The following is a 54267-nucleotide window of genomic DNA, read 5'->3' on the forward strand; positions in this document are numbered from 1 at the left end:
GAGATCTCGTGGGCGTCGCCGGGCGCGAACACGCCCGCGTCGATGCAGGCCCGGACGGCCGCCACCGAGGCGTCGAAGGCGTGGTCGGCGGCCGCCAGCGCCTCCGGTCCGGGCCGGTAGCCGGGAACGGCCTGCTCGAACATCACCCGGTAGTAGGCGGGTTCGGCGAGGGCGTGCGCCCGGTACGCGGCGCCGAGGTCGTTCAGTGCGGTCAACGGGTCGGCCGCCTGGGGCACTTGCTGCTGGGCGCGGCGCAGTCGGGCGAACCCCTCACGGTAGAGCGCGTCGGCCAGGCCCTCCTTCCCACCGAACATGGTGTACAGGACTTTGGTCGAGGCGCCGATGCCGGTGGCGATCCGACGCATCGTCAGTGCGGCGGGTCCCTCGGAGACCAGGAGGTCGATGGCGTGGTCGAGGATCGCGGTCCGCACGGCGCTCTGGCCGAGACGTTGCGCGTCCTGGTAGGGCGTGTTCACGGGTAACACCGTATCCCATGGGTAACGCCGTTACCCACACTTTCCGACAATCCGCCGCGGCGTCATCATCCCTTTCCCGCACGGAAGTTCGGGGTGGCGAACTACTCGTGACTTACCAGTAGGAAACTTTCCTTTCAACTAATCTCGTGGAGCCATCCTGCTCGAAGGGAATCCCTCATGACGACCGAGACCGCGCCCAGTACCGCACAGGAGGCCGACTGGCGGGAGGACTGCGAACGGGATTCGACGGAGCATCCGCCGGCGGCGGCCCGCCTGGTGGTGCTGGTGGTGGTCCTGGTCACGCTGCTCGGCGCCGCGCTCGGGTTCGCCCTGCACACCTGCCACCGCGACGGCTCGCACCGGGTGGTCCCGGCCGACGCCACCTTCACCCTGGACGAGCCCGGCCTGTACTACCGGGACGCTGCCTCCGGCCGGATCGCCCACCGCCCGCACGCCGACGGCGGGCCCGCGACGGTCGGCGGCCCGTCCTGCGAACGCTTCTACGCGGCGGGCGACCGGGCGCTGTGCCTGCGCGCCAGGCCCGGCCGACCCGCCTCCACCGAGGCAGTGGTCTACGACCGGCACTTCCACCGGCTCCAGAGCTTCGCCCTGCCCGGCCTGCCGAGCCGGGCCCGGGTCTCCCCGTCCGGGCAGGTGCTGTCCTGGACGACCCTCGCGGCCGGCAGCTCCTACGCCACGGCCGGCCTCTCCACCCGCACCTCGATCGTCGACCTGCGCACCGGGTACACGGTCCGGGCGATCGAGACCATCCCGCTGACCGTCGACGGCGCCCGCCCGCACTCCGCCGACGTCGCCTACTGGAGCGTCAGCTTCGCCGCCGACGACAACCGGTTCTACGCCACCGTCTCCACCGGCGGCCGCACCCACCTGGTCGAGGGCGACCTCCGGTCCTGGTCGGCGCACACCCTGCGGGAGGACGTCGACTGCCCGTCGCTCTCCCCCGACGGCACCCGGGTCGCCTTCATGAAACGCGTCTCCGTCGGCCCGGCCGACCCCTGGCGCCTCTACGTCCTCGACCTCGCCGACCTGCGCGAACACCCCGTCGCCGAGACCCGTGCCATGGACGACCAGGCCGCCTGGCTGGACGCCGGGACGCTCGGGTACGCCCTGCCCGCAGGACACGGCCACGCCGCCGACCTGTGGTCCGTCCCCGCCGACGGCACCGGCCGGCCCCACCTGCTGGCCGCCGGCGCCTCCTCCCCCGTCGCCCTCGACGCCCGCTGACCGGGCCCGCTCCGACGGCGCGACAGGTCGCGGCGGCACGACTCGTCCGGTGCCTCGGCGTCCTCGGACGCCTCGCCCCGGGGACGCCTCACCGCACCTCCAGGTTCGCCATCATCCCCATGTCCTCGTGCTCCGCGTTGTGGCAGTGGAACAGGTACCGGCCCCGGTAGCCGTCGAAGCGGGTGATGATCTCGGCCGCCTCGCCCGGCCGCAGCGAGACGGTGTCCTTCAGCCCCGCGTCGTGCGGCAGCGGCGCGCGGCCGCCCCGGCTCAGGATCCGGAAGCCCACCAGGTGCAGGTGGACGGGGTGGTGGACGTCCGCGATCAGCCGCCACACCTCCAGGTCGCCGAGCCGGACGCCGACGTCCGCCCGCGCCGGGTCGAACGGGCGCCCGCCGATCAGCCAGCCGTGGCCCTCGCCCATCCGTCCGGCCCGGAACGCGAACTCCCGTGTCCGGACGGCCTCTTCGCGCCGCCAAAGCGGCAGGTCGGTGGCCAGGGTGCGCGGCACCCGGGTGTCCTCCCGCTGCGCCCGCACCATCCGGAACGCCATCACCTCCCGGGTCCGCCCGCCGCCCAGCCGGTTCAGCAGCCGGACCGTCCCGCCGACCGGCACCGACCCGAAGTCGACCAGCAGGTCGTACCGTTCGGCCGGCGCGAGCGGCAGGCGGCGATGGGTCACGGGCGCGGCCAGCAGGCCCTGGTCGGCGCCGATCTGCACCAACTCCAGCGCCCGCCCGTCCTGGTCGACCGCCTCCAGTTCGTAGTGGCGGGCGTTGGACCCGTTGAGCACCCGCAGCCGGTGCCGCACCGCCGCCACCTCGTGCACCGGCCACGGCGCGCCGTTGACCAGGATCACGTCGCCCAGCACCCCGGCCGTGTAGGGCTCCTGGACGCCGGGCCGGTCCGGCAGTGACGGATAGGTCAGGCTCCCGTCGGAGGCGAACGCCCGGTCGGTGATCACGAGCGGCAACTCCCGATCACCGTCCGGGAGTTCGAGCGCCTGCTCACTGTCGTCCCGGATGATGTGCAGCCCGGCCAGGCCGCGCCAGATCGCGGGGGCGGTGTAGTCCATCCGGTGGTCGTGGTACCAGAGCATGGTGGCGCGCTGCTCGTTCGGGAAGGTGTACTCGCGCACGACGCGGCTCTGCACGGCGCGCGGGTCCGCCATCCCACCGCCGCCATGGCCGCGGTGGCCGCCGCCGTGCTCGGACCAACTCGCGGGCAGCACCAGGTCGGTGGGGTAGCCGTCCGACTCGGCGGGGGTGCGCCCACCGTGCAGGTGGACCACGGTGGGGACGGGCAGTTCGTTGCGGTGCGTCACCACGGTGGGCCGCCCGCGCCGGGCCTCGACGGTCGGGCCGGGGAAGCTGCCGCCGTACGTCCACACCGGGGTGCGCACGCCGGGCAGGATCTCGGCGACCGTCTCCCGCTGGGTGATCTCGTACCGGTCGACGCCCCCGACGGTGGAGACCGGCGCCAGCACCTGCGGTCGCGGCAGCGGTGCCTGGAACGCCGGCGGCAGCTCGATCGCGCTGCGCAGCAGCCTGCCCGTGCCGGCGGGCCGATGGGCGAGCGCTCCGGCCGAGGCCAGACTGCCGGCCGTCAGCAGTCCGAACGCGCCGCCGAGCGCGAGCACCTGCCGCCTGCTGACGAGAAGTCGGCGCTCACTCACCGTCCGCCTCCGATCCACGGCCGGGCAGCGGGGTGCGCAGCAGGCCGATGGTGAGGACGGTGAGCGCGACGATGGTGGCCACGCCGAGCGGGAGGTGCAGCCAGAGCGTGCCGTCGAGTCCGGCGAAGTACTGGACGGTCTCGGCGATCACCACCACCGCGGTGCCGGTCAGCGGCCAGCTGATCCGGCTGCGGAACCAGAGCACCATCGCGGCGATCAGCTGCAGGTAGCCGAGGCCGGTGACGGCGTTGGCCCCGGCCAGGTGCCACCCGAGGCCGTCGTAGGAGCCGCTGAGGTAGACGCCGGCGAACACCGGCTGCCCGTAGACGGCCACCGTGTGCACGGCCGCCAGCACGCGCAGCACCTGCCCGGCGGGGCCGCTTCGGCCGGTACGTTCGGGGACGGCTGACACAGCCATGGCGGGAACTCCCTCAATTCTGGTAGTGCGGGCGGAACTTGCCTCCCTCTCGACGTTATGACCCGGCGGCTATCACGTCTAAGATCAATATTGCTATGGGGTTATGCCGCTCCGGGCATGGCCGGACGAGCAGCGCGGGGGCGGCCATGGATCTGCACGCACTGACCCAGTTCCTGGTGGTGGCACGGCTGGAGCACCTGAGCCGGGCCGCCGAGGAACTCCGGGTCGCGCAACCCTCGTTGAGTCGCACCATCGCCCGCCTGGAGGACGAGCTCGGCACCCCGCTCTTCGATCGCGGCGGGCGGCTGCGCCTGAACGAGGCGGGCCGGCTCTTCCGCGGCTACGCGGAACGCTGCCTCGGCGAGCTGGAGGCCGGCCGCCGGGCCGTCGCGGAGGCGGCGGGCAACGGCTTCGGCTCGGTCCGGCTGGCGTCCGAGACCTTCCTGACCTTCACCGCGCCGCTCGCCGCTTACAAGCGCGCCCACCCGGCCGCCGAGATCGAACTGCGGCAGCTCCCGGCCGATCTGATGGCACGTCAGCTCCGCGCGCACGAGGTCGATCTCTGCGTCGCCTCCCAACCGATCCGCACCGAGGGCCTGCACAGCGCCCAACTCCTCGACGAGCCGGTGCAGTTGGCCGTCGCCCGGGACCACCCGCTGGCCGACCGCGACTGCGTCGACCTCGCCGACCTCGCCCCGCTCCCCTTCATCACCGCCCGCCCCGGCCACTGGAACCGCCGCCTCCTCGACCACCTCTTCACCACCCTCGGCCACCCGCCCCGGATCATCTGCGAGAGCGACGAACTCGCCGCCATCGCCGACCTGATCGGCTCCGGCCTCGGCGTCGGCCTGATCCCCGCCGTCGGCCGCCGGACCGCCGCCCGCCTCCCCCTCGCCGTCCTCCCCGTCAATGCCGCCGCCTGCCGCCGCACCCTCACCCTCCACTGGTCCGAGTCCGCCCGCCTGTCACCCGCCGCGACCCTGATGCACGCCACCCTGGTCGGCTGGCCCTGGCAGCAGGCCCGCTGACCGGCCGCCCCCACCCTGAAGCCCGGTTCCGATACGTGTGTTGCGTAATGGCCGCCGCCCCGCTAGCCTCCTGCTCGTTACGAAACACGCGTAGCGGAACTCGGAGGTGGGGACATGGCCAGGCCGCGGGACACCGCCGTCGACGCCAAGGTGCTGGAGGCGGCCCGGGTGCTGCTGCGCGAGCGCGGCTACACGGGGTTCGCGCTGGACGAAGCTGCTACCCGGGCCGAGGTCGCCCGGACCACCGTGTACCGGCGTTGGCCCAGCAAGGACCATCTGGTGGTCGCCGCCTTCGCCACCATGTTCGAGACCGCGCCGATCCGGGAGACCGGCGACGTCCGGGCCGATCTGACGGGAACGCTCACCGCGATCGCGGCCGGCCTGCGACTGCCCGCCACCCGGGCCCTGGTGGCCGAGTTGATCGCCGCCGGCACCCGCCACCCCGAACTCGGCGACGCACTGCGCCCCTTGTGGACGCAGCGCCGCACCGCGGCCGCCGAGCTGATCGACCGGGCCGTCGCCCGCGGCGAGTTGGCGGCCGACGCCGACCCGGCGCTGATCATCGACCAGCTGGTCGGCCCGCTCTACTACCGGGTGCTGATCAGCGGCGACCCGATCGACGACCGCTTCGCGCGCGCCCTGGTGGACACCACCTTGGCACGCCACCGCTGAACCACCCGACAAGCAATCGCCAGGGGGAGACCGTCATGAGCCCGTTCACCTGCGAGGTCAGTGCCGAAGCCGAGTTCCCGGGCAGCCCGGAGGGCGTCTGGCAGCTGATCACCGACCACGCCCGCTACCCGCAGTGGCACCCGGTGGTGGTCCGGGTCGAGGGCGAACTCGCCGTCGGCGCCCGCCAGACCGAGGTGGTGCGCACGGCGTCCGGTCGGGAGCTGACGTTCCACCCGGTGCTCACCGTGGTCGACCCCGGGCGTGAACTCTCCCGGGCCGGCCGCCTCCTGGTGCCCGGGCTGCTCGACAACGTGCACTCGTACCTGATCACCGACCTCGGCGACGGCCGGGTCCGGGTGGTCCAGCGCGAGCGCTTCACCGGCCTGCTGGCGCTGTTCTTCCACGGCCGCACCGCCCGCGACACCGAGGCCCGGTTCGCCGCGGCGCTCGGCAACCTCACCGGCCTGGCCGCGCTCGCGGGGTAGCGTGGCACGGTGAACGGCACGGAGATCGACGACGACGGCATGGTGCGGGTGCGCGGGGCGCGGGTGCACAACCTGCGGGACGTGGCGGTGGCGGTGCCGCGCGGGGCGGTGGTGGCGTTCACCGGAGTGTCGGGGTCGGGGAAGTCCTCGCTGGCCTTCGGGACGCTGTTCGCCGAGGCGCAGCACCGGTACCTGGAGTCGGTCTCGCCGTACGCCCGCCGGCTGTTGCGGCAGGTGGAGGCGCCACTGGTGGACTCGGTGACGGGGATGCCGCCGGCGGTCGCGCTGGAGCAGCGCCGTTCGGTGCCGTCCTCCCGCTCCTCGGTGGGCACCATCTCCACCATGTCGAACCTGCTGCGGATGCTGCTGTCGCGGTGCGGCGACTACCCGGCGGGCGCGGCGCGCCTGGATTCGGACGCCTTCTCGCCGAACACCCCGGCCGGCGCCTGCCCGGAGTGCCACGGGCAGGGCGTGCTGCACCGGGTGACGGAGCGCTCGCTCGTCCCCGATCCGTCGTTGAGCATCCGGGAGGGCGCGGTCGCGTCCTGGCCGGGTGCGTGGCAGGGCAAGAACCTGCGGGACATCCTGGGCGCGCTCGGGCACGACCTGGACCGGCCGTGGCGGGAGCTGCCCGCGCAGGAGCGCGAGTGGATCCTGTTCACCGAGGAGCAGCCGGTGGTGACGGTCCATCCGGAGCGCGAGCCGGGCCGGGTCCAGCGGCCGTACCGGGGCAAGTACAGCAGTGCGCGCCGGCTGGTGCTGAAAGCGTTCTCCGAGTCCCGCAGCGAGGCGACCCGGGCCAAGGCGGCGGCGTTCCTGGAGCAGTCGCCGTGCCCGGTGTGCCACGGCCACCGGCTGCGTCCGGAGGCGCTGGAGGTGACGTTCGCGGGCCTGCCGATCACCGAGCTGGCCGCTCTCCCGGCCGACCGCCTCGCCGCCCTGCTGCACCCGTTCACCGCCCAGGAGGGCCCGACCGGCCTGCTCACCGCCGACCTGGCGGACCGCCTGGCCGCCCTGCGGCGTCTCGGCCTCGGCTACCTCTCGCTGGACCGCGCCGCCCCCACCCTGTCCACCGGCGAACTCCAGCGCCTGCGCCTGGCCACCCAGTTGCGCTCGGGCCTGTTCGGCGTGGTGTACGTGCTGGACGAGCCGTCGGCGGGCCTGCACCCGGCGGACACCGAGGCGCTGCGCGAGGTCCTCGCCGAGCTGCGCGCCGCGGGCAACTCGGTGTTCGTGGTGGAGCACGACATGGCGGTCGTCCGCGGCGCGGACTGGCTGGTGGACGTCGGCCCGGGCGCGGGCGCCGGTGGCGGCCGGGTGCTGTACAGCGGGCCGGTGGACGGCCTGCGCGACGTCGCCGGGTCCGCCACCCGCCGCTTCCTCTTCGCTCCCCCGGCCGCTCCCCCGTCCCGGGGCCGCACCCCGTCGGGTGTGCTGCGGCTTCGCGGCGTCACCCGGCACAACCTGCACGACGTCGACGTGGACGTGCCGCTGGGCGTGCTGACGGCGGTGACGGGCGTCTCGGGCGCGGGCAAGTCGACCCTGCTGGGCGCGGCGGCCGACGCGGCGGCGGCCGATCCGTCGGTGGGCCGGGTGGTGACGGTCGACCAGACGCCGCTGGGCCGCACTCCGCGTTCCAACCTGGCGACGTACACGGGCCTGCTGGACGTGGTGCGCAAGCTGTTCGCGGCCACCGACGAGGCCCGCCGGCGCGGCTACGACGCGGGGCGGTTCTCATTCAACGTGGCGTCGGGACGCTGCCCGACCTGCGAGGGCGCAGGCGCGATCGAGGTGGAGCTGCTGTTCCTGCCCACCGCGTGGAACCCGTGCCCGGACTGCCACGGCAGCCGCTACAACCCGCAGACCCTGGAGATCGCCTACCGGGGCGCCACCATCGCCGACGTCCTCGCGCTGACCGTCGACGCGGCGGCCCCGTTCCTCGCCGACGTGCCGGCCGCGGCCCGCGTCCTGACGGTCCTCCAGCAGGTCGGCCTCGGCTACCTGCGGCTCGGCCAGCCCGCGCCCGAACTCTCCGGCGGCGAGGCCCAACGCGTCAAGCTGGCAGCGGAGTTGCACCACGCCCGCCGCGACCGCACGCTCTACCTGCTCGACGAGCCCACCACCGGTCTGCACCCCGCCGACAGCGAAGTCCTCACCGCGCAGCTGCACCGCCTGGTCGACGCCGGCGCCACCGTGCTGCTCGCCGAGCACCACCTCCCGCTGCTCGCCACCGCCGACCACCTCGTCGACCTCGGCCCGTTCGGTGGCGCCGACGGCGGCCGCGTCCTCGCCACGGGCACCCCGGCGGTGGTCGCCGCCACCTCGACCGGCCCGACCGCGCCGTACCTCGCCGCGCACCTCCGCTCGGATTGACCCAACCGCACCACCGCCGCCCGGCGGACGCTCTACGCTCGGCCTCGGGAGAATCCGAGCTGTGGGGGACGAGCGATGGACCGTCATGACATCGAACTGGCCGACGCGATCGAGGCGATCCGCCTGGAGCTGCTGGACGCCTCCGAGCGCGGCCGCGGCCAGGCCGTCCAGTTCGAAGTCGGCCCGGTGACGCTCGACTTCACCGTCGAGCTGAAGCGCGACGCCCGCGCCAAGGGGCGCGTCAAGGCCTGGGTGCTGTCCGCCGACGCGGAGGCCGGGCTCGCGCACACCCGGACCCACAAGGTCTCGGTCACCCTGACGCCGAAGGACGCGAGCACCGGCCGCAGCATCGACATCTCCAACCCCGACCTGGGCCGCCGGGACGGATTCTGACCTTGGCGCTCCACACCCACCACGTGGCAGCGATCCGCGGCGCCACCCAGGGCAGTGGCATCCTGCTCGGTCCGCGGCTGGTCCTGACGGCGGCCCATGTCGGCGGGTCGTCGCCGGAGGCCGCCGTCCTGGACGGCACCGGCTGGGCACGCTGCATCACCGTGTGGAGCTCCACCGACCTCGACGCCGCGCTGCTGCTCGCCAACCGCGACCTGGTACCCGCCAACCGCTTCGCGCCGCTGCGCTGGGGCGCCGTCAGGATGCTCGACCCCGTCCCCGGCTGCCACCTGACGGGCTTTCCGCTCGTCGGACGCGACGAGGAGGGCCGCCTCGACACCGTCCAGGTGCCGGCCACCCTCGCGCCCGCCACCGGACGGCGGGCCGACCGCCAGGCCCTGCTCGTCCAGCAGTACCCGCCTCGCACCCGGCGCGGCACCGATTCGCCGTGGTCGGGCCTGTCCGGCGCCGGCGTGGTGTTCCGGGACCGCCTGCTCGGCATAGCCGTCCAGGACCTGCAGCCGGACACCTGGCAGCACTCCCAGTTCGCCCTGGTACCGACCGGCGCGCTGCTCGGCGACCCCGGCTTCCGCACCGCGCTCGAATACCATCTCGACGAACTCCCGGAGCTGGAAGGCATCTCCGCCACCGACCTCGCCGACCGCGACTTCGAACGCGACTACGCGAGAGCCGTCGAGGCGGACTACGGCCGGATCCGCATCTTCGGCCTCCGTCAGGCCGCCGGCCACGGCCGCCGCGGCTGGGACCTCACCACCTCCTACCTGAGCCTGGAGATCCGCTCCACCGACACCACCACCGGCCCCGACCTCGGCCCGCAGCGCGCCGAACGGGTCCTCCCGGGCCGCCGCCGCGTCCTGATCCGCGGCGAGGCCGGCTCCGGCAAGACCACCCTCGTGCAGTGGCTGGCCGTCGGCGCGATGAACGGCACCCTGCGCGAAGGCCTGGAGGAGTTCAACCACCGCGTCCCGCTCGTCCTCCAGCTCCGCAAGCTGTACCGCAAGGGCGTCATGACGCCCCGCCCCGAGGAGTTCCTCGCCCTCGACGACCGCATGTGCGCCGACCGCCAACCCGCCGGCTGGGCACACCGGGTGCTGGCCGCCGGACGCGCCCTGCTGCTCGTCGACGGACTGGACGAAGTACCGGGCGAGCAACGCGACGAGGCCCTCGGCTGGCTGGACCGGCTGCTCGACCACTACCCCGACACCTGGACGCTGGCCACCGTCCGCCCGTCCGCGGTGCCGCACGGCTGGCTCGGCCACCTGGGCTTCGACGAGTTGCAGCTCTGCCCGATGAACCGTCGGGACCGCGGCCACTTCATCGAACGCTGGCACCGGGCCGCGCTGCAGGAACTCCTGGCCGTCCAGCACACCGACGAGGAGGCGCAGCGCTGGCGCCGCGAGATGGACCAGGACCAGGCCGATCTCCTCCGCACCCTGGACAGCGTGCCGGAGATCGCCCAGCTCACCGACAGCCCGCTGCTGTGCGCGATGATCTGCGCCCTGAACCGCGAGTCGGACGGTGCGCTGCCGCGGCACCGCATGGCGCTGTACCGCGACGCGATGTCCATGATGCTGGTCAAACGCGACGAGGGCCGGCGGGTGCAGGGCGCGGAGCAGCTGCAGGCGTCCGAGGAGGAGCAGTTGGCGATGCTCCGCCGGATCGCCCACTGGCTGGTGCGCAACAACCAGTCGGAAGGCCGACGGCGCGACGCGGTCGCCCAGATCGGCAAGGCCCTGCGCGACCTGCCGGGCCTGGCCAGACGGACCGGCGCCGAACGGGCGTACCTGCACGTCCTCAACCGGACCGGCCTGATCACCGAGACCGGCCCGGACACCTTCCAGTTCGTCCACCGCACCTTCCAGGACTACCTGGCCGCCATGGAGTTCCGCGAGGAGAACGACTTCGGCCTGCTGGCCGGCCACGCCGCCGACGAGCAGTGGGGCGACGTGATCCGCATGACGGTCGGCCACTGCGGCCGCCGCGAACGCGCCGAACTCCTCACCGCGATCCTGGACGCCGCCGACACCGCCCCGCCCGACCACCGCCCCGCCGTCCACCTCCTCGCCGCCACCTGCCTCCCGAGCGCCCCCGAACTCGACGGCAAGGTCCGCCGCACCATCCTGGACCGCCTCCACCAGCACCTTCCGGCGCTCCTCACCGCCGAACCCGCTCCCGCCGAGCTGGCCGTGGTCGGCGAGGAACTCACCACCGTCGTCCGGCGGTTCGCCGAGGAGGACCCTGACGTCCTGCTCGCCGCAGGCCCGCTCGTGCCGGAAGTCCTGGCTCTCATCGGCGGGGACGAAGCGCTCGCCGTGCTCGGCACGCTGGCCGAACTCCCCGGCGCCGGCGACAAGTCCCGGTTGAAGGAGTCGGCCAGGCCCGGAACCCGCACCCTGCTCGAAGGCGTCGTCGACCAGTGGCAGCACTTCGGGATCCACGAATTCAGCCGACAGGTGGTGGCCCGGGCGGACCTCTCCGGCATCCAGGTGCAGATCACGTCGTCCGACCAGATCCCCGAACTGCTCGGCCACCCGACCCTGCGCCGCGTCCTGCTGGGCCACCGGCTGCCCGTCGAACCGGAGTTGTGGAATCGGCTCGCGTCACAGGTGAAGGAACTGAGCCTGTCCATGCGGGGACTCTCCGACCTCTCCTTCCTCCGGCACTGGGGCCCGCTGGACCGCCTGTCGATCTACCGGTGCCCCGACCTGGTCGACCTGACCCCCCTCTCCGGCATGTCCGTCCGCAGCCTGTACCTGCACGAACTCCCCGCCGAGACCCGGCCCGCCGAACTCCACTCGGTCCTCGGCGCCGTGGTCGGCCTGGACGCCCTCACCATCACCGCACCCGACCTGGCCTCGATCCCGAACCCTCAACCGGTCGAACTGGTCTGGTACTTGAACCTCTCCCAGGTCCCCACCGACTACCCGCTCGACCTGCTCGACACCTTCTTCCCCGCACTGGAGTTCCTGACCCTGGAAGTCACCGAGGACCACCCCGTCTCGCTCGACCTGACGCCCCTCGCCGACCTCCCCGACCTCAGAATCCTGATCCTCTGCCGTACCGAACGCCCGCAGTTGACCGGCCGGCACCTCTTCCCCGCCGAGCGCCTCACTGTCCAGCAGCGCGACAGCCCCTGACCCGGGCAGCAGGAACCGGCCCGACGGCGGGACTCCAGCACGCCGCACCCGGTCGACCTTTCCGGGTGTCCCGGCTGCCGAGGTGAAAGAGCGCCGCCTCGATCCGGTCGGGCCGAACGGAGCGTTCCTGCGCCAGGTCGTGAACCGCGCCCAGGTATTGCGCATACTGGCTCGACGTCCAGCCCCACAGGGGCCAACTGCCGTCTACGATCCTGAGCCTCCTGAGGGCCATCGAGACGACCCGGTCCAGAATGAGCGGACGGTGCGGCCCTGCCACGGCCCCGTCACCGGCGAAGTACAGCACCTTGGAGAAGAACGCCGGCCCCAGATACGGGATCCTGTGGTCGTTGTTGAACGCCCGGTACGCCGCTGCCGCCCCTTCCTCGCGAAGCGCCGTCAGCGCCGACCCGAGTCGCGCATCGAGCTCCGCGACGGAATTGCGGGCGAATATCCGACCACGCCGCTTCACCTCACGGGCCTTGGTGCCCGAACCCCACACGAGTGCGGCGACCAGCAGCTGCCGGTTGGCCTCGACCGTCCCGGCACGGCGGGCGAGCGAGAACACGGCGCGCCGGTCGACACGTGGCCAGTGCCCCGCCTGCGGGCAGTCGTCCAGGCCGGTCGGCCACCAGGTGGCGTCCGGCAGCAGGGGCATCCAGCGGCTCCGGTCGAAGGGCACCGCCTGGCCGAGCATCGCCGCGAGATCCGGGACGGGGAAGCCGTCCGATGCCATGTTCAATTCGTCCCCCACTGGTGCCTGCTCTCCTCGCGGCCGCGTCACGAGCGAACCGTAGCGCCGCCTGTGGGCACCGCGCGGCAGAACCGGACCGTCCCGCCTCGGCCCCGCAGCCGCAGATCACGAGCGGGGGCGCACACCGGAGTCCGCCCGACCACCGACGCGGACAGCATGGTGGCGGGCGGACGACACACCACGGGGTGCGCCGGAGGCGCAGGTGGACGACGCGTCAGCGGACGACGCGCTCGACCGGCTCGCCGTGGACGAGCCGCCCGGGCGGCGGCAACGCGGGGTAGACCTTGTCCACCGGCCGGAGCGTCGGATACGAGTCGTCGTCCTGGCCGCTGGGCACACCACCCGTGGCCGGAGTGCCCCCGGGCGCGGCGCCATCGGCGGGCAGCGGGACACCGCCGGGCGTGACGACCTCCCCCGCCAGCGGGACACCGCCGGGCGTCGCGACGTCCTCCGCCAGCGGGGCGCCGCCCGGGGTGGCGACATCGCCGAGCGAGAACGAGGTGCCGGGCACCATGATGCCGGTGTCGGCGCCCGGGTTCGCCCCGGTCGGTGCGCCCGACGTGGTGCCGGCGGGCTTCGCGTTCGAGGTGCTTCCGGCCGGCTTCGCCGCCGACGTCCCGCCCGGGGCGGCGGCCGTGGTGCCGGTGGGGGCGGACTCGGAGGGCCTGGCCGGGGTGCCGAGGGCGGCGGCGGAGGGGGCGGCGAGCAGAGTGATGGCGGCGGCCGCGAGCAACGCGGTGCCTCGGAAGTGCGGTGCCATGGAGGGTTCCTCTAGATCCCGGCCGGGTGACGCGCCCTGCGGCAGCGGTCCGGCCGCGGTCGAAGCGAGTGATGGGTCGCCCGAATTCCTAACCGTTCGGCAGACCGATGGTGCGGCTCCGGCCGGCTTTCCATTCCGACGGACCATCGTTCCGGTCCGCGTTCCGTCGTTCGGTCCACCATCGTTTGCGATCGACCGGCGCTGCATCGAACATGACGGCGCATCAGCATCCTCGCCACCGCGCCAGTCCGGCTCCAACTGAGCTTCCAGAGCGTCGAGTTCATGGAGACTCCGGCGCTCCGGGCCCAGCCGGTCAGCACCGCACCCGCCGCCGTCCCACCATGCCCCGACAACCGAACATCCGCACGATTTCCAGGCGCCGTGACTGCCGCACTCGGCCAGGACCACCCGGCAGTGCCATCACCCGGTGCCCTTACCCGTGACTCCGCGATCCGCCAACTCCGCCACCCACTCGCCCACTTGCTCATCGTCGTGCAGGTACGGCTCGCCCGGTCCGGAGCGCAGATCGATGCCGTGCAGCAGGCCCAGCGCCCACCAGGACACCTCGTCCCACCTCAGCGTGTCGTCCAGCACCCATCTCGCCGCCCACCGGTCCGCCGTGTCCCGGTCCACCCGCCCCTCGGCGACGGCCTCCAACCACCCGGCGATCTCGGCCGGCCCCGGCTGCGCCTCGTTCACGACCGGTCCTCCGCAGCCGCCGCGTCCGCCGCCTCCTGGGCCGCCATCACCTGGTCCCCGTGCTCGAACGCCCAGGCTCCGAAGGCGTCGATCGGCGCCAGCAGGGTGCGGCCGAGCGCGGTCAGCGCGTACTCCACGCCGGTCGCGGCCTGCGGGCGACGTTCGACCAGGCCGTGGTACTGCAGGCGGCGCAGCGTCTCGGTCAGGACCTTCGAGCTGATGCCGCCGATCCGCTCCCGCAGTTCGACGGGGCGGCGCGGGCCGTCGCGCAGCGCCCAGATCAGTACGGCGTTCCAGGTGTTGGAGAGCAGGTCGAAGGCGAGCCGGGCTCGGCAGTCGGCGAGGAAGGCGTCGGTCGTCACGTACCGAATGGTGCCCGACCGGCTCCCTACTGTCGAAGGAGATCGATCGGACCCCGCACGGAGTGGAGCCCCTTGATGACCGAACCGCTCACCATCGGCGTTCTCGGCACCGGCCGCATGGCCGACGCCCTCGCCACCCGCTGGGCCCGCGCCGGGCACCGCGTCACTGTCGGCGGCCGGGACGCGGCCAGGGCCCGCCGCCTCGCCGACCGGATCGGCCACGGCGCCCGCCCGGCCGGTCTGCGTTCGGCGGCGGAGGCCGGCGAGGTGGTGCTGGTGGCACTGCCGTACGGCGCGGGCGCCGAGGTGGTCAGCACGCTGCGCGATGCGCTGGACTGCCGCACGCTGATCGACTGCACCAACCCGGTCAGCCCGGGCTTCCGGCTGCTCACCGAACAAGGGCCGTCCGCTGCCCAGCAGTTGGCGGACGCGGCACCCGGCGCCCGAGTGGTGAAGGCGTTCAACCTCTGCCACGAGGACGTCTGGCGCCTGCAGCCCCCGGTCTTCGACGGCCGCCCCCTCGCCGTCCCGCTCTGCGGCGACAATCCGGACGCCCTCGCGCACGCCGCCACCCTGGTCCGCGACCTCGGCTGCACTCCCGTCCACGCCGGCCCCCTCGCCCGCGCGCACCTCCTGGAGGCCACCGCGGCCCTCTTCATCGGCCTGTGGGTCGGCCAGAACGCCGACGTCCAGGCCATCGCCCCGCCCCTCTCCCGCGCCACCGGCTGACGCTCGCTCCACCGACCCGGGCCCGCACGGCCGTTGCCCGGCGGTCGGCGCACCGGCCACCGCCGCACCGCGCCTCGTCACGTTCCGCACAGCCCTGTCCGACCGCCGGCTGCGGCGTGATCGAATTCACCGTTCTCGGGCGCGTCTTCGTGTTCGCCGCAACCCCGAGCCTCGCCGGCCGGTCGGCGAGTTCCTGGGCGACGGGCGATCACGCCGCCGGATACCGCGACGAGCCGCCGTTCTGACGCAGCCTCGGCAGGCCCCGCGGGTCTGGTGTGTCCGCCCCTGCTGCTAGACATGCCCCGTGCATACGGAACATCCCGACGCGGCCGAACTCGCCGCTCTCCGCAAAGCCTTCGCCTCTGCCTCCGCCGACGGCGCCGCTCTCGGCTGGGCGGGGGTGCACGCCTTCGAGGCGCAGCACGGTGTCGTCCTGCCGGAGCCCTATCGGACGTTCGTCGCCGAGATCGCCGACGGCTCGGCCGAAGGCCCGCCGACCTACGGGCTGGTGCCGCTGGCCGAGTTGCCGAAGGACTGGGGTGGCGGCCGGCCCGAGCGGGTGCTCGGCTGGCCGTTCCCGCTGACCGGGACGTGGTTGTGGGAGGACGACGAGGACACCCCGGAGGAGGAGCTCGACGAGGCGATCGAGCCGGTGTTCAACGACGGTTCGATCGTGCTCGGCACCGACGGTTGCGGCATGTACTGGCACCTGGTCGTCACCGGCGAACACCGCGGCCACATCTGGCTCGTGACCGGCGAGGGCGCCTCCCCGTTCGGCGACGCCTTCGGCGGGACCACGGCCGCTCCGGGCTTCGCCGGCTGGGTCGCCCACTGGACGGCCGGCAAGGACTGGTTCGACGCCGAAGGCTGACCGGCGCGGGCGCGACCACCGAGGAGCGGCCCGGCGCAGGCCGATCGGGTCAGGTCAGGTCAGGTGAGTTCCTCGGCGAGCAGGTCCATGAGCAGTCCGTCCTGCCAGGTGCCCGTCCGGTGGTCGCGCCAGTAGGACCGCATGATTCCGACGGGTTGGAAGCCGACCTTGCGGTAGCTGCGGATCGCCGCGGTGTTGGCCGCGGCGGGGTCGATGGTCAGGCGGTGGTGGCCGCGGTCGTGCACCAGCCAGCGGGCGAGGGTCCGTACGGCGTCGGTGCCGAGTCCCTTTCCGTGGTGGCGTGCGGTCAGGAAGACGTCGAGGCCGGCGTGCCGGAACTCGGGGTCGGTCTCCTCCTGGTACTGGATCGCTCCGATGACTTCGCCCTGGAGGACGACGGCGAGCATGCGCTGGAAGTCGTCCGGGGGCGACCACCATGCGGCGACCTCCGGCTCCCGGACGATCCGGTCGAGGACTTCCTCGTCGCCGACGGCGACCGGCCGCAGTACGACCTCGGCTCCACGCAGTTCCATGCCCTCAGTATCCCCCGAAGCCCGGCGCGCTCGATCGCCGACCGCGCTGTCACTCCGGCCGCCGCACCCACGGTGCGAGGCGTTCGCCAGGGCCCAACTCCCCACGCCAGTACCGGTATACCAGGCCTTCGACGACCCGCAGCCGGCCCGCCGCAATCAGGCCCTCGGCCGGTTCGGGGCCGCCCGCGTCGGCGGTGAAGGCGATCAGGACGGGTGGGGCGGTGCCGAGTCGGTCGCGGACGCCGGTCGTCCCGGCGGGCGTCGGAGCGCGGAACACCGGGTCCTGGAAGAAGGCGGGGCAGGCCACCAACTCCGGTTCTTCGAAGTGAAGTTCGAGGAGGTGGTGGTACGTCAGGTCGTGGCCGGCGCCCAGGATCAGGCGGGACGGGTCCCAGGAGACCACGTCCCAGTCCCACCAGGAGCCTTCGGACAGTTCGAGCACCGTCGGTGCTCAGCCGTCGAGGAGGGCGGTCAGGTACCGGTCGGCGTCCGCCGCCAGTTCGGCGCGGCCCGGCGGGTTCGCGTGCCCGCCGCCCGCCGTCCCGTTGAACAGGACGCCGTCGCACCAGCGCACCAGTCGCCGGGCGTCCGCGGCCGGGTCGGTCGAGCCGCAGGCGCGCAGCAGGTGGACGGCCACGTCCACGAAGCCGGCCCCCAACCGGTCGTAGACGGCCCGGAGTTCGGGGCGCCGGGCGGCCTCCAGGGCCAGTTCGATCCGGGCCACCGTCAGCGCCCGGCCCGCCGTCAACGCGTGCTCCAGCCCGTCCGCGACCACCGCCACCAGCAGGCGTCGCGCCGCCGCGCCGTCCCCGACCGGCCGGGTCAGCACGTCCCCGACCATCCCGGCCGCCTCGACCTCGGCGATCCGGGTCAGGGCGACCTCCAGCAGCGCCGACCGCGTCCGCGCCAGGTTGGACGTCGATCCCACGGGGAGCCCGGCCGCCTCGTCGACCGCCCGGTGCGTCAGCCCGCGCAGGCCGCGCTCCGCGATCACGGCGACAGCGGCATCGGCAATCCGGGTCGGTCGTGCCAGAGTCATGGCGAGATCATCCCGCGCTCCGGCCGCTTCCCCCAAACCGCGCCGCGCCATCGGCCCGTCGAGCAGCCACGGTCCGTCAGGTCGCCGCTACCTTCTGCCACATGAACGAGTCCCGGCCGCCACGCGCCGAGTCCCTGCCGTCGGCCCGCCGACCGTCGCCGCTGTCCGGCCCGAGCGCCCCCGGCGGCCCGGTGTGGTACGCGGCGTACGGGTCGAACATGCACGCCGGCCGCCTCGCCCGCTACCTCTCCGGCGGCCGTCCGGTCGGCGCCGCCCGCAGCTACTCGGGCTGCCGCGACCGCACGCCACCGGAGCGGACGCTGCCGATCCTGCTGTCGGGAACCCTGTACTTCGCCCTCGAATCCTCCACCTGGACCGGCGGCACGGCCTTCTACGACCCCGCTCCGGGCGGCGACCTGCCGGCCCGGGCCTACCTCCTCACCGCCGGGCAGTTCGCCGACATCGCCGCCCAGGAGATGTACCGCGAGCCCTCCGCCGACCTCGACCTGACTCGGGTCCTGACCACCGGCCGCGACCGAGTGGGCCCCGGGCGCTACGAGACCCTGCTCCGTCTCGGCGGCCTCGACGGCATCCCCGTGCTCACCTTCACCGCCCCCGGGACGCTCGCCGACGCCGATCTCAACCCGCCCTCCGCCGCCTACCTCGCCACCATGGCCGCCGGCCTCGCCGAGGCCCACGGCTGGAGCGCCGCCCGAGCCGCGAACTACCTGGCCACCCGTCCGGGCGCCGCCGCCCGCTGGACCCCCGAGTCCGCCCTCCGGGCCATCCGCTCGGCCGTCGCACCCTCCGCCTGACGGCCCCCACCCGACGGCCCGCAGCCGACGGCGCGCAGTCGACGGCGCGTGAAGGAACCCGACCCACCGGAACTACATCCGTAGTACGCTCGGCCCCAGCAAGCCGAACTACACCTGTAGTCGAATCGGTCGATCGGAGCTCCGCCATGCCCTCCACCCCTGACAGCCGCCCGGCGATCGTGATCGGCGGTGGCATCGGCGGCCTCGCCGCCGCCCTCGCCCTGCATCGGCGGGGCGTCCAGGTCACCGTGCACGAGCGGGCCGCGAGCCTCGAACCGGTCGGCGCGGGGCTGGCGTTGGCGCCGAACGCGTTGCGGGCGTTGGACGTTCTGGGCGTCGGCGGACGCCTGCGCGGCCTCGCGGTGCGGCACCCGGCCGTGGGCCTGCGACGCCCGTCCGGACGGTGGCTGGCCCGGACGGACACCGAGGCGGTGCAGCGGCACTTCGGCGATCCGGTGCTGGCGGTCGCACGGGCCGAACTGATCGCCGCGCTGGTCGACGCCCTCCCACCCGGGACCGTCCGCACCGACTCGCCGGCCGCCCTGCACGACCCCGGCGACGCCCACGCCCCGGCCCGGGTCGACACCCCGGACGGCCGGTGCGAGGCGTCCCTCGTGGTCGCGGCGGACGGCATCCGCTCGGCCACTCGGGCCCGGCTCTTCCCGCACCACCCCGGGCCCCGCTACTCGGGGTTCACCACCTGGCGGACCGTCGTCGACCACCCCGAGCACCCGCCCGCCGCCGTCGGCGAGATCTGGGGACGCGGCGCGCTCGCCGGCATCGTGCCGCTCGCCGCCGGACGGGTGTACGTGTACGGGGCCGCCCTCGCGCCGGCCGGGCAGCGCGCCGCCGACGGCGACGAGCACGCCGAAATGCTTCGCCGGTACCGCAGTTGGTGCGCCCCGCTGCCGGAACTGCTGCGGGGCGCCGACGCCGCCCGGGTGCTGCGGAACGACGTCTGGGCGCTCACCGACCCGCTGCCGACGTTCCACCGCGGCCGGGTCGCGCTGCTCGGCGACGCCGCGCACGCCATGTCGCCGTTCCAGGGGCAGGGCGCCTGCCAGGCCGTCGAGGACGCGGTGGTCCTGGCCGCCGCACTTCCCGCCCCGCACGAGTCGTCGGACCCGTCCGCCGCCCTCGACGCCTACTCCGCCGCCCGCCTGCCCCGCACCTCCCGGATCGTGGCGGGCTCGCACACCGTGGGCCGCCTGGTCGCCGTCCGCTCCCGCCCGGTCGCCCTACTGCGCGACGGCGTCCTCGCCCTCGCCGGACGCCTACCCACCCGTGTCCTGCTCGACCGTTCGGCCCCCATCTACACCTGGCAGCCGCCCACCGCCGGTGATCCGGTGGCCAGTTGACGCCCTGTCGGCGTACCCCGTGCGGTCTCGCCGGGCGGGGCTCAGCACGTTCTCGAACGGGAACACCGAGCCGAGGACAGCCGACACCGTCCGCCGCCGAACCCTGCCGACCGGCGCGATGGCGGGCGTCGCCGAGGCACGACTGCCCGGCCCGCAACAGCTCCGCTGTCCCCTTCGGCAACATGTCGGCCTGCACGGCACCACCCCGGCCGACGCTCACACGCCCCTCGACGCCCATGCCAACCCGGGCGGCCACCCAACACCCGCTTGCTCCACGCCAGTTGCCCAACTCACCCAGACCAATGGCAGGCATCGCCGAGGCACAACTGCCCGGCCCACAACAGCTCCGCTGCCCCCTTCGGCAACATGTCGGCCTGCACGGCACCACCCCGGCCGACGCTCACACGCCCCTCGACGCCGATGCCAACCCGGGCAACCATCCAACACCCGTTTGCTCCACGCCAATTGCCCAACTCACCCAGACCAATGGCAGGCATCGCCGAGGCACAACTGCCCGGCCCACAACAGCTCCGCTGCCCCCTTCGGCAACATGTCGGCCTGCACGGCACCACCCCGGCCGACGCTCACGCGCCCTTCGAGGCCGATGCCAACCCGGGCGACCACCCGACACCCGCTTGCTCCACGCCAGTTGCCGAACTCACCCAGACCACCTGAACGTTGTTCAACTCACCTGCGTAGAGCCGGAGTTCGTCCCGGCCCCGAACACCTCGATCGCCGCCCGCACCAGCCCGGCCAGTGGGCGGGAGCGGGCGGCCGGGTCCCAGGCCAGCACGGAGGTGACGGGCCGGGCGTCGGGCACGGGGACGGCGGTGACGCCGGGGCGCAGCTGGGTGCGGGAGGAGTCGGGCAGGACGGCGTACATCCGGCCGAGGGCGACCAGCTCGCTGAGCTGGGCGTGGTCGCGGATCTCGGGGCCGGGGCCGTCGGGGTAACTGCCGTCGCGGCGCGGGAAGCGCGGTGCGGGCAGGTCCGGCAGGGCGGTGAGCTCGGCGAGTCGCAGCGCGGTGCGGGCGGCCAGCGGATGGCCGGCGGGCAGGAGGGCGACCTGGCCCTCGGTGTGCAGCTCCTCGGTGTCGAGGCCGGCGGTGGAGTCGAACGGCAGGTGCAGTAGCGCCGCGTCCACCGCGCCCTCACGCAGCAGGCGTTCCTGCTCGCCGAACCGGCACAGCCGCAGGTCCACCGGCACCGGATCCGGCCCGGCGGCGTACGCGTCGAGCAGGGCCGCCAGCAGTCCGGTGGAGGCGCCGGCCTTCGCCGCGAGGACCAGGCCGGGCGGCTGCCCGGCCCGCCGGGTGCGGGCCTCGGCGGCGGCCACGGCCGCCAGCACGGTGCGGCCCTCGCGCAGCAGCACGTGTCCGGCGCCGGTCAGCGTCACGCCGCGGCTGTCGCGTTCCAGCAGGACGGTGCCGAGCCGCCGTTCCAGCTGGGCGATCGCCCGCGACAGCGGCGGCTGCGCCATGCCGAGCCGCCGGGCCGCCCGTCCGAAGTTCAACTCCTCGGCCACGGCGACGAAGTAGTGCAGTTCCCTGGTCTCCACCCGCCCCAGCCTACGGCGATACCCGCACGGTATCGCCGGGCCACCGGATCGGTCTTGGCCACCCGGCCGGGCCGGCCCGCAGCATGGTGGCCATGAACGAGAACACGAACGGACCCACCGTGGCGCTGGTGACCGGCGCGAACAAGGGCATCGGGTACGAGATCGCGGCGGGACTCGGCAAGTTGGGCTGGCAGGTCGGCGTGGGCGCCAGGGACGGGCAGCGCCGCGAGGAGGCGGTGCGGACGCTGCGCGCCCGCGGCGTGGACGCGTTCGCCGTCCCGCTCGACGTCACCGACGACGACTCCGCGACGGCCGCCGCGGAGCTGCTCGCGGAGCGCTTCGGGCGGCTCGACGTGCTGGTCAACAACGCGGCGGTGACGGGCGGCATGCCGCAGGCGCCGACCGGCGTCGACCCGGCGCAGGTGCGGCTGGTGGTGGAGACGAACGTGCTGGGGGTGATCCGGGTGACCAACGCGGTCCTGCCGCTGCTGCGCCGCTCCGCCGCGCCGCGGATCGTCAACATGTCCAGCGGGGTGGGCTCGTTGGCGCTGCAGTCCGACCCGGACGCGTTCACCGGGCCGACCTCGGCCGCCTACGCGCCGTCGAAGACCTTCCTGAACGCCGTGACGGTTCAGTACGCAAAGGAGTTGACCGGCACCGGCGTCCTGGTCAACCTGGCCTGCCCGGGCTACTGCGACACCGACCTCAACGGCCACCGCGGCACCCGGACTTCCGCCCAGGGCGCGGTGATCGCGGTGCGCCTGGCCACGCTGCCGGCCGGCGGGCCGACCGGGCAGTTCTTCAACGAGGACGGCCCGCTGCCCTGGTGACGGGCCGTCGGCAGAGACTCAGAGCTCCCCGGCCCACGGCGGGTTGGCGCCGGCCACCGCCACCGTCCGGGCCGCGACCCGCGCGGCGAACGCGCAGGCCCGCTCCAGGCCTTCGACCGTCAGCGCGTCCAACCGGCCGCCCAGGAAGCCCTGTTCGGCGAGCGAGTGGAGCAGTCCGGCGGTGAACGAGTCGCCCGCGCCGACGGTGTCCACCACCGGGGTCGGCGGCGCGGGCACCCGGACCCGCCGGCCGTCCAGGGAGGCGAGGGCGCCGTGTTCGGCCAGGGTGATCACCACCAGTCGGGCGCCGGCCCGGTGGAAGTGGTCGCAGCCCTGCTCGGGCGTGGTGTCGGGGAGCAGCAGCGCCAGGTCGTCGGCGCTCAGTCGCAGCAGGTCGGCGAGTTCGCACCAGCGCGGCAGCCGCCGCCGGTAGGCCTCCGGTTCGACCAGCAGCGGGCGGACATTCGGGTCGATCGAGACGGTGGCCCCGGCCCGCACGTCGGCCAGCAGGTCCTCGATCCGCGGTCCGCCGGGCTCGCGGACCAGGGCCAGCGAGCCGGTGTGCACGCACACCGACCCGTCGGCGCGCGCCGCCGCCAGCTCCCGTTCGGTCCACTGCCAGTCGGCGGTGCCTTCGGCGTGGAAGGAGTAGTCGGCGTGGCCGTCGCCGTCGAGCGCGGCCAGCGCCAGGGTGCTCGGTTCGGCGGCTCGCACGGCGCCCGACAGCTCCACGCCGGAGCCGGCCAGGTGGGCGCGGAACAGTTCGCCGAACGGGTCGCCGGAGATCCGTCCGAGGAACCGCGTCGGCGTGCCCAGGCGGGCCAGCGCCACGGCGGTGTTCGCCGGGCCCCCGCCGGGCAGCACCCGCAGCGCCAGCTCCCCCGGCCGCGCCGCACCGGGCTCCACGAACGCGTCGGCGACGCACTCCCCGACCACGGTGATCGACCGACCCGCCATCGAAACCAGCCTCCCATCAGGGCGAACGCACAGGACCGGTCTGGACTCCATCACCGTGACCGGCCCCGCGTCAATGCGGACCGGCCCCGGGGGTGTCGCGGCCGGGCGATGTACGTTTCAGCGCGCGGGCGGACTCTCCGCACCTCAAGTGGGAGCGCTCCCAACGCTATTGACACCGCCGGACCGCGTCTGGCGTCATGTCCGGTATCCCCAAGGGCCCTTGTCGGAGCGCTCCCCCACCCCTGTCGGACGCCCCCATCCGCGTCCAGAGAGGAACGAGACCATGCGACTCCCGTTGCCCCGGCACCTGCCGCGCCGGCCGGCGGCCTCGGCCGCCGCGCTGGCCGCGCTGCTCGCGGCCACCTTCGCCGCCGCCACTCCCGCGCCCGCCGCCCCTCCGGCGCCCGCCTCCCCGACCTCCTCGGCCGAACCTGCGGCGTCCGCCACCGTCACGGCGGGCGCCGGTTTCTGGCACACCAGCGGCCGGAGGATCCTGGACGAGGCCGGGAACCCGGTCCGGATCGCCGGCATCAACTGGTTCGGCTTCGAGACCTCCAACTACGTGGCCCACGGCCTGTGGAGCCGCGACTACCGGTCGATGATCGACCAGATGAAGTCGCTGGGGTACAACACCATCCGGCTGCCGTACAGCGACGACATCTTCAAGGGCACCACCCCGACCAGCCTGAACACCTCGGGCGGGATGAACGCCGACCTGGTCGGCCTGAACTCGCTCGGCGTGATGGACAAACTGGTCGACTACGCGGGCACCGTGGGCATGAAGGTGATCCTGGACCGGCACCGCCCGGACTCCGGCGGCCAGTCGGCGCTCTGGTACACCTCCTCGGTGCCGGAGTCGACCTGGCTGGCGAACCTGAGGTCGATCGCCGCCCGGTACGCGGGGAACTCCGCGGTGGTCGGCATCGATCTGCACAACGAGCCGCACGACCCGGCCTGTTGGGGCTGCGGCGACCAGGCCACCGACTGGCGGCTGGCGGCGCAGCGCGGCGGCGAGGCGGTGCTGTCGGCCAATTCGAAGCTGCTGATCTTCGTGGAGGGCGTGCAGTCCTTCAACGGCTCCTCGTACTGGTGGGGCGGCAACCTGCAGGGCGCGGGCCAGTATCCGGTCCAACTGAGCGTCGCCGGAAGGGTGGTGTACTCGGCGCACGACTACGCAACCAGTGTGGCGCAGCAGTCCTGGTTCTCCGACCCGAGCTTCCCGGCGAACATGCCGGGCATCTGGGACAAGAACTGGGGCTACCTGTTCAATCAGAACCTCGCGCCGGTGTGGGTCGGCGAGTTCGGCACCACGCTGCAGTCCGCCACCGACCAGACCTGGTTGCGGGCGCTGGTGCAGTACCTGCGACCGACGGCGACGGCGGGCGCGGACTCGTTCCAGTGGACGTTCTGGTCGTGGAACCCGAACTCGGGTGACACGGGCGGCATTCTGAACGACGACTGGACGACCGTGAACACGGTGAAGGACGGCTACCTGGCGTCGGTGAAGTCCCCGGGCTTCGGCGGCGGTCCGGGCGGCGGCGGTCCGGGCGACACCCAACCGCCTTCCGTGCCGGGCGGGTTGGCGGTGACGGGTGTCACGGCGAGCAGTGTGTCGCTGTCCTGGGCGGCGTCCACCGACGACACCGGGGTGACGGGGTACGAGGTGTACCGGGGCGGGTCGAAGGTCGCGTCGGTGGCCGGGACCTCGTACACCGACGGCGGGTTGGGCGCGGCGACGGCGTACAGCTACACGGTCCGGGCGAAGGACGCGGCGGGCAATGTGTCGGCGGCGTCGGCGTCGGTCACCGCGACCACCTCGGCGGGCGGCGGGGGCAGTGCCGGGTGTACGGCGGCGATCAGCCTGAACGACTGGGGCAGCGGCCTGACCGCGACGGTGACGGTCACCAACACCGGCACGGCCGCGACCAAGGGCTGGCAGGTGGTCTGGACGTGGCCCACCGGCCTGCAGATCAGCGGGAGTTGGAGCGCGGACGTGACCCGCGGCGGGCAGACCGTGACGGCGCGCAGCCTGGCGTACAACGGGGTGCTGGCCCCGGCGGCGTCCACCACGTTCGGCGTCCAGGCGACCCGCACGGACGCCTCGGCGGCGGCGGCCGCGACGCCGGTGTGCACCGCGACCTCCTGAGCCGACTCGACTCCGCCGCGGCAGCCGCCCGGTCACCGGTCCGACGGCGACCGGGCGGGGCGGCGGTCACCGGGCGGGGCGACTGCGACCGGGCGGTCCGACGGTGACCGGGCGGGGCGACGGTCAGCTCCGCACGGCTTCCAGGAAGCCGTTGGTGACGGTGCCGGAGGCGGGCGGCAGGGTGCGGCCGTGGGTGGCGGCGAGTTCGTCGAGCGAGGTGAAGCGGGTGGTCCAGCCGTGGGCGTCGAGCCAGTCGGCGGTGCCGGGGCCGAGGCCGCCGCGCCACAGGGAGGTCATCTCGGTGAGGCCCTCCTCGACGGGGGTGCGGCTGGTGTCGCGGCCCTGCTCGACCAGCAGGCGGCTGCCGGGTGCGGACAACTCGCCGACGGTGGTGAGCAGTCGAGCGGCCTGGTCGGCCTCCAGGTAGACCAGCAGCCCTTCGGCGAGCCAGGCGGTGGGCTGCCCGGGATCGAAGCCGGCGGCCCGGAGCCGATCGGGCCAGTCGGGGTCGGTGAGGTCGGCGGGCAACGCGGTGCGCGTGCACCGGGGCCGGGCGTCGTGCGCGGCGAGGACCTGGTCCTTGAAGGCGAGGACGGGCGGCAGGTCGATCTCGAACAGGCGGGTGCCGCCGGGCCAGGGCAGCCGGTGGGCGCGGGTGTCGAGTCCGGCGGCGAGCAGGACGACCTGGCGGGCGCCCGCGGCGAGCAGCCGGTCGTCGTAGTGGCGGGTGCGCAGGATGCCGTGCATGAGCAGGCGGGCGGCGAGCGGCCCGAGCGGTTTGCCGGTGGGGCGCGGCGGCTGCCCGGCGGCGGTGACGAAGGCGAGCGCGTAGGGGTCGACGAACAGCGGGTCGATCTGGGCGCTCTCGTAGGCGCGGCCGCGGGCCACGGCGAGGGCGGTGCGGGACACGGGGCTCAACTGCTCGGCGGCGGGCAGCCCGGGCCCGGCCGGCTCTTGGGTCGTCATGCCGGAGAAACTACATCGCCACCGATGCATCTGTGAAGATGTATTCTGCCGGGCATGGACGGCGTACGACTGCTGAGACTCGGCAAGCGACTGACGGAGCTCGGCCGGGAGATGGTCACCGACCACGCCTCGGCGACCCTCTCCCCCGGCGAGATCGCGGTGATCGCCGACGTGTACCGGCACCCGGACACCTCCGTGCAGGACATCCGGGCCCGCACCGGCTTTGCCCAGAGCCACGTCTCCACCTCGGTCGCCCGCCTGCGCGAACGCGGCCTGCTGGACGCCGCGCCCGACCCCGCGGACGGCCGCCGCACCCTGCTGAGCGCCTCCGAGACCGCCCGCCGCTACATCAGGGCCCGGGTCGCCCGCCCCGCCGAGCCGGTCATCGCCGGCGCCGTCCCCGACCCGGAGCAGGCCCGCCGGGTCGGCGAGCTGCTCGACGAGCTGGCCGGCCTGCTGCTCCCGCCGGACCCGGCGGCGCGGACGGGCGGGTCCGACCACCGTCGCTGACCATGGACGGGTCGGGGAATCCCCCCGCCCCGCCACGGGGCCGCACCGCCGTCGGGCCGTGCGGCCGGCGGACCGTCCAGCCGGGAGGCCGTCAATGATCTCGATCGCCGACATCCGCGAGTGGCGCGGCCACGACGTGGTCGACCAGGACAGCAAGAAGATCGGCTCCCTGGAGAACATCTACGTCGACACCGCCACCGACCTGCCGTCCTTCGCCACCGTCACGGTCGGCCCGATGTTCAGCAAACGCCGCCTGGTGTTCGTACCGGTCGCGGACGCGGTGGTCGGGCCGGGCTACGTGCGGGTCCCGTTCGACCGCAACGCCGTGAAGGACGCGCCGTCCATCGACCCCGACGGGGTGCTGGCCGCCGAGATGGAGCCCGAGGTGTTCGCGCACTACAACCTCGACTACGCCACCGGCGCGGGCGGCGAACGGCGACTCGCCCGCCGCTGAGCGCCACCGCCCGGCCGGAACCGCCCGCCCAACACCGCCCGGCCGACACCGCCCGAGCGCCACCGCCCCGGCCGCCCGCTCAGGCGGCCGGGCCCGGGCCGCCGCGCTCGACGTCCGCCTTCAACGCGGCGAGTTCGTCGATGACGCGCCGGTCGGTGAATCCCAGCCCCTCCACCAGGTGGTCCCACAGGCCGTGCGGCTCGGTGTCCAGCTGCAGCATCACCCGGGTGCCGTCCTCGTCGGCGGCCCCGACGCGGTGGAACGTCACCACCCCGGAGTGCCCGGGCCGGTCCTCGCCGCCGCTCCAGGCGATCCGGTCCTGCGGCACCACCTCGGTCGCGGCGGCGCCGCGGCCCGCGCCGCCGCGCATGCAGGCGGGCAGCGACGCGCGGTCGGTCCAGGCGCGGTAGACCGCCTCGATCGGAGCGTCGATCTCCACGGATTCCTCGATCCGTCCCATGGGGGTTCTCCTCCTCACCGGGTGCGGCCGCCCGACTGCGGTCCGCGTCCGCACCTGCGCCTGCCCCGTCCGCCGGCCGCCATGCGCCCACGTCTCGAAGCCGCGCCCGGAACGGTGCGCTCACCGAAACTTCACACGTCTGCCAGGCATGACCCGCCGACGATCGGGTACCCGGGGACGGACCGGCCGGAGACGAGGAAAGGAAAGGCATGCCTGTGCCCACTGATGAACTTCTCCTGTCCGCACCCGCCGGGGCGACCTCCGAGCCGATCGGAACGCCCCCGGTCAACGGGTCCGCCCTGGACGCGCTCGCGGACCCGACCCACGCCGCCCCCGCGGACGCCCGCGAACTGACCCGCGTCCTGCTGCGCCGCCTGGCGGGCCTGGAGGAGGGCACCCGCGAGTTCAGCTACGTCCGCAGCACGCTGATCGAACTGAACCTGACCCTGGTCCGGTTCGCCATCCGCCGCTTCGGCCGCACCAAGGAGCCGTACGAGGACCTGCTCCAGGTCGGCTCGGTCGGCCTGATCAAGGCCATCGACCGCTTCGACCCCGACCTCGGCGTGGAGTTCACCACGTACGCGGTACCCACCATCGTCGGCGAGATACGCCGCCACTTCCGCGACACCACCTGGTCGGTGCACGTGCCGCGCCGGCTCCAGGAGTTGCGCCTCGACCTGGCGAAGGCGCAGGACGCGCTGGCGCAGACACTGGACCGCGAACCGACCGTCGCCGACCTCGCCGCGCACCTGTCGCTGCCCGAGGAGCAGGTGGTCGAGGGCCTGGCCGCCGCCAACGCCCACACCGCCGGCTCGCTCGACCTGACCGCCCCCGGCGAGAGCGACGGGCAGCAGCCCGCCGACCGGCTCGGCCGGGTCGACGGCGGCTACGGGCTGGTGGAGAACCTGGTCGCACTGAAGCCGCTGATCGCCCGACTCCCCGAGCGCGAACGGCTGATCCTCTCCCTGCGGTTCACCGAGGACCTCACCCAGTCGCAGATCGGCGCCCGCCTCGGCCTGTCCCAGATGCACGTGTCCCGGCTGCTGTCCCGCACCCTGGCCGAACTGCGCACCGGCCTGGCCGACGACCTGACCTGACGGACCATCAGATCCCGGGCCTCCCGACGGCCCGGGCATCTGACGCTGCGTCACTCTCGGAGCAGCCGGCGCCCCGGGGATCCGTCGCACCGGGCACCCGGCCTCGACCGCCGCGCCCGCCGTGCGTAAGGTCGAGCCAGGTCGGTCGAGGGAACAGGACGAGGATGCCAGCCGAGAACATGCCCGTGGCCCCCCTGGCAGTCGAGGTGCGGCACACGCCGGAGAACGCGGCGGTGTGCACCCTGTCGGGCGATCTGGACATCGAGACCCTGCAGCCCGCCCGGGAGGCGCTGGACCGCTTGCTGGCCCAGCGCCCCCGGGCGTTGGTGGTCGACCTCGAACGGGTCGACTTCTGCGACTCGTCCGGGCTCAACCTGCTGCTGCAGACCCGGATGGCGGCGGCCGACACCGAGCTGTCGTTCCGCCTGGCCGCACTCTCCGGGCCGGTCCGGCACCTACTCGAACTGACCGGCGCGAAAGCCGTGTTCACCATCCACGACACGGTGGGTGCGGCTCTCGACGCCGACCGGTGAGACCCTCCGTCCGCGCACCGTCCGCCGTACCGGGCATAATCCCGGCACGGCCGGGAAACCGACCCGTGTGCCTGCCGTCGAGACCGAAGGGAACCCGCCCGTGACGCCCAGTCGGGGAACCCTGGACGGCGACCGCCCGGACGCCGGCGCGGCCCCGCCCCCCGGCGGCCAGCGCCGTCGGCTGCGGCTGGCGGGCGTCGCCCGGCCGGTGGCCCGGGCCCGCGCGTTCACCGCCGAGGCGCTCGGCGACTGGTCGTGGTCCACCCCGCCCGACGCCGACCTCGGCGAGGACGTCGTGCTGCTGGTCGCCGAACTCGTCGGCAACGCGATGCTGCACGCCGGCGGCCCGCTCGAACTCGTCCTGGACGCCACCCCGGCCCGCCTGCGGATCGAGGTCTCCGACGCGTCCGCCGTGCTGCCCGCGCTGCGCACCCCGCACCGCCCCGGCCTCCCCGGCGGTCACGGCCTGTACATCGTCCAGCACACCGCCGACCGCTGGGGCGCCGACCTGCACGCCCAGGGCAAGTCCATCTGGGCGGAGATCGACGTCGCCCGTCTGCGCGCGTAGCGTCGCCGACGCTCGACGCGAAGGCGGCCCCCGAACCTCGGGGGCCGCCTTCGTGCCGGGCGCCTCACCTGCCGCGGTTGCGGCGCCGCCGGCGCAGGATGTGCTGCCGCTCCTCCTCCGTGCGGCCGCCCCACACCCCGTAGCGTTCCCGGGCGGCGAGCGCGTGGCGCAGGCAGCGCTCCCGGACGGGGCAGCGGGCGCAGACCGCCTTCGCGGCGCGGTCACGGTCCTCGTGGGCCTGGCCCCGCTCGCCGGGCGGATGGAAGAACAGCCGGGAGTCGGCGGCCCGGCAGGCGCCCCGCAGCTGCCAGTCCCACTGCTCCTCGGTGGCTCCGGGCAGACGGGAGATCACGGTCATCGGCTCCTCCTCGCGGTCGCACGGGTGTGCCCGTCGTGTAACCGGGATCCGATGGCCGAACCGCGTGCGGCGGTGCTCGCGGGCTCCGACGGTCAGTCCTCCTCGGGTTCCGGCGGCGAGGAGACCGGGACGGCGAACTCCGGGCCGTCCGCCGCGGTCTTCTCGCTCTCGTCCGGCGGCGGCGAACCCTCGGCGGTCATCCGGGCCTCCGGAGTCTCGGTGGGCGGCCACTCGTCGGCCGGTGCGTCATGGGTCCCGTGCGTGTGGTGCGACATCTCGCCTCCCGCGAAAGTGCTGCCCCCCTCGTCTCCATGGTGCGTCCCGACCCGCCCCGGCACCCGGCCGTCGCCGGGCGTGTCGGCCCGGTCACCCGGCGTCCCCGGTGTCGGCTGGCAGCATCGCGGCGGCGGGCGCACCGTGGACGGGGGGCCGTTGTCCACCGTCGGGAGAGGAGAGTGTGGCCATGTCGTCCAAGCGACGCCGCAAGAAGAAGGCCCGCGCCAGGCACAAGGCGAACCACGGCCGTCGGCCCCAGTACTGAGAACCACCGACGTTCCCGGCAACGCCGAACGCCGAACACGACGATCTCGAAGCGGCCGCCACATCCGGAAACCCAGCCCCGGACGGCGGCCGCTTCCGTGCGCTCCGCGCCCGCCGGCACGCCCCCGCACGCCCCGCCTGCGCCCTGCCTGTCCCTGTCTGCGCGCCTGACGTCTCCCCGTCGAGCAGCCGACACCGTCCCGGCCGCCTCCCGTCAACCGGCCGTCCGGGCCCCGGCGTTCGCCCGGGCGTGGGCGGCGGCCCTGATCGGGGACAGGCCGCACGCCCACACCATCACCGCGCCGAGCAGCCGGGCCTGCGGTCGGTCCCAGAGCCGGCGGACCGCCCACGACCGACGGATGCCGAGCTCGGTGCGCGCCCAGCTGGGCAGCAGGCCGACCGCCGCGTTGGTGAGGATCCGTACGGCGAGGCGCTCGCGCCGGGTGCGCCCGAAGCCCCGCAGCAGCGCGACCACCTCCAACGACTCTGGCCCGGCCCGCAGTTCGCCCCGCACCCGGGCCAGGTAGTCGGCGAGCGCGGCGCGTGAGCCGGGTATCCCGTCCGCGCCGAGCAGTTCGCCGATCAGCGCCACCTGCGCCAGGTACGCGTCGCACTCGGCGTCGCTCAACCGGCCCCGCCCGGCGAAGACCTGGTGCCCCAGCAGGAAGCAGGACACCTCCGCGGTGTGCACCCAGCAGAGCAGTTCGGGATCGTCGGCCCGGTACGGCCGGCCCGCCGCGTCGAAGCCCCGGACGAAGCGGTGGATGCGCCGTACCTCGGCGATCGCGGCCTCGGCGGCGGCGGAGGAGCCGAGCGTGGTGGTGGACACGAAGCGGGCGGTGCGGTGCAGCCGGCCGGTGGGGTCGGTGCGGTAGTCGGAGTGCTCGGCGACGGCGCGCATCGCGACCGGGTGCAGCGACTGGAGCATCAGCGCGGCGAACCCGCCGACCAGCATCCCGGCCGGGTGCTCGTGCACCCGCCACACCACGCTGGACGCGCCGAACAGGCCGGGATCGCCGGGCGGCCGGTCGTAGCGCTCCAGGTGGAGGTCGGCGCCGTGCACCGTGGCATTGATCTCCCGCAGCAGCCTCCGCCGCAGCGCCTCGACCGGCCGTCGCCACCCGTCCGTCACCGCCGTGCACCTCCCGCCCGAACCGCCTGGACCGCCCGGGCTCCCCGGACTCTCCCGGAGCGCCGTCTGCCGCCACCCTACGCCGCAGGGCCCCGCCGCCGAACAGGGCTGACAGCACGCCGGGGGACCCGCTACGATCATCGGCGATGACTACTCATGGATTGGAGGTCCCGTCCTTCCGAAGTGAGTGCTGATGCACCGCACTTCGCCGACGGACGAGGACACTCGTACCTGTTTCTGGTCGCGCGTCCGGCAGTTCGCCGTTCCCCCGGCCATGATCGAGACCGCCACCGCCCGCCGGGAGTCCGGCGACTGGGGCGGCGCCTGCGCTGCTGCCCGGTTCGACGTGGAGCTGGACGTCCGGGCGGTCGCCCGCACGTACGGTCCCGAACTCGCCGGTCAACTGCGCTCCGACCTCCGCCACTTGGCTCCGGACCTGCTGCGTTGGCACCTGCCGCGGACGGCCCCTGACGGGCTGCTGCGGCCGGGGCTGAGCGCCACCCTGGCCCGCTATCCGAGGGACGGGCCTGTCGCGTTCCACCTGGTGGCCCGCACCCCGCCGCACCGGGCGGCGGCGGTCGACCAGCGGGTCGGCCTGGCGCTGTGGCACACCTCCGCCCCGGGGGCCGGCCTGCGCCCGCAGCCGCGTTTCCGCCTCGACCTGCACCGACACCTGTGGGACGCCCGGCGAGCCCCCGAACTCACTGACCGCACCGCCGAAATGACGCATCCTCGGTTCACCGACGAGATCTGGCCGTTCGAGGCCGCCCTGCTGCGCACGGCGGACGGGCTGGCGCCCGATGTCCCGGTCGCGGTGCGGTTGGCCGCGCGCCGGTTCCTGCTGCTCGATCCCGCCACCGGGTCGGTCGACGCGGAACTGCCCGACGCGGGCGGCTTCCCCGTACTCCCGGACGCCGCCACCTGGGCACCGCCCGACCTGTGGCTGCTGCGCTCCGGGGCGCTGCCCGCCGACCGGCTGCATCCGCTGGTGGCGGCAGCGCTCGTCCCGGGCTTCCGCTCGGCGCCCGCGCCGCCGCCGTCGACGGAGGATCCGCTGCTGGTGGACTGCCGGGGAGCCCGGCACCGGGTGGCCCTGGTGGCGGGCCGACTCACCGCACTCGACCACTCGCCGGAGCAACTGCGCCGGGAGGAACTGCTGCTGGCATTCGGCGGCCCACCGCCCATCGGGTCCAACAGATCGGCGGCGACGGGGTGTTGGCGCTGGTCGGCGGTGGCGGCACCGACCTGCGGGAGGGCTTCGCGGCGGCCCTGCAGCTGCGCCCGGCCCCGGACGTGGTGGTGGCGCTGACGGACGGCCAGACGGCGTGGCCCTCCCGGCGGCCGTCCTGCCGGACGGTGGTCGGCCTGTTCGGCCGTCCGTCCTACGTCGACGAGGACGATCCGGACTACCGGCCCGACCTGCCGTCGGAGTGGGCGCGGGTGGTGCAACTGGAGCGATAGCAGAGCGAGTTCAGGCGAGCCGGAAGTGCAGGGTGTCGCCGGGGCGGGCCTGGGCGGCGGCGCCGAGATCGGCGCGGCGGACCACTGCGATGACGGGGTAGCCGCCGGTGACGGGGTGGTCGGCGAGGAACAGGATCGGCCGCCCGGACGGCGGCACCTGCAGCGCGCCGCCGACCATGCCCTCGGAGGGGAGTTCGCCGGTGCGGGCGCGTTCCAGGGCGGGCCCGTCCAGGCGCATGCCGACCCGGTCGCTGTCGGGGGTGACGGTGTACGGCTCGGCGAGCAGGGTGCGCAGCGCGTCGGCGGTGAACCAGTCGTCGCGGGGGCCGGGCAGCACGTGCAGCACGGTGCGGTCGGCGGGGGCGGGTCGCGGAGCGTGGTCGACGGTGGGCCAGCCGGTGGCGGCGTCGCCGAGGGGCAGCAGTCGACCGACCGTCAGTCGGTCGGGGCCGATTCCGGCGAGGGTGTCGGTGGCGCGGGAGCCGAGCACCTGGGGGACGTCCAGGCCGCCGCGGACGGCGAGGTAGACGCGCAGGCCGCGGGTGGGGGTGCCGAGGCGCAGCCGGGCGCCGGCGGGGACGTGCAGCGGGGTGCGGGTGGCGGCGGGGCGTTGGTCGATCCAGGCCGGGCAGTCGGCACCGGTGAGCGCGCAGGTGGCGGCGTGCGGGAAGGCCAGTTCGAGGCCGCCCATGGGGGCTTCGAGGCCGGCGGCGTCCTCGGGGTTGCCGACCAGGCGGTTGGCCAGGCGCAGCGCGTCGCGGTCGGCGGCTCCGGCCCGGCCGACGCCGAGCGCGGCGAGTCCGGGTCGGCCGAGGTCCTGCACGGTGGCGCCGAACCCGGCGCGGACGACCAGCAGTTCACCGCGGGTCATGATCCGCTCCCGGGTGCTCCTGGGCTTCGACGAAGCGGACGGCGGTGCCGGGGCGCAGCCGGGTGGGCGGGTCGGCGGCGGGGTCCCACAGGGTGAGGGCGGTGGTGCCGAGCAGGTGCCAGCCGCCGGGCGAGGGGCTCGGGTAGATGCCGGTGTACTCGTCGGCGACGGCGACGGTTCCGGCCGGCACCCGGGTGCGGGGTTCGGTGCGGCGGGGCAGGCGCAGCTGCGGGTCGAGGCCGGTGAGGTAGGCGAACCCGGGGGCGAAACCGCAGAACGCGACGCGGTAGTGGGCGGCGGTGTGGCATTCGACGACCTGGCGTTCGGTCAGTCCGGTGCGGGCGGCGACCTCGGCGAGGTCGGGTCCGTCGTAGCGCACGGGGATGCGGACGGTCTCCGTCGTCCCGGCGGGCGGGAGGGCGGCGGTGCGGGGCAGCTCGGCGAGGGCGGTGAGCGCGGTGCGCAGGCGGTGCGGGTCCGTGGTGCGGGGGTCGTAGCGGACCAGCACGGTGCGGGCGGCGGGGACGAGTTCGGTGACGCCGGCGGGTGGTGCGGCGCGCAGTGCACCGTGCAGGTGCTGCACCTGTTCGGCGCTGTCGACCTCGATCAGGACGGCGTCGCTCCCGCATGGCAGTACTCGCACCGGACCGTCCTGTTCCGTTCGCGCGGCCGCCGCCGGGCCGTCCTCGGCCCAAGCTACCAAGCGGGCGGCGGGTGCGGTGCGTACGCCGTACACCGGAGCGCGGTACGCACCGGCGCGGTGCCCCCCGGCACCGCGCCGGACACCGCCCGCGGCCCCCGACCGCTCGGTGTGCGGGGGCCGCGGGCGGTCTGCACGGCGCGGGCCACGCTCCCGCGCCGTGGGTCGCCCCGGTCAGGCCGGGGTCGCCGGGCGTTCGGCGAGGCGGCGCGCCTTGCGCTTGCTCAGCGGCTGCTCGGGGAGCCAGCCGAAGGCGAGGGTGCTGCCGACCAGGCCGAGCAGCAGGCCGATGAAGAAGCCTCCGATGTTGGACGTGATCCAGCTGCCGAGGGTGGCGAGGACCGCGACCAGGGAGTAGAAGACCCGTTGCACGGGGTGGAAGATCAGCAGCAGTCCGCAGAGCACCATGAGCGCCGGGATGATGTATCCGGCCAGGCCGAGCAGTCCGATGCGGATGACGGTGTGCATCGGGGCTTTCTCGGTGAACAGGATCTCGGCGCCGGCGAGGGTGACCAGCAGGCCGCCCCAGAAGGGCCGGCGGTCGCGCCAGCCGGCGAAGCCGGTGCGGGTGATGACGGCCGGCGGGGCGTCCGTGGCGGGATCCTCGGGACCGGTGGGCCGGGCGGCCGCGGTGTTCTCGGCCGCCCGGTCCGGTGCCGAGTCGAACTCAGCAGCCATTGGTGCTGAAGCTGAGGTGCATGTTGGGCAGCCGGAACACTCCGGCGGTGGTGGCGTAGTTCTGCTGGCGGAAGTGGTCGACGGTCACCTCGTCGCCCTGCTGGCCGAACATTCCGGGCGGGCCCTGGACCGGGCCCTTGTCGAAGGTGCTGGCGTCGCGGCCGACTTCGAGACCCTTGAACTCGGCCTCGCCGCTCATCAGGTCGGAGTCGGTGGTGAGGTTCTCGGCGTGGACCGGGGTGCCCTTGTCGCCCGCCGTGATCAGCAGGTTGATGCCGCCCAGGTTGACGCTCTGACAGAGCTTGGTCAGGTCGGCCGACTTGACTGCGGTCTGGATCAGGAACAGCTGGCCGCCGGTGTCGCCGGCGTTCGGGCTGTTCTCGATCATGTTGTCCAGGACGCCGAACTGCGCGACCCCGGTGCCGTGCAAACGGTCGGCAGTGACCTCGAAGGCCATGCCCGAGATGGCGAACTGGTTGGCGAGGACGTTCTGCGCGGTCATGGTCACCAGCACGCCGGCGGTCACGCAGGCGGGAATCGCCATCAGTGCGGCGCGGCGCAGCCGGACCCGGCCACGCCCGACAGGGGTGGCGGCGGGTTGTTCTGCGGGGTGGGGCATGTGCAGCTCCAGAGGGTTCGAGTGGGGGTGCGCTGCCCGCCGGCGGTGAGGTCCTGGCGTGGACGGATACGTCAACGATCTTTTGTTTCAACGAAGTTGACGATCTTTCTCATACCTGCGGGCTGACTGGAAGTTACCCCGGGGTACATGGCGGGTCAATACTTCGCGCACCGTCCCCACACATCTGAAAACCAGTCAATTCCTGTGTCTGGTGGGGCTCTTGTGGCGACGCCGAGATCGAACTCCACTCACCGGCCTGCCAACTTCCGCACATCTTCTTGACGTTGTCGTCCGACCCCCATAGAAATTGGCGATGTACCCGGCGGTAACACCGCGCCGTCACGGCGCACCCCGGGTCCTTTCCGCCCCGCCTGTCGGTGCCCTCGCGACCCGGGGCGCCGCTCCCGGTGCCACGTTCCGCCCGGTACCCAGGACCGCCCCGGCGGCACGGTGGCAGTCGTGCGCCTTCGGGCCGGTCGCTCGTGGCGTCGAGCGACCCGCCCGCTCGCCGAACACCCGCACGCCGCACCGCCGTCGGCACGTCCAGCACGGGACCGCCACCCCGTCCCCTTGCCGTGAGGAGTCCCCCCACCATGCGCCGTACCCAGCCGGACCACTCCGCCAGCAGCTCCGACCGCCCCGCCGCCCGCCACGGCTCCCGGCGACTGCTCGGCCGTCTCGCCGTCCCGGCCGCGCTGGCCGGTGCGGCGCTGCTGGCCGGCACCGTTCCGGCCTCCGCCGCCGCGCCGGGCGGGCCGTACACCGGCATGGGCAACTGCCCGCTGAACGCGCCCGCCATGACCAACCCGGCGAACCTCCAGGTCGGCTGTCTGGTGTCGATCACCAACGGCGGCAAGTTCACCCTGGGCAGCACGGTGGTGCCCTTCAACTCGCCGATCAAGCTGCAGTTCGGCTTCTACTGGGACAAGTCCGCGCCCGAGGTGACCTTCCCGGACGGCACCACCGCCAACCAGTACAACGTGGTGCCGCCGACCAACGCCCCGCTGATGAGCGCGCCGATGGTGGAGATCACCATCCCCGGCATCCAGAACTTCCTGCCCGGAATCACCAGCGTCTTCGCCCAGGTCGAACTCGCGGGCCAGGTCTCCAAGTTCACCCCGATGGCGACCGGCGAGCCGTACCCGGTGTTCCAACTGCCGATCAAGCTCCACCTGTTCAACGCGCTGTTCGGCCCGGACTGCTACGTCGGCTCCAACTCCGCGCCGCTGGTGCTCAAGCCCACCACCGGCACCACCGCCCCGCCGGCGCCGACCGCCCCGATGACCGGCGACCCGGGCACCGTCGACTTCACCATGGACCCGAACGGCCACAACGCGCTGGTGGTCTCGGAGAACAACGCGAACCTGGTCGACAACACCTTCTCGGTGCCCGGCGCCAACGGCTGCGGCCTGCTCGGTTCGCTCAACCAGATCATCAACTGGACGATGAACCTGCCCGCGACGCCCGGCAAGAACTCGGTGAGCTTCCAGCAGACCAACGCCAACTTCGCGCTGGACGAGAGCGTCTCCGACCTGACCGCCGCGATGGCCGCCAGCGCCGCCCACTGACCCACCCGCCCGGCGACGACCCACTCGTCGCCCCGGCGGCTCTCCCCCACCGACCCGTGCCCGCGCCGCCGCGGGCGGGCACGCGCTCCGCACCGCCGGAGCGACGCCCCGGCCACCCGGCCGGGGCCTCCCTCACCGGACGCCCCACCCACCGGAAGGAACCCTCGTGCGCAACCGTCTCTTCGCCGGCGCCGCCGCCCTGGCCGCCGCCACCGCCCTGATCGCCCTCCCCGGCACCGCCGACGCCTCGGTGGCCGGCCCCGTCCTGGGCCCGAACGTCAACGTCGGCGACGCGCTGTCCGCGGACCTGGTCGCCGGCACCGTGGCGACCATGTACAACCCGGGCACCACCACAGGCGTCAAGTGCACCGCGTCCCACATCGGCGGCTCGGTCGCCGCCAACCCGGTCGTCGCCGCCGGCGGCACCGCCACCGCGTACGGCCCGGTCAACGTGCTGACCTTCAACGGCTGCACCTCCAACGTGGTCGGCGTCACCGGCGTGACCAGCCTGACCATGGACAACCTGCCCTACACGCTCCAGATCACCGACTCGACGGGCTTCCCGGTCGCACTGGTTCCCGCCCCGGGCAGCCAGATCCACGCCACCGTCGTCCTCAAGACGCTGGCAGGAAGCGCCACCTGCACCTTCCAGGCCACCGCGGCGACCCTGAACGGCAACGCCACCAACGTCCCGCCGCAGATCAACCTGGTCAACCAGCCCCTCACCAAGGCCACCGGTCCGAGCATCTGCTTCTCGACCATCAACTTCACGGCCTCCTACGGCCCGGTCACGGACACCACCACGGGCACCACCGTCGTGGTCAACTGACGCTCCACGAGCGGTAATTCGGCGCCGCGCCCGCCCCGGGGCGCGGCGCTCCGCCATGCCGGACCGTCAACTCTCCCGGCCCGCACATCCACCCGCTCCCCTGCGGAAGGAACCCCCGTGCGCAACCGCCTCCTCGTCGGCGCCGCCGCCCTGGCCGCCGCCACCGCCCTGATCGCCCTCCCGGCCGGCACGGCCGGCGCCGCGCCCGGAGCTCCGGCTCTCCGCACCGCCGGCCCCACCGTCAACGTCGGCGGCCCGCTGTCCGCGGACCTGGTCGCCGGCACCATCGCGACGCTGTACAACCCGGGCACCACCACCGGCGCCAAGTGCACCGCCTCCCACATCGGCGGCACGCTCGCCGTCGATCCGAACCCCCCGGGCGGCATGTCCGGCCCGGTCGACACGCTCAGCTTCGGCGCCTGCACCTCCAACATCATCGGCGTCATCTCGGTGACCGGTCTGACCATGGACCACCTGCCGTACACGCTCGCCATCTCCGACGCTTCCGGCTACCCGGTCGTTCTCTTCCCGGCCTCGGGAGGCACCATCCAGGCCACCCTCGTCCTCAAGACGCTGGCCGGAACCGCCACCTGTGTCTTCCGCGCGAACACCCTGAACGGCAACGCCACCCACGGCCTGACGCAGCTCGACCTGAGCAACCAGAACTTCACCAAGGCCATCGGTCCGAGCATCTGCTTCCCGACCATCGGCTTCTCGGCCTCCTACGGACCGGTCAACCTCGTCAACTGACCGCCCGCACCCGGCACTTCCGCGCCGCGCCCTCCCCGGCGCGCGGCGCTCCGCCGGGCCGGGCCGTCAACTCTCCTTGCCCGTGGTCCTGGCCCGTACGTGCACCCGCTCCCCCTGCGGCCCGAACAGGCTCAGGAACTCCACCGGGGTCGAGCCCGCGTTGGTGAACACGTGCGGCGTACGGGTGTCGAACTCGGCCGCCTCGCCGGCCTTCAGCACCACGTCGTGCTCGCCGAGCCGCAGCCGCAGCTGCCCCGACAGCACGTACAGCCACTCGTGGCCCTCGTGGGTGCGCTGCTCGGCGTCCTCCCGGCCCCCCGGCGGGACGATCATCTTGTACGCCTGCATCCCGCCGAGGTTCCGGGCCAGCGGCAGGTACGTCCGGCCGTGCCGGACGAACGGACGCAGCCGGACCCGGGGGTCGCCCGTCGGCGGCGCGTCCACCAGCTCGTCGAGCGCGACCCCGTGCGCCCGGGCCAGCGGCAGCAGCAGTTCCAGGGTGGGCCGGCGGCCGCCCGACTCCAGCCGGGAGAGCGTGCTCACCGAGATGCCGGTCTCCTCGCTGAGCTGCGCCAGCGTAGTGCCGCGCTGCTGGCGGATCGCCCGCAGCCGCGGTCCGACCCCGCTCAGCACCGCCTCGAAGTCCTCGTTCTCCGCGCCCACCGCGCGACTCCCTCCGCTCGACCACCGCTCGACCATCGCCCGACCTTCGCCCGGCGTCCGCCCGGCTTCCACTCGGTCCTTCCATTTGCCACCTCAGCAACATTGTTTGTCAATCCGGCCAGGGCGGCGCACCATCGGACCATGACCGCCACGCACCGCGACTCGCACCCGCATCCCTCCCGCCACCACGACGTCCTGATCGTCGGCGGCGGCGCCGCCGGACTGAGCGGGGCCCTCGTCCTGGCCCGGGCCCGCCGCTCCGTCCTGGTCGTCGACGCCGGCCGGCCGCGCAACGCGCCCGCCGAGGGCGCCCACGGCCTGCTCGGCCAGGAGGGCGTCCCGCCCCTCGAACTCGTCGCCCGCGGCCGGGCCGAAGTCGCTTCGTACGGCGGCGAGTTCCACGACGCGGAGGTGCGCGGCATCACCCGCGATCCGGACGGCGCCTTCCGCGCCGAGCTGTCCGACGGCAGCACCGTGCATGCCCGCCGGGTGCTGCTGGCCACCGGCACCACCGACGTCCTGCCCGAGCTGCCCGGCCTGGCCGAGCGCTGGGGCCGCCAGGTGCTGCACTGCCCGTACTGCCACGGCTGGGAGGTCCGCGACCGGCGGATCGCCGTGCTCGCCACCGAGCCCGCCGTCGCCGTCCACCAGGCGCTGCTGTGGCGGCAGTGGAGCTCCGACGTCACGCTGCTCGCCCACACCGCCGGGCCGTTCACCGAGCAGCAGCGGCGCGAACTCGCCGCCCGCGGCGTCACCGTGCACACCGGCGAGGTCGTCGCCGTCCTGCCCGAGGGCGAATCCGATGCGCTCACCGGCGTCCGGCTCGCCGACAGCACCGTGATCGACTGCGACGCGCTCGGCGTCGGCACCGGCCTGACCGTGCGCGCACCGTTCCTCGCCGGTCTCGGCCTCGCCCCGACCGCTCTGGTCCGCGACGGCGCCGAGCTGGGCAACCACCTCGCCACCACCGGCCCGACCGGCGCCACCGAGGCGCCGGGCGTGTGGGCGGTCGGCAACCTCGTCGACCCGATGGCGCAGGTCGCCGTGGCGGCCGCCGACGGCCTGCGGGCCGCCGTCGCGATCAACGCCGACCTGATCGCCGAGGAGACCCGACTCGCCGTCGAGGCCGTCGAGTTCTGGGAGAAGCGCTACGGCGAGAGCGAGCAGATCTGGAGCGGCCGGCCCAACGCCTCGCTCACCCACGAGGTCGCCGGCCTCGCCCCCGGCCACGCCCTGGACCTCGGCTGCGGCGAGGGCGGCGACGCGATCTGGCTGGCCCAGCAGGGCTGGCAGGTCACCGCCGTCGACATCTCCCAGGTCGCCCTCGACCGGGCCGCCGCCCGCGCCGCGGTGGAAGGCGTCGCCGACCGGATCAGCTGGCGGCGCACCGACCTGGCAAACGCTTTCCCGACCGGCTCCTACGACCTGGTCTCCGCCCAGTTCCTGCACTCCCCCGCCGAGTTCCCGCGCGAGCGGGTACTGCGCCGCGCCGCCGACGCGGTCGCCCCCGGCGGCACCCTGCTGATCGTCAGCCACGCCGTCGCCCCCGCCCGGTTCAGCGAGGCGCAGGACCAGCACGATCAGCACGGGCACGAGCACGGGCACGGCCAGGACCAGGACCATGGCCACGGCCACGGGCATCACTCGATGAACTTCCCCACTCCCGCCGAGGTGCTCGACTCCCTGCGCCTGGCCCCCGGTGCCTGGACGGTGGAGCGCGCCGAGGAGCACCCGCGCCACGACCACCCCGAGCACCCCGTCGCCGACCCCGACGCCCGCCCGCACCGCGACTCCACGGTCCGCCTGCGCCGCAACCCCTGACCGGCCCGCCCTGCTGCACCGCCCCCCTCAGCCGCCCGCGCGCACCCGCACGCGGGCGGCCGTGCTTCCGTCCACCCGCCTGACGAACCGTCAGCCCTATGATCACGACGTGCCCGCCCGAGCCCCCTGGCACTCAGTTCCCTCCGCCGGGACACTGAGTCCCCTCTCACTTCGACAGAGAGTGGATCTGTGGCACGGAGTGTGGTCTAGTGGGGGTACTGAGTTCCCTCCGGTGTGAGGCGTGAAAGGACTAGGTGGCCGTGAGCTTGAGGATCGTTGTCTGTGTGAAGTACGTGCCCGACGCGACCGGTGACCGTCGCTTCGCGGACGATGCCACCACCGACCGGGAGGGCGTGGACGGCCTCCTGTCGGAGCTGGACGAGTACGGCGTCGAGCAGGCGCTGCGCATCGCCGAGGCGAACGAGGGCGCCGAGGTGACCGTCCTGACGGTCGGCCCCGACGACGCGAAGGACGCCCTGCGCAAGGCCCTGTCGATGGGCGCCGACAAGGCCGTCCACGTCAACGACGACGACATCCACGGCACCGACGTGATGGGCACCTCCGCGATCCTCGCGGCGGCGCTGGAGAAGACCGGCTACGACCTCGTCGTGTGCGGCATGGCCTCCACCGACGGCACGATGGGCGTCCTGCCCGCCCTGCTGGCCGAGCGCCTGGGCGTCCCGCAGGCCACCCTCCTGTCCGAGGTCGCCGTCGAGGCCGGCACCGTCAAGGGCCGCCGCGACGGCGACGCCGCCACCGAACTCCTCGAGGCGCCCCTGCCCGCCGTCGTCTCGGTCACCGACCAGTCCGGCGAGGCCCGCTACCCCTCCTTCAAGGGCATCATGGCCGCGAAGAAGAAGCCCGTGCAGTCGTTCGACCTCGACGACCTCGGCATCGACGCCGACACCGTCGGCCTGGCGGGCGCGTGGACGAAGGTCGCGGAGATCACCGCCCGCCCCGCCCGCACCCAGGGCGTCGTCGTGACCGACGAGGGCGACGGCGGCAAGCGGCTCGCCGCGTACCTCGCCGAGCAGAAGTTCATCTGACGGCCCGCCAGGAACCTTCGAAGGATACGGAGTTTAGACACATGAGCGAAATCCTGGTCCTGGTCGACCACGCCGACGGCGCGGTGCGCAAGCCCGCCCTCGAACTGCTCACCCTCGCCCGCCGCCTCGGCACCCCCGCCGCCGTCGTCCTCGGCGCCGGCGACCACGCCGCGGCGATCGCCGCCAAGGCCGCCGAGTACGGCGCCGCCAAGGTCTACACCGCCGACGCCGACGAGTTCACCACCCACCTCGTCGTCCCCAAGGTCGACGCCCTCACCCAGATCGCCCAGACCGCAGGCGCCGCCGCCGTCCTGGTCACCTCCGGCGGCGAGGGCAAGGAGATCGCCGCCCGCACCGCCCTGCGCCTGGGCTCGGGCCTGATCACCGACGCCGTCGACCTGGAACAGGGCACCGACGGCCCCGTCGCCACCCAGTCGGTGTTCGCCGCGTCGTTCCAGGTGAAGTCCACCGTCACCACCGGCACGCCCGTCATCACCGTCAAGCCGAACAGCGCCGCCCCCGAAGCCGCGCCGGCCGCCGGCACCGTCGAGAACGTCACCGTCGCGTTCACCGGCAACGCCGCCACCGTCACCTCCCGCACCCCGCGCGTCTCCACCGGCCGCCCCGAGCTCACCGAAGCCGCCATCGTCGTCTCCGGCGGCCGCGGCGTCGGCGCGGCGGAGGGCTTCACCGTCGTCGAGGACCTCGCGGACGCCCTCGGCGCGGCCGTCGGCGCCTCCCGCGCCGCCGTCGACGCCGGCTGGTACCCGCACACCAACCAGGTCGGCCAGACCGGCAAGCAGGTCTCGCCGCAGCTGTACGTCGCCGCCGGCATCTCCGGCGCGATCCAGCACCGCGCCGGCATGCAGACCTCGAAGACCATCGTCGCGGTCAACAAGGACCCCGAGGCCCCGATCTTCGAACTCGTCGACTACGGCGTCGTCGGCGACCTCTTCACCGTCCTCCCCCAGCTCACCACCGAGGTCAAGGCCGGCTGACGACCCGTCACCAGCTGCCTCGGAAGGGCGCGACCGCCACGGTCGCGCCCTTTGGCGTTCCGGCCCGCCGCTCGCCCGCGGAGGCCCTCGCTTGCGCCTCCCCCACCACTTTCGTCTACAGTCACGTAGACGGTCTACTTCCTTGTAGACGCTGAGTGCCCCGGAGGCCACGCCGTGTACGCCCACTCCGTCCTGCTGGCGGTCAACCCGCTCGACGCTTCCTCCCTGCTCGCGGCGTTCGGTGCGCTCGGCATCGCCGCCGTGCTGTTCGCCGAGACCGGGCTGCTGATCGGCTTCTTCCTGCCGGGCGACTCCCTGCTGTTCACCGCCGGCCTGCTCTGCACCCCCGGCCTGCACTCCGGCCCGCACCTGAACCTCCCGCAGGTCCTCGTCGCCGCCGTCGTCGGCGCCCTCGCCGGGGCCCAGGTCGGCCACCTGCTCGGCCGCAAGGGCGGCCGCGCCCTGCTGGAGCGTTCCCGCAACCGCCGCCTGCACGAGGGCGCCCAGCGCGCCGAGGAGCTGCTCGCCCGCTACGGCCACGCCAAGGCCATCACGCTGGCCCGCTTCGTCCCCGTGGTCCGCACCGTCCTCAACCCGCTGGCCGGCGCCCTCGGCGTCCCCACCCGCACATTCGCCCTCTGGCAGACCGTCGGCGGCCTCGTCTGGACCGTCGGCCTGATCCTCGGCGGCTACGCGCTCGGCTCCACCATCCCCAACGTCGACCACTACCTGCTCCCCGCCATCGCGGTGATCGTCGCCCTCTCCCTCCTCCCGCTCGCCCTCGAGTTCCGCCGCAGCCGCGCCGCCCGCGGCTGATACCTCGCCCGGAACCGGAGAAGCCCGCCGCTGACGGACGTCAGCGGCGGGCTTCTCCGGTGGTGGGCGGCCTCAGCGGACGACGTCGAAGACCTGCTTCTGCACGCCGTTGCTGTAGACCGCGTGCTCGACCAGCGCCAGCTTCTGGGCGTCCTTGTCGGTGGTGCTGAACAGCCGCTTGCCGGCGCCGAGCAGCAGCGGGAAGACCAGCAGGTGGTACCGGTCGATCAGGCCGGCGTCGGACAGGCCCTGGTTCAGCGTCGCGCTGCCGTGGACGATGATCGGACCGCCCTCGGTCTCCTTGAGCGCGGCGACCTCGTCCAGCGAGCGCAGGATGCTGGTCTCGCCCCAGTTGGAGACCAGCTGGTCCTCGCCGAGGGTGGTCGAGACGACGTACTTCGGCAGTGTCCGGTAGTGCGCGAACTCCGCCATGTCCGGCCAGACCGGGCTGAACGCCTCGTAGCTGACCCGGCCCATCAGGACCGCGGCTGACTCCTCCTGCTCCCGGGCCTTGATCTCGAACGCCTCGGGGACGAACTCGATGTCCTTGAACGTCCAGCCCGAGTTCCGGTAGCCGGGCTCACCGCCCGGGCCCTCCACGACACCGTCGAGCGAGACGAAGGCCGTGCTGATCAGGGTGCGCATGATGGTGCTCTCCTCGATGTACGAATCTGGCGATGTGCCCGGTGCTCGGCCTGCTCGGCGCCCGGTGCTCAGTGCTCGGCAAGGACGCCGGCCACCCACTGCTGCCACCCGGCCTCGGCAGCGGTGGCGGCCTCGTCCGGGCCGAACAGGTGGTGGAACATCAGCACCAGGCCGGGGGCGTGGTGGAAGGTGTACAGCCCGTCCGCGGTGCGGACCTCGAAGCGCTCCTGGTCGGACCACGTCACCTCCCCGGTCAGCGGCGGCAGCCCGGCCGGCTCGGCGTGCGCCCGCGCGCCGACGGCGATGTCGGCCGGCAGCGCCAGGCCGCGGGCGAGCGCGGCCCGGACCCGCGGTGCGGGCCGCTCGCCGGTCTGCGCCATGGCGAAGACCGGGCGACCGGTGCGTCCGCGGAAGTGCGTCAGGTACTCGCGGAGCGTGTGCAGGTGGAACGGCCAGCCGCGGCGCAGCGCGTCGTACTCGTCCTGCCAGTCGTCGCCGAGCATGCCGCTGTGGACGACGCGCAGGACGGTGCTGCCGCCCTCGCGCCCCTCGATGAGGTACTCGAAGGCCATGAACCGGCCGTCGGCCGCCGTGCCCGTGCGGGTGGCGAACCGCTTGCCGGGCTCGTACCCGGTGACCAGCGCCTCCTCCCGGTTGCCGCCCACGTCCATGACGGCGGTGCCGCCTTCGCGCGGATCGACCTCGTTGCGGCCCATGAACCAGGACTCGATTCCGGGCCCGGTGGCGATCGCCTCCCAGACCTGTTCCGGGTCGGCCGGCAGGACGATCTCCTGCTCGATCTCGAAGGGGTGGCTCATCAGGGGTTCTCCTGTGCGGCGTCGGGCCGGTGGCTGTCCGCGGCCGGGTGCGGGTCGGGGATCTGGTGCAGGCCGACCACCACGCGGTGCCTCCGGCCCTGCGGTGCGGACTCGTCGTGGTACCGGCCGACCAGGCCGGCCACCGCCTGGGACAGCTCCTCGGCGAAGGCCGCCCGGTCGGCGGCGGAGGCGAACCGCACCTCGGCGTCGATCCCGAAGCTCGCCACCCGCTGTCCGGCCCGGGCGGCGCCGGTCAGCAGCGCGCCGACCTCCTGCACCAGCCGGGCCCCCAGCGCCAGCAGCCAGCGGGCCGAGAGCTGATCGGGCGACCGGGCCGGATCAGGGCTGACGGCGGCCAGCGCACTGGGCGAGATCACGTACGAGGCGGCCGTGGCGCGGTACACCCGTTCGGTGACGTTGCCCTTCCGGCGTTCCTCGGCCAGCTCGACCAGCCCGTGCCGCTCCAGCTCCTTCAGGTGGTAGTTGACCTTCTGCCGGGGCAGCCCCAGCCGGCCCGCCAGCATGGCGGCCGAGCCGGGCTCCGCCAGGGCGGCGAGGATCCGGGACCGGATCGGATCCAGGGACGACTCGGCCGCGGCCGGCTCTTCGATCACAGCAATGTCCAGCACCTCTCCACCCTCCGGCCCGAAGGCCCCCGGCGCTCCCGGGGACGACTCCAGCCTCCCTCCGAAGAGAAATCCTGTCAAGACAAATTTTCTTGTCGGTAACGGCTCGCTCTCCGGCCGGGCACGACGCCGAACGAGCCGGTGGATCTCGGCACACCGGGCCGGCACCGGGCTAGGATCGCCCACCGACCGATCGATCAGGGGGAATCCGTGCCGCCGACCGCCGCACCCACCACGAGCTTCGACGCCAACGAGCGCACCGCCTGGGCGGGGCGGGCCGACGTCTACGCCGCGACGTTCGGACGGCTCTGCGCCCACAGCACGCCCGAACTCCTGGACGCCGCCGAGGTGTTCGCGGGCACCCGGCTGCTGGACGTGGGCACCGGCCCCGGCACGGTCGCCGCCGCAGCCTGCGCCCGGGGTGCGGAGGTGACCGCCGTGGACGCAGAGCCGAGCATGGTCGAACTCGCCCGCCGCGCCGCGCCGTCCGCCCGGGTGGATCTCGCCGCGCTGCCCGCCCTCCCGTACGGAGACGCCGAGTTCGATTCAGTGGTGGCCAACTTCGTGCTCAACCACGTCGGCCGTCCGCTGCTCGCCCTGGCCGAACTGCGCCGCGTCCTGCGGCCCGGCGGTCGCCTCGCGCTGACCATCTGGTCCGGCGCCCCGGCCCCCGGCCAGGCCTTGATCCCACAGGCGATGCAGGCCGCCGGAGCCGTCCGGCCGCCGCACCTGCGCCCGCTCGACCCGGCCGACGACTTCCCGCGCACCCCGGACGGCCTGGCCACGCTGCTCACCGACGCCGGCCTCCGGCACGTCACGTGTCGCACCCTCAGCTGGGACCATCACGCCACCGCCGACGACTGGTGGGCCGGCCCGGCCTCCGGCGTCGCCACCATCGGCCTGACGTTCCTCGCCCAGACCCCCGAAATCCGGTCCGAGGCCCGCCGCCACTACGACCGCCTCGCCGCCCCCTTTCGCACCCCGGACGGCACCCTCGCCCTCCCCCACACCGCCCTGCTCGCCACCGGCTCCAAGTGAGCGCCAGGCGTTCACGGATCACGCTGCGCCACTCGGCCCGTGCGGTCGTTCTCCACGAACACCACCGCATCCTGCTCTGCCGACACGTCGTTCCAGAACTCACCGGAGCGGTCGTCGTACGGGCCGCGCCGGGCGGCGGCGTGGAACCGGGCGAAACCGTCCTCGCCGCGCTGCGCCGGGACCTGCACGAGGAGGTGGAGGCTCACCCTCGGCGCCGACCTGCCGCACGTGCGGCACCAGGAGGTCGCCGGCCTCAGCGGCCCGGCGGGCCGCACGGGCGTCGTCAACGACTACGTCCTGGTCCGCACCGTGTCGTTCCGCCCCAACGTCGCGATGACCGACGACGAGCTCGCCGCCGAGAACATCACCGGCTTCCGCTCGTGAAAGCTGCCCGAGACAGCCGCCCACCGCGGCCGGGACCTGTTGTCGCCACGCGACTGGCCACGCCGCCGGCGGCGCTGATCGTCGACGGCGCGCCGGCCGATCCGGTGCCGCTCGGTCTCTGGGCGCCCGGCCCGCCGCTCATCACCACTCGCGTGGCGCGATCAGCTCCTCCCGGTCCGCGTCGGCAAAGCCGTACGCTGCCGCGACGAACGCGAAGTCCTCGCCGATCGCTTCCCGGGCGACCGTGTCGATCTCGCTGTCGGCCTCGTCGAGGGCGTCGCCCAGGCGGTTGAACTCCTCCGTCGCGGCGTGCGTCAGCACGTACAGCTCCCGGAGCCCGGCCGGGCGTTCGGCCTCGATCCGGTCGCACAGCGCGCGCAGCACCGCACGGCCCCGCTCCACCAGGTGGGCGGGGTAGTACGGGTCCCCCGCCATCCCGATCAGGAACTCGTGTTCCGCCACCTGCGCGTTTCCGCTCATCGACCGACCGCTCCGCCCGTTCCGTTCCCCGAGGTTGCCGACACCGATCATCCAACTCCGCACCGACAACCTTCCGGTGGGCTCAGGAGGCGTGGACGGCTCCGCGCAGGAGTTCTTCGACGTCGCGGCGCGGGGTGGCCGCGCCGCGCGGGCCGTAGCCGATCCGCAGCACGATCTGGACGGTGCCGACACCAGCCTCGGGGTTGCGCAACCGCCAGCGGGTGTCGGGGAGTTCGACGGCCTGGTGGAGGACGGAGACGCGGACGCCGTGGGCGGTCGCCACCAGCCAGACGCGCTCCATCGACTGGCCGGCCCGCAGCCAGTCCGCCGCCGTGTCGCCGCGGGTGGCGATGGTCACCAACTGCGGCAGCGCCTCGAAGCGTTGCGAGTGGGTGGGGCCGTGTCCGGTGAAGTCCCGCATGGGGACGCGGGCCTCGTGGTCCTGCGGGCCGAGCGCCGCCGCCGGGATGCCGTCCGCGGAGGGCTCGCCGCGCAGCCAACTCCCGGTCTCCGCAAGGCGGGCGGCGTCGGCGACGATCCGGGCCTCGGCCTCCGCGACGAGTGCCAGCACCCGGCGCGCCTCGGACTCCTCCAGGGCTTCGAGGACGGTGTCCTCGGCCGCGGCCGCCGCGATCAGTTCGCCGATCACCGTCTCGGGGACGTCACGGTTGTTGAACGGCTCCCGGCTGGAGTGCCGCAGCGCGATCGCGTCCGCCAACTCGGCCGTCTCGTCCGGGACTCCGCGCGGACCGAAGTGCACCACCGCGACCGGTGCGTCCGCCGCGACGGGGCCGGGCAGCAGTTCCAGCTCCTCCACGGGCAGGCCCTGCCGGGCGGCCGCGACCCGCAGGTTGAACAGGGCCGCGCCGACCGACAGCAGCATGCCGCGGCCGTCCGGGTCGGCCACCGGGACGGCCCGGTCCGGATCCGCGAACACCAGTACCCCATGGCCGTCCTCGGCCGCCTGGAACCGCCAGGGCTGGGAGTTGTGCAGCGACGGCGCGGCCCCGGCCGCGGCCACCAGCACCCGTAGCTCCTGCACGCTCAGCGCTGCCCCCGGCCCGCCCCTCGTACCCGCCGTCGACTCGACCATCGCGGATCACTCCTCGCCGCATCCTCGTCGCGTTCCACGTGCCTCTGTAGCTCGAGCGTGCGCCTCGGACCGGCCGCGCCGGTAGGGCCCAAAGACCCCCGCCCGACGACCTCCGTCCCGTTTCCCCCACCGGCGGTCCGCCCACGACCGGCCCGCGGCCCGTCCGCCGGCCGCGTCACGCCGACGCGGTGCGCTGCACGAACACCTCCAGCCGGGCCGACTCCAGGGCCGTGGCCAGCGCGCCCAGCAGCACCGCGTCCTCGCCGAGGGTGCTCGCCACCACCCGGGGCCGCAGCTCGCAGCTGCGGTGCAGTGCGTCCTCCAGGGGCGGCAGCAGCAGGTCCGCGCTGCGGCCCATCCCGCCGCCCAGCACGACCAGTTCGGGGTCGGCGACAGCGGCCACCACGGCGACCGCGAAGGAGAGCTGCTGGGCCTGCCGGGATATCGCCGCCCGCGCGGCCGGATCGCCCGCCCGGGCCGCCTCGCACACCTCCTCGGCGGTGGCGGCGCCCGTCAGCCCGAGCCGCCACGCCTCGCCCACCATGGCGTCCGCGCCCACCACGTCCTCCAGAGGGACGTCCCGATGCGCCGTCAGCTCGCCCGACAAGCAGGGGAGTTGGAGTATTCCGATCTCACCGGCCGCCCCGTGCGCCCCGGTCCACAGTTCGCCGTCGCGCACCAGGCCGACGCCGACGCCGGTTCCGACCAGCAGGTAGGCGAAGACCGAACTGCCCGCTCCCGCACCGTAGGTGTACTCGCCGAGGGCGGCGAGGTTGGCGTCGTTGGCGACCTGCACGGGAATGCCGAGGCCGTCCGCGATCCGGTCGAACAGGCCCGGCCTGGCCCAGCCGGGCAGGTGCGCGGCGTGCCGCACCACCCGCCGCCGCTCGTCCCACACGCCGGGGCTGCCGATCACCGCCCGCACCACCCCGTCCGCCGGGCCGGCCGACGGGCAGCCGGCGCCCTCGGCGAGCCCCGCGTCGGCGAGCGTGTCGCGGGCGGTGGCGACCAGCGCGTCCGCGACGGCGGGACCGGTCCGGCCCCGGTTGGGGACGTCCCGGCGGGCCACCACCCGGCCCGACAGGTCGGCGACGGCGACCCGCAGGCGGGCCCGGCCGACGTCCATCCCGAGCACGTGCCCGGCGCCGGCGTCGGCCCGGTACAGGACGGCCGTGCGACTCCGGTCCGGGGCCAGCGTGCCGGCCTCGCGGACCAGCCCGGCCGTCTCCAGCGAGCCCAGCGCGGCCGACACCGTCGGCTTCGACAGACCGGTGTCCCGGGCGAGCTGCGCCCGCGAGGAGGGGCCGCCGGTGCGCAGCAGTTCCAGCAGCAGCCACTCGTTGTTGCTGCGCAGCCGCTGGCGGTTCCACCTGGCGGGCTCGGGCGCCGCGCCTGCGGTCCGGCTCCGCGCGACCGGCATCGCTTGCGGGTGGGTCACGGTTCCTCTTCTCCGGTCGGGACAGTCCGCCCGCCCCCGCCGGCAATACCGTCACACACTCAACTGTTGTCCACGTCCAGGTCGTCACACCCGTGTCGCCGCCGGGAATCCGACCTCGACACGCCCACCGGCACCGGCCCGCTCCCGGTTCCTGCGGCACGGCGATGGTACCCACCGGAGCCGTCGGCTGACGTACCGTACAGATCATGGAATTCCGTCACCTGGGCCGCAGCGGCCTGATCGTCAGTGAAATCGCCTACGGCAACTGGCTCACCCACGGCTCGCAGGTCGAGGAGGACACCGCGGCCGCGTGCATCCGCGCCGCCCTCGACGCGGGCATCACGACCTTCGACACCGCCGACGTGTACGCGGAGACCCGCGCCGAGTCGGTCCTCGGACGGGCCCTCAAGGGCGAGCGTCGCGAGGGGCTGGAGATCCTCACCAAGGTGTTCTGGCCGACCGGGCCCGGCCGCAACGACCGGGGGCTGGGCCGCAAGCACGTCATGGAGTCGATCGACGGCTCGCTGCGCCGCCTGCAGACCGACTACGTGGACGTGTACCAGGCGCACCGCTACGACCCGTCCACGCCGCTCGAGGAGACCATGGAGGCGTTCGCCGACGTGGTGCGCTCCGGGAAGGCGCTGTACATCGGCGTGTCCGAGTGGACGGCCGACCAGATCCGGGCCGGGCACGCGCTCGCCCGCGAGCTGCGCGTCCCGTTCGTCTCCAACCAGCCGCAGTACAGCGCGCTGTGGCGGGTCATCGAGGGTGAAGTCGTCCCGGTGTCCGAGGAGTTGGGCCTCGGCCAGGTGGTCTGGTCGCCGATCGCGCAGGGCGTCCTCACCGGCAAGTACCGGCCCGGCGCGGAGCCGCCGGCGGGCTCCCGGGCCACCGACGACAAGGGCGGCGCGAACTTCGTCGCCCGCTGGCTGCGCGACGACGTCCTGGAGCGCGTCCAGCTGCTGCGTCCGCTCGCCGACCAGGCGGGGCTGTCGCTCGCCCAACTGGCCGTCGCCTGGGTGCTGCAGAACTCCAACGTGTCCGCGGCGATCATCGGCGCCTCCCGGCCCGAGCAGGTCACCGAGAACGTCAAGGCCGCCGGCGTGAAGCTGGAGCCGGAGCTGCTCGCCCGGATGGACGAGATCCTCGCGCCCGTCGCCGAGTTCGACCCGGCGAAGACCGCGGAGAACGCCCCCAAGGTCCGCCCCTGACACAGCGCCGGTCCGGCGCCCACCGGTCCCCGGCGCCGGACCGGCCGTCAACTCGCCCTCCCGCTACGGCTCGGACGGGTCGACCCCGGCACCGTCCCTGCGTGAATCGCCCGTCGGCGCCAGTTCCTGCTGCGCCCAGATGGTCTTGCCGTGCCGGCCGAACCTGGTCCCCCAGCGCTGCGCCAGATGACCGATGATGAACAGCCCGCGGCCGCCCTCGTCGGTGCTCTTAGCCCGCCGCATGTGCGGGGTGCTGGCCGAGCTGTCCGAGACCTCGCAGATCAGGCCCCGGTCGTGGATCAGCCGCAGCCGGATCGGCGGTTCCCCGTAGCGGATCGCGTTGGTCACCAGCTCGCTGACGATCATCTCGGTGGCGAACTCCAGGTCCCCCAAGTCCCAGGCGGCGAGCTGGTGTTCGGCCAGCCGCCGGGCGGTGCGCACCACTGCCGGATCGTCCGGCAGCGTCCACACCGCGACCCGCTCGTCCGGCAGCGCCCGGGTGCGGGCCAGCAGCAGCACGGCGTCCTCCCGCTGGCGTTCGGGCAGCAGCGCGTACACCACCCGGTCGCACAGGTCGGGCAGGCGCTCCTCCCCGGGCCGGGCGAGCACCCGCTCCAGCACCGCCCGCCGCACACCCGGGCCGTCGGGCGTGCCGTCCCGGTCGGGGTGCCGGGCCCGGCCGGACATCAACCCCTCGGTGTACAGCGCCAGTACGCAGCCCTCGTCCAGTTCGACGGTGGTCGTCTCGTAGCAGCAGTCGCCCCAGCCGAGCGGCCGCGCGGGCTCGACGTCGAACGGCAGCGGCTCGCCGTCCGGGCCGACCAGCACCGGCGCGGGGTGCCCGGCGGACGCGGCGGTGCAGGTCCGGGCGATCGGGTCGTACACCAGGTACAGGCAGGAGGCGAGGCCGTCCGGCAGCCGGTCCGCGCCGGGCGGCAGGCTGCCGCGCTGCTCGTTGGCCAGGACCCGCGCGACTTCGTCCAGGCGCACCAGCAGCTCGTCCGGCGCCAGGTCCTGGACGGCCAACGTGCGCAGCGCGGTGCGGAGTTGGCCCATCAGGGCGGCGGCCTCGATGCCGGTTCCGGTGATCCGGCCGACCGCCAGGCCGACCCGGGCGGCGGACAGCGGGACGATGTCGTACCAGTCGCCGCCGGGGCCGACCGCGCCCGGCAGGTAGACCTGCGCGGTCTCCACGGCGCTGAGTTCGGCCGGTTCCCTGGGCAGGAGCTGGCGTTGCAGGGTGGTGGCGATCGTGCGTTCGCGCGCGTAGCTGCGGGCCTTGTCGATGGACAGGGCGCCGCGGGAGGCGAGTTCGACGGCCAGGTCCAGGTCGGCCGGTTCGAACGGGTCCGGCCGCCGGTTCCGGTACAGGGACAGCACGCCCAGCACCGTGTCGTGGGCCACCAGCGGCGCAACGATCATCGAATGCACGCCGAGCCCGGTCAGGCGGCGTCCGCGCACGGGGTCGGCGGCCAGCCAGTCCTCGTCGCCGTTCAGTCCGCGCACCAGCCGCGCCCGCCCGTCGTCGAGCACCTGGCTGTACGGCGTGGGCGCCCCGTAGGTGGAGAGTTCGCCGTGCGGGATCGGGCCCGGCTCGGCGGCGGGCCGGCCGGGGGCGTGCACGGCCCGGTAGGCGGCGCGGCGCAGCGGGGAGGTGGGGTCGACGGGTCCGGCGCGGGGCGGCAGGCCGCGCAGGGGTTCGTCGAGCAGGTCGACGGTGGCGATGTCGGCGAGGCGTGGCACGGCGACGTCGGCGAGTTCCTGGGCG

At 74.0% G+C, this 54267-nt stretch carries 59 protein-coding genes and 2 pseudogenes (2 of these 61 cut by a window edge); 32 read left to right on the forward strand and 29 right to left on the reverse strand.

Annotated elements, in window-relative coordinates; genetic code table 11:
- Nucleotides 1-476: the 5' portion of a TetR/AcrR family transcriptional regulator gene (locus tag ACI1MP_RS02695; protein WP_380331564.1), read on the reverse strand. Its footprint begins 178 nt before the window's first position; 476 of the gene's 654 nt are visible here — the first part of the coding sequence; its start codon is at nt 474-476; its stop codon lies beyond the left edge, outside the window.
- 177 nt (nt 477-653) lie between these two features.
- Between ACI1MP_RS02695 and ACI1MP_RS02700 the strand changes: the two genes are divergently transcribed.
- On the forward strand, nt 654-1721 hold the full coding sequence (locus ACI1MP_RS02700) for a hypothetical protein (RefSeq protein ID WP_404867602.1): 1068 nt from the start codon (nt 654-656) through the stop codon (nt 1719-1721).
- Between the two features lie 88 nt (nt 1722-1809).
- On the opposite strand, the gene ACI1MP_RS02705 is transcribed toward ACI1MP_RS02700, so the two are convergent.
- A complete protein-coding gene (locus tag ACI1MP_RS02705) occupies nt 1810-3396 on the reverse strand; it encodes a multicopper oxidase family protein (RefSeq protein WP_404867603.1) in 1587 nt (528 codons plus the stop codon).
- Nucleotides 3389-3814, reverse strand: a complete 426-nt coding sequence (locus ACI1MP_RS02710; RefSeq protein WP_404867604.1) for a hypothetical protein — start codon at nt 3812-3814, stop codon at nt 3389-3391. The genes ACI1MP_RS02705 and ACI1MP_RS02710 overlap by 8 nt, the downstream gene beginning before the upstream one ends.
- A 146-nt stretch (nt 3815-3960) precedes the next feature.
- On the opposite strand from ACI1MP_RS02710, the gene ACI1MP_RS02715 reads away from it, so the two are divergent.
- The 6 genes from ACI1MP_RS02715 (at nt 3961) to ACI1MP_RS02740 (ending at nt 11920) form a co-directional block, all read left to right on the forward strand.
- Nucleotides 3961-4842 carry a LysR family transcriptional regulator gene (locus tag ACI1MP_RS02715; protein ID WP_404867605.1) on the forward strand — a complete coding sequence of 294 codons (882 nt, stop codon included), beginning with the start codon at nt 3961-3963 and terminating at the stop codon, nt 4840-4842.
- Nucleotides 4843-4956: 114 nt separating this feature from the next.
- Nucleotides 4957-5514: a TetR/AcrR family transcriptional regulator gene (locus ACI1MP_RS02720; RefSeq protein ID WP_404867606.1), complete on the forward strand. Its 558-nt coding sequence runs from the start codon at nt 4957-4959 to the stop codon at nt 5512-5514.
- A gap of 35 nt (nt 5515-5549) precedes the next feature.
- Nucleotides 5550-5999 (forward strand): SRPBCC family protein, encoded by a 450-nt coding sequence (locus tag ACI1MP_RS02725; RefSeq protein ID WP_380331579.1) that lies wholly within the window; start codon nt 5550-5552, stop codon nt 5997-5999.
- Between the two features lie 39 nt (nt 6000-6038).
- Nucleotides 6039-8372, forward strand: coding sequence for an ATP-binding cassette domain-containing protein (locus tag ACI1MP_RS02730; RefSeq protein WP_404870759.1), 2334 nt, complete (start codon nt 6039-6041; stop codon nt 8370-8372).
- A gap of 75 nt (nt 8373-8447) precedes the next feature.
- Nucleotides 8448-8765, forward strand: coding sequence for a trypco2 family protein (locus tag ACI1MP_RS02735; protein ID WP_380331582.1), 318 nt, complete (start codon nt 8448-8450; stop codon nt 8763-8765).
- Between the two features lie 2 nt (nt 8766-8767).
- On the forward strand, nt 8768-11920 hold the full coding sequence (locus tag ACI1MP_RS02740) for an NACHT domain-containing protein (RefSeq protein ID WP_404867607.1): 3153 nt from the start codon (nt 8768-8770) through the stop codon (nt 11918-11920).
- Here ACI1MP_RS02740 and ACI1MP_RS02745 read toward each other — a convergent pair.
- The 4 genes from ACI1MP_RS02745 to ACI1MP_RS02760 form a co-directional block, all read right to left on the reverse strand.
- A complete protein-coding gene (locus tag ACI1MP_RS02745; RefSeq protein WP_404867608.1) occupies nt 11892-12671 on the reverse strand; it encodes a hypothetical protein in 780 nt (259 codons plus the stop codon). The genes ACI1MP_RS02740 and ACI1MP_RS02745 overlap by 29 nt on opposite strands.
- 214 nt (nt 12672-12885) lie before the next feature.
- On the reverse strand, nt 12886-13431 hold the full coding sequence (locus ACI1MP_RS02750) for a hypothetical protein (RefSeq protein ID WP_380331591.1): 546 nt from the start codon (nt 13429-13431) through the stop codon (nt 12886-12888).
- Nucleotides 13432-13851: 420 nt separating this feature from the next.
- Nucleotides 13852-14130 carry a hypothetical protein gene (locus ACI1MP_RS02755; protein ID WP_380331594.1) on the reverse strand — a complete coding sequence of 93 codons (279 nt, stop codon included), beginning with the start codon at nt 14128-14130 and terminating at the stop codon, nt 13852-13854.
- Nucleotides 14127-14492: a winged helix-turn-helix transcriptional regulator gene (locus tag ACI1MP_RS02760; RefSeq protein ID WP_380331597.1), complete on the reverse strand. Its 366-nt coding sequence runs from the start codon at nt 14490-14492 to the stop codon at nt 14127-14129. The genes ACI1MP_RS02755 and ACI1MP_RS02760 overlap by 4 nt, the downstream gene beginning before the upstream one ends.
- A 75-nt stretch (nt 14493-14567) precedes the next feature.
- On the opposite strand from ACI1MP_RS02760, the gene ACI1MP_RS02765 reads away from it, so the two are divergent.
- The 3 genes from ACI1MP_RS02765 to ACI1MP_RS02775 all read left to right on the forward strand — a co-directional run bounded on the left by ACI1MP_RS02765 (nt 14568) and on the right by ACI1MP_RS02775 (nt 16092).
- On the forward strand, nt 14568-15221 hold the full coding sequence (locus ACI1MP_RS02765; RefSeq protein WP_404867609.1) for an NADPH-dependent F420 reductase: 654 nt from the start codon (nt 14568-14570) through the stop codon (nt 15219-15221).
- Nucleotides 15222-15337: 116 nt separating this feature from the next.
- Nucleotides 15338-15466: a hypothetical protein gene (locus tag ACI1MP_RS02770; protein WP_380331603.1), complete on the forward strand. Its 129-nt coding sequence runs from the start codon at nt 15338-15340 to the stop codon at nt 15464-15466.
- A gap of 59 nt (nt 15467-15525) precedes the next feature.
- Entirely contained in the window at nt 15526-16092 is a 567-nt protein-coding gene (locus tag ACI1MP_RS02775; RefSeq protein ID WP_404867610.1) for an SMI1/KNR4 family protein, read from the forward strand.
- Nucleotides 16093-16151: 59 nt separating this feature from the next.
- On the opposite strand, the gene aac(6') is transcribed toward ACI1MP_RS02775, so the two are convergent.
- Genes aac(6') through ACI1MP_RS02790 form a run of 3 tightly spaced genes read right to left on the reverse strand, consistent with a single transcriptional unit; the run spans nt 16152 to nt 17664 of the window.
- The gene (gene aac(6') / locus ACI1MP_RS02780; protein WP_380331608.1) at nt 16152-16625 is read right to left on the reverse strand and encodes an aminoglycoside 6'-N-acetyltransferase; all 474 of its coding nucleotides are present in this window, start codon (nt 16623-16625) and stop codon (nt 16152-16154) included.
- Between the two features lie 49 nt (nt 16626-16674).
- Nucleotides 16675-17067, reverse strand: a complete 393-nt coding sequence (locus tag ACI1MP_RS02785; protein ID WP_380331611.1) for a hypothetical protein — start codon at nt 17065-17067, stop codon at nt 16675-16677.
- Nucleotides 17068-17076: 9 nt separating this feature from the next.
- Nucleotides 17077-17664, reverse strand: coding sequence for a TetR/AcrR family transcriptional regulator (locus ACI1MP_RS02790; protein ID WP_404867611.1), 588 nt, complete (start codon nt 17662-17664; stop codon nt 17077-17079).
- Between the two features lie 101 nt (nt 17665-17765).
- On the opposite strand from ACI1MP_RS02790, the gene ACI1MP_RS02795 reads away from it, so the two are divergent.
- Together ACI1MP_RS02795 and ACI1MP_RS02800 are read left to right on the forward strand one after the other, a co-directional pair.
- Nucleotides 17766-18479 carry a histone deacetylase gene (locus ACI1MP_RS02795; RefSeq protein ID WP_404867612.1) on the forward strand — a complete coding sequence of 238 codons (714 nt, stop codon included), beginning with the start codon at nt 17766-17768 and terminating at the stop codon, nt 18477-18479.
- Nucleotides 18480-18625: 146 nt separating this feature from the next.
- Nucleotides 18626-19837, forward strand: a complete 1212-nt coding sequence (locus ACI1MP_RS02800) for an FAD-dependent oxidoreductase (RefSeq protein ID WP_404867613.1) — start codon at nt 18626-18628, stop codon at nt 19835-19837.
- A gap of 682 nt (nt 19838-20519) precedes the next feature.
- Here ACI1MP_RS02800 and ACI1MP_RS02805 read toward each other — a convergent pair.
- Nucleotides 20520-21395, reverse strand: coding sequence for a LysR family transcriptional regulator (locus ACI1MP_RS02805; protein WP_380331623.1), 876 nt, complete (start codon nt 21393-21395; stop codon nt 20520-20522).
- Between the two features lie 83 nt (nt 21396-21478).
- On the opposite strand from ACI1MP_RS02805, the gene ACI1MP_RS02810 reads away from it, so the two are divergent.
- Nucleotides 21479-22225 (forward strand): SDR family oxidoreductase, encoded by a 747-nt coding sequence (locus ACI1MP_RS02810; RefSeq protein ID WP_404867614.1) that lies wholly within the window; start codon nt 21479-21481, stop codon nt 22223-22225.
- Between the two features lie 18 nt (nt 22226-22243).
- On the opposite strand, the gene ACI1MP_RS02815 is transcribed toward ACI1MP_RS02810, so the two are convergent.
- Nucleotides 22244-23182: a carbohydrate kinase gene (locus ACI1MP_RS02815; RefSeq protein ID WP_404867615.1), complete on the reverse strand. Its 939-nt coding sequence runs from the start codon at nt 23180-23182 to the stop codon at nt 22244-22246.
- 283 nt (nt 23183-23465) lie between these two features.
- Here ACI1MP_RS02815 and ACI1MP_RS02820 point away from each other — a divergent pair, with 283 nt between their 5' ends.
- Nucleotides 23466-25328 carry a cellulase family glycosylhydrolase gene (locus ACI1MP_RS02820; RefSeq protein ID WP_404867616.1) on the forward strand — a complete coding sequence of 621 codons (1863 nt, stop codon included), beginning with the start codon at nt 23466-23468 and terminating at the stop codon, nt 25326-25328.
- Nucleotides 25329-25451: 123 nt separating this feature from the next.
- Here ACI1MP_RS02820 and ACI1MP_RS02825 read toward each other — a convergent pair whose 3' ends face one another.
- A complete protein-coding gene (locus ACI1MP_RS02825; RefSeq protein ID WP_380331635.1) occupies nt 25452-26294 on the reverse strand; it encodes a class I SAM-dependent methyltransferase in 843 nt (280 codons plus the stop codon).
- 54 nt (nt 26295-26348) lie between these two features.
- Between ACI1MP_RS02825 and ACI1MP_RS02830 the strand changes: the two genes are divergently transcribed.
- A complete protein-coding gene (locus ACI1MP_RS02830) occupies nt 26349-26804 on the forward strand; it encodes a MarR family winged helix-turn-helix transcriptional regulator (protein ID WP_100584444.1) in 456 nt (151 codons plus the stop codon).
- Between the two features lie 94 nt (nt 26805-26898).
- A complete protein-coding gene (locus ACI1MP_RS02835; RefSeq protein WP_100584445.1) occupies nt 26899-27258 on the forward strand; it encodes a PRC-barrel domain-containing protein in 360 nt (119 codons plus the stop codon).
- Nucleotides 27259-27337: 79 nt separating this feature from the next.
- On the opposite strand, the gene ACI1MP_RS02840 is transcribed toward ACI1MP_RS02835, so the two are convergent.
- Complete coding sequence (locus ACI1MP_RS02840) at nt 27338-27718, reverse strand: hypothetical protein (RefSeq protein WP_380331639.1); 381 nt, start codon at nt 27716-27718, stop codon at nt 27338-27340.
- Between the two features lie 209 nt (nt 27719-27927).
- Between ACI1MP_RS02840 and ACI1MP_RS02845 the strand changes: the two genes are divergently transcribed.
- From ACI1MP_RS02845 to ACI1MP_RS02855, 3 genes are all read left to right on the forward strand, one after another.
- Entirely contained in the window at nt 27928-28815 is an 888-nt protein-coding gene (locus ACI1MP_RS02845; protein WP_380331642.1) for an RNA polymerase sigma factor SigF, read from the forward strand.
- 179 nt (nt 28816-28994) lie between these two features.
- Nucleotides 28995-29348 carry an STAS domain-containing protein gene (locus ACI1MP_RS02850; RefSeq protein WP_363474931.1) on the forward strand — a complete coding sequence of 118 codons (354 nt, stop codon included), beginning with the start codon at nt 28995-28997 and terminating at the stop codon, nt 29346-29348.
- A gap of 100 nt (nt 29349-29448) precedes the next feature.
- Nucleotides 29449-29916 (forward strand): ATP-binding protein, encoded by a 468-nt coding sequence (locus tag ACI1MP_RS02855; RefSeq protein WP_380331645.1) that lies wholly within the window; start codon nt 29449-29451, stop codon nt 29914-29916.
- A 64-nt stretch (nt 29917-29980) separates the two neighbouring features.
- Here the strand turns inward: ACI1MP_RS02855 and ACI1MP_RS02860 are convergent, their stop codons facing one another.
- The 3 genes from ACI1MP_RS02860 to ACI1MP_RS02870 all read right to left on the reverse strand — a co-directional run bounded on the left by ACI1MP_RS02860 (nt 29981) and on the right by ACI1MP_RS02870 (nt 31946).
- Entirely contained in the window at nt 29981-30274 is a 294-nt protein-coding gene (locus ACI1MP_RS02860) for a WhiB family transcriptional regulator (RefSeq protein WP_404867617.1), read from the reverse strand.
- Between the two features lie 92 nt (nt 30275-30366).
- Nucleotides 30367-30549, reverse strand: a complete 183-nt coding sequence (locus ACI1MP_RS02865; protein WP_043911770.1) for a hypothetical protein — start codon at nt 30547-30549, stop codon at nt 30367-30369.
- A 479-nt stretch (nt 30550-31028) separates the two neighbouring features.
- Entirely contained in the window at nt 31029-31946 is a 918-nt protein-coding gene (locus ACI1MP_RS02870; RefSeq protein ID WP_404867618.1) for an oxygenase MpaB family protein, read from the reverse strand.
- 193 nt (nt 31947-32139) lie between these two features.
- On the opposite strand from ACI1MP_RS02870, the gene ACI1MP_RS02875 reads away from it, so the two are divergent.
- Together ACI1MP_RS02875 and ACI1MP_RS02880 are read left to right on the forward strand one after the other, a co-directional pair.
- On the forward strand, nt 32140-33255 hold the full coding sequence (locus ACI1MP_RS02875; protein ID WP_404867619.1) for a hypothetical protein: 1116 nt from the start codon (nt 32140-32142) through the stop codon (nt 33253-33255).
- Nucleotides 33162-33407, forward strand: a pseudogene (locus ACI1MP_RS02880) (VWA-like domain-containing protein); the annotation flags it as partial. The gene ACI1MP_RS02875 and the pseudogene ACI1MP_RS02880, both read left to right, overlap by 94 nt.
- Before the next feature lie 10 nt (nt 33408-33417).
- Here ACI1MP_RS02880 and ACI1MP_RS02885 read toward each other — a convergent pair.
- The 4 genes from ACI1MP_RS02885 to ACI1MP_RS02900 all read right to left on the reverse strand — a co-directional run bounded on the left by ACI1MP_RS02885 (nt 33418) and on the right by ACI1MP_RS02900 (nt 36275).
- Nucleotides 33418-34278: a biotin-dependent carboxyltransferase family protein gene (locus tag ACI1MP_RS02885; RefSeq protein ID WP_404867620.1), complete on the reverse strand. Its 861-nt coding sequence runs from the start codon at nt 34276-34278 to the stop codon at nt 33418-33420.
- A complete protein-coding gene (locus ACI1MP_RS02890) occupies nt 34265-34921 on the reverse strand; it encodes an allophanate hydrolase subunit 1 (RefSeq protein WP_404867621.1) in 657 nt (218 codons plus the stop codon). Before ACI1MP_RS02890 ends, ACI1MP_RS02885 begins: the two co-directional genes overlap by 14 nt.
- A 231-nt stretch (nt 34922-35152) precedes the next feature.
- Entirely contained in the window at nt 35153-35656 is a 504-nt protein-coding gene (locus ACI1MP_RS02895; protein ID WP_380331664.1) for a DUF6114 domain-containing protein, read from the reverse strand.
- Nucleotides 35646-36275 (reverse strand): DUF6230 family protein, encoded by a 630-nt coding sequence (locus tag ACI1MP_RS02900; RefSeq protein ID WP_043911765.1) that lies wholly within the window; start codon nt 36273-36275, stop codon nt 35646-35648. The genes ACI1MP_RS02895 and ACI1MP_RS02900 overlap by 11 nt, the downstream gene beginning before the upstream one ends.
- A gap of 593 nt (nt 36276-36868) precedes the next feature.
- On the opposite strand from ACI1MP_RS02900, the gene ACI1MP_RS02905 reads away from it, so the two are divergent.
- The 3 genes from ACI1MP_RS02905 to ACI1MP_RS02915 all read left to right on the forward strand — a co-directional run bounded on the left by ACI1MP_RS02905 (nt 36869) and on the right by ACI1MP_RS02915 (nt 39422).
- Complete coding sequence (locus ACI1MP_RS02905) at nt 36869-37843, forward strand: hypothetical protein (RefSeq protein WP_380331668.1); 975 nt, start codon at nt 36869-36871, stop codon at nt 37841-37843.
- 166 nt (nt 37844-38009) lie between these two features.
- On the forward strand, nt 38010-38672 hold the full coding sequence (locus tag ACI1MP_RS02910) for a Tat pathway signal sequence domain protein (RefSeq protein ID WP_380331671.1): 663 nt from the start codon (nt 38010-38012) through the stop codon (nt 38670-38672).
- Between the two features lie 117 nt (nt 38673-38789).
- Nucleotides 38790-39422, forward strand: coding sequence for a Tat pathway signal sequence domain protein (locus ACI1MP_RS02915; RefSeq protein WP_380331674.1), 633 nt, complete (start codon nt 38790-38792; stop codon nt 39420-39422).
- A gap of 66 nt (nt 39423-39488) precedes the next feature.
- On the opposite strand, the gene ACI1MP_RS02920 is transcribed toward ACI1MP_RS02915, so the two are convergent.
- Nucleotides 39489-40085, reverse strand: coding sequence for a helix-turn-helix domain-containing protein (locus tag ACI1MP_RS02920; protein WP_232733740.1), 597 nt, complete (start codon nt 40083-40085; stop codon nt 39489-39491).
- 141 nt (nt 40086-40226) lie between these two features.
- Here ACI1MP_RS02920 and ACI1MP_RS02925 point away from each other — a divergent pair, with 141 nt between their 5' ends.
- The 4 genes from ACI1MP_RS02925 to ACI1MP_RS02940 all read left to right on the forward strand — a co-directional run bounded on the left by ACI1MP_RS02925 (nt 40227) and on the right by ACI1MP_RS02940 (nt 44766).
- Nucleotides 40227-41906 carry an FAD-dependent oxidoreductase gene (locus ACI1MP_RS02925; RefSeq protein ID WP_404867622.1) on the forward strand — a complete coding sequence of 560 codons (1680 nt, stop codon included), beginning with the start codon at nt 40227-40229 and terminating at the stop codon, nt 41904-41906.
- 260 nt (nt 41907-42166) lie between these two features.
- Nucleotides 42167-42952, forward strand: coding sequence for an electron transfer flavoprotein subunit beta/FixA family protein (locus ACI1MP_RS02930; protein ID WP_380331681.1), 786 nt, complete (start codon nt 42167-42169; stop codon nt 42950-42952).
- Between the two features lie 41 nt (nt 42953-42993).
- Entirely contained in the window at nt 42994-43950 is a 957-nt protein-coding gene (locus tag ACI1MP_RS02935) for an electron transfer flavoprotein subunit alpha/FixB family protein (RefSeq protein ID WP_404867623.1), read from the forward strand.
- A 174-nt stretch (nt 43951-44124) separates the two neighbouring features.
- Nucleotides 44125-44766 carry a DedA family protein gene (locus ACI1MP_RS02940; protein WP_380344459.1) on the forward strand — a complete coding sequence of 214 codons (642 nt, stop codon included), beginning with the start codon at nt 44125-44127 and terminating at the stop codon, nt 44764-44766.
- Between the two features lie 72 nt (nt 44767-44838).
- On the opposite strand, the gene ACI1MP_RS02945 is transcribed toward ACI1MP_RS02940, so the two are convergent.
- From ACI1MP_RS02945 to ACI1MP_RS02955, 3 genes are all read right to left on the reverse strand, one after another.
- The gene (locus tag ACI1MP_RS02945) at nt 44839-45411 is read right to left on the reverse strand and encodes a dihydrofolate reductase family protein (RefSeq protein ID WP_100584462.1); all 573 of its coding nucleotides are present in this window, start codon (nt 45409-45411) and stop codon (nt 44839-44841) included.
- 68 nt (nt 45412-45479) lie between these two features.
- Nucleotides 45480-46229, reverse strand: coding sequence for an SRPBCC domain-containing protein (locus tag ACI1MP_RS02950; protein WP_380344456.1), 750 nt, complete (start codon nt 46227-46229; stop codon nt 45480-45482).
- Nucleotides 46229-46858: an ArsR/SmtB family transcription factor gene (locus ACI1MP_RS02955; RefSeq protein WP_404867624.1), complete on the reverse strand. Its 630-nt coding sequence runs from the start codon at nt 46856-46858 to the stop codon at nt 46229-46231. Before ACI1MP_RS02955 ends, ACI1MP_RS02950 begins: the two co-directional genes overlap by 1 nt.
- A 207-nt stretch (nt 46859-47065) precedes the next feature.
- Between ACI1MP_RS02955 and ACI1MP_RS02960 the strand changes: the two genes are divergently transcribed.
- From ACI1MP_RS02960 to ACI1MP_RS02970, 3 genes and pseudogenes are all read left to right on the forward strand, one after another.
- Nucleotides 47066-47893 carry a class I SAM-dependent methyltransferase gene (locus tag ACI1MP_RS02960; RefSeq protein ID WP_404867625.1) on the forward strand — a complete coding sequence of 276 codons (828 nt, stop codon included), beginning with the start codon at nt 47066-47068 and terminating at the stop codon, nt 47891-47893.
- Nucleotides 47890-48039 (forward strand): annotated as a pseudogene (locus ACI1MP_RS02965) (hypothetical protein); the annotation flags it as partial. The gene ACI1MP_RS02960 and the pseudogene ACI1MP_RS02965, both read left to right, overlap by 4 nt.
- An 82-nt stretch (nt 48040-48121) precedes the next feature.
- Nucleotides 48122-48277, forward strand: coding sequence for a hypothetical protein (locus ACI1MP_RS02970; RefSeq protein ID WP_404867626.1), 156 nt, complete (start codon nt 48122-48124; stop codon nt 48275-48277).
- A 141-nt stretch (nt 48278-48418) separates the two neighbouring features.
- Here ACI1MP_RS02970 and ACI1MP_RS02975 read toward each other — a convergent pair whose 3' ends face one another.
- The 3 genes from ACI1MP_RS02975 to ACI1MP_RS02985 all read right to left on the reverse strand — a co-directional run bounded on the left by ACI1MP_RS02975 (nt 48419) and on the right by ACI1MP_RS02985 (nt 51270).
- Nucleotides 48419-48757 (reverse strand): DUF5713 family protein, encoded by a 339-nt coding sequence (locus tag ACI1MP_RS02975; protein ID WP_380344444.1) that lies wholly within the window; start codon nt 48755-48757, stop codon nt 48419-48421.
- Nucleotides 48758-48839: 82 nt separating this feature from the next.
- Nucleotides 48840-49850: an Acg family FMN-binding oxidoreductase gene (locus tag ACI1MP_RS02980; RefSeq protein ID WP_404867627.1), complete on the reverse strand. Its 1011-nt coding sequence runs from the start codon at nt 49848-49850 to the stop codon at nt 48840-48842.
- Between the two features lie 175 nt (nt 49851-50025).
- Nucleotides 50026-51270 carry an ROK family transcriptional regulator gene (locus ACI1MP_RS02985; RefSeq protein WP_404870760.1) on the reverse strand — a complete coding sequence of 415 codons (1245 nt, stop codon included), beginning with the start codon at nt 51268-51270 and terminating at the stop codon, nt 50026-50028.
- A 224-nt stretch (nt 51271-51494) separates the two neighbouring features.
- On the opposite strand from ACI1MP_RS02985, the gene ACI1MP_RS02990 reads away from it, so the two are divergent.
- Nucleotides 51495-52499 (forward strand): aldo/keto reductase family protein, encoded by a 1005-nt coding sequence (locus tag ACI1MP_RS02990; protein ID WP_100584467.1) that lies wholly within the window; start codon nt 51495-51497, stop codon nt 52497-52499.
- A gap of 63 nt (nt 52500-52562) precedes the next feature.
- Here the strand turns inward: ACI1MP_RS02990 and ACI1MP_RS02995 are convergent, their stop codons facing one another.
- Nucleotides 52563-54267: the 3' portion of a SpoIIE family protein phosphatase gene (locus ACI1MP_RS02995; protein ID WP_404867628.1), read on the reverse strand. 629 nt of this gene lie beyond the right edge of the window; only the last 1705 of its 2334 coding nucleotides appear in the window; the start codon falls outside the window, past its right edge; the stop codon is at nt 52563-52565.

Origin of the sequence: Kitasatospora griseola, assembly GCF_044999035.1 — a bacterium.
Lineage (GTDB): Bacteria > Actinomycetota > Actinomycetes > Streptomycetales > Streptomycetaceae > Kitasatospora > Kitasatospora griseola.

Bases quoted from the DNA above. Each gene is read 5' to 3' on its own strand.
- ACI1MP_RS02700 (WP_404867602.1), top strand. From the start codon at position 654: ATGACGACCGAGACCGCGCCCAGTACCGCACAGGAGGCCGACTGGCGG.
- ACI1MP_RS02710 (WP_404867604.1), bottom strand. From the start codon at position 3,814: ATGGCTGTGTCAGCCGTCCCCGAACGTACCGGCCGAAGCGGCCCCGCC.
- ACI1MP_RS02715 (WP_404867605.1), top strand. From the start codon at position 3,961: ATGGATCTGCACGCACTGACCCAGTTCCTGGTGGTGGCACGGCTGGAG.
- ACI1MP_RS02720 (WP_404867606.1), top strand. From the start codon at position 4,957: ATGGCCAGGCCGCGGGACACCGCCGTCGACGCCAAGGTGCTGGAGGCG.
- ACI1MP_RS02725 (WP_380331579.1), top strand. From the start codon at position 5,550: ATGAGCCCGTTCACCTGCGAGGTCAGTGCCGAAGCCGAGTTCCCGGGC.
- ACI1MP_RS02730 (WP_404870759.1), top strand. From the start codon at position 6,039: ATGGTGCGGGTGCGCGGGGCGCGGGTGCACAACCTGCGGGACGTGGCG.
- ACI1MP_RS02735 (WP_380331582.1), top strand. From the start codon at position 8,448: ATGGACCGTCATGACATCGAACTGGCCGACGCGATCGAGGCGATCCGC.
- ACI1MP_RS02750 (WP_380331591.1), bottom strand. From the start codon at position 13,431: ATGGCACCGCACTTCCGAGGCACCGCGTTGCTCGCGGCCGCCGCCATC.
- ACI1MP_RS02765 (WP_404867609.1), top strand. From the start codon at position 14,568: ATGACCGAACCGCTCACCATCGGCGTTCTCGGCACCGGCCGCATGGCC.
- ACI1MP_RS02790 (WP_404867611.1), bottom strand. From the start codon at position 17,664: ATGACTCTGGCACGACCGACCCGGATTGCCGATGCCGCTGTCGCCGTG.
- ACI1MP_RS02795 (WP_404867612.1), top strand. From the start codon at position 17,766: ATGAACGAGTCCCGGCCGCCACGCGCCGAGTCCCTGCCGTCGGCCCGC.
- ACI1MP_RS02800 (WP_404867613.1), top strand. From the start codon at position 18,626: ATGCCCTCCACCCCTGACAGCCGCCCGGCGATCGTGATCGGCGGTGGC.
- ACI1MP_RS02810 (WP_404867614.1), top strand. From the start codon at position 21,479: ATGGTGGCCATGAACGAGAACACGAACGGACCCACCGTGGCGCTGGTG.
- ACI1MP_RS02815 (WP_404867615.1), bottom strand. From the start codon at position 23,182: ATGGCGGGTCGGTCGATCACCGTGGTCGGGGAGTGCGTCGCCGACGCG.
- ACI1MP_RS02820 (WP_404867616.1), top strand. From the start codon at position 23,466: ATGCGACTCCCGTTGCCCCGGCACCTGCCGCGCCGGCCGGCGGCCTCG.
- ACI1MP_RS02825 (WP_380331635.1), bottom strand. From the start codon at position 26,294: ATGACGACCCAAGAGCCGGCCGGGCCCGGGCTGCCCGCCGCCGAGCAG.
- ACI1MP_RS02830 (WP_100584444.1), top strand. From the start codon at position 26,349: ATGGACGGCGTACGACTGCTGAGACTCGGCAAGCGACTGACGGAGCTC.
- ACI1MP_RS02835 (WP_100584445.1), top strand. From the start codon at position 26,899: ATGATCTCGATCGCCGACATCCGCGAGTGGCGCGGCCACGACGTGGTC.
- ACI1MP_RS02840 (WP_380331639.1), bottom strand. From the start codon at position 27,718: ATGGGACGGATCGAGGAATCCGTGGAGATCGACGCTCCGATCGAGGCG.
- ACI1MP_RS02845 (WP_380331642.1), top strand. From the start codon at position 27,928: ATGCCTGTGCCCACTGATGAACTTCTCCTGTCCGCACCCGCCGGGGCG.
- ACI1MP_RS02850 (WP_363474931.1), top strand. From the start codon at position 28,995: ATGCCCGTGGCCCCCCTGGCAGTCGAGGTGCGGCACACGCCGGAGAAC.
- ACI1MP_RS02860 (WP_404867617.1), bottom strand. From the start codon at position 30,274: ATGACCGTGATCTCCCGTCTGCCCGGAGCCACCGAGGAGCAGTGGGAC.
- ACI1MP_RS02865 (WP_043911770.1), bottom strand. From the start codon at position 30,549: ATGTCGCACCACACGCACGGGACCCATGACGCACCGGCCGACGAGTGG.
- ACI1MP_RS02875 (WP_404867619.1), top strand. From the start codon at position 32,140: ATGCACCGCACTTCGCCGACGGACGAGGACACTCGTACCTGTTTCTGG.
- ACI1MP_RS02885 (WP_404867620.1), bottom strand. From the start codon at position 34,278: ATGACCCGCGGTGAACTGCTGGTCGTCCGCGCCGGGTTCGGCGCCACC.
- ACI1MP_RS02895 (WP_380331664.1), bottom strand. From the start codon at position 35,656: ATGGCTGCTGAGTTCGACTCGGCACCGGACCGGGCGGCCGAGAACACC.
- ACI1MP_RS02900 (WP_043911765.1), bottom strand. From the start codon at position 36,275: ATGCCCCACCCCGCAGAACAACCCGCCGCCACCCCTGTCGGGCGTGGC.
- ACI1MP_RS02905 (WP_380331668.1), top strand. From the start codon at position 36,869: ATGCGCCGTACCCAGCCGGACCACTCCGCCAGCAGCTCCGACCGCCCC.
- ACI1MP_RS02925 (WP_404867622.1), top strand. From the start codon at position 40,227: ATGACCGCCACGCACCGCGACTCGCACCCGCATCCCTCCCGCCACCAC.
- ACI1MP_RS02935 (WP_404867623.1), top strand. From the start codon at position 42,994: ATGAGCGAAATCCTGGTCCTGGTCGACCACGCCGACGGCGCGGTGCGC.
- ACI1MP_RS02945 (WP_100584462.1), bottom strand. From the start codon at position 45,411: ATGCGCACCCTGATCAGCACGGCCTTCGTCTCGCTCGACGGTGTCGTG.
- ACI1MP_RS02950 (WP_380344456.1), bottom strand. From the start codon at position 46,229: ATGAGCCACCCCTTCGAGATCGAGCAGGAGATCGTCCTGCCGGCCGAC.
- ACI1MP_RS02975 (WP_380344444.1), bottom strand. From the start codon at position 48,757: ATGAGCGGAAACGCGCAGGTGGCGGAACACGAGTTCCTGATCGGGATG.
- ACI1MP_RS02980 (WP_404867627.1), bottom strand. From the start codon at position 49,850: ATGGTCGAGTCGACGGCGGGTACGAGGGGCGGGCCGGGGGCAGCGCTG.
- ACI1MP_RS02985 (WP_404870760.1), bottom strand. From the start codon at position 51,270: ATGCCGGTCGCGCGGAGCCGGACCGCAGGCGCGGCGCCCGAGCCCGCC.
- ACI1MP_RS02990 (WP_100584467.1), top strand. From the start codon at position 51,495: ATGGAATTCCGTCACCTGGGCCGCAGCGGCCTGATCGTCAGTGAAATC.